The organism is Desulfobacterales bacterium (assembly GCA_034003325.1).
Lineage (GTDB): Bacteria > Desulfobacterota > Desulfobacteria > Desulfobacterales > JAFDDL01 > JAVEYW01.
On sequence record JAVEYW010000011.1, the window covers coordinates 1 to 57,671 of the forward strand.

At 55.6% G+C, this 57,671-nt stretch carries 63 protein-coding genes (1 of these 63 running past the window's edge); all 63 read left to right on the forward strand.

Going from position 1 to position 57,671, the window contains the following annotated elements; all coding sequences use genetic code 11:
- Nucleotides 1–327 precede the first annotated feature (327 nt).
- Nucleotides 328–1,593 carry a hypothetical protein gene (locus RBT11_12550; GenBank protein MDX9787605.1) on the forward strand — a complete coding sequence of 422 codons (1,266 nt, stop codon included), beginning with the start codon at nt 328–330 and terminating at the stop codon, nt 1,591–1,593.
- 13 nt (nt 1,594–1,606) lie between these two features.
- Nucleotides 1,607–2,038, forward strand: coding sequence for a D-Ala-D-Ala carboxypeptidase family metallohydrolase (locus RBT11_12555; protein MDX9787606.1), 432 nt, complete (start codon nt 1,607–1,609; stop codon nt 2,036–2,038).
- A complete protein-coding gene (locus tag RBT11_12560; GenBank protein MDX9787607.1) occupies nt 2,025–2,351 on the forward strand; it encodes a hypothetical protein in 327 nt (108 codons plus the stop codon). Before RBT11_12555 ends, RBT11_12560 begins: the two co-directional genes overlap by 14 nt.
- A 15-nt stretch (nt 2,352–2,366) precedes the next feature.
- The gene (locus tag RBT11_12565; protein ID MDX9787608.1) at nt 2,367–3,353 is read left to right on the forward strand and encodes a phage baseplate assembly protein V; all 987 of its coding nucleotides are present in this window, start codon (nt 2,367–2,369) and stop codon (nt 3,351–3,353) included.
- 11 nt (nt 3,354–3,364) lie between these two features.
- Nucleotides 3,365–4,132 carry a glycosyltransferase gene (locus RBT11_12570; protein ID MDX9787609.1) on the forward strand — a complete coding sequence of 256 codons (768 nt, stop codon included), beginning with the start codon at nt 3,365–3,367 and terminating at the stop codon, nt 4,130–4,132.
- Entirely contained in the window at nt 4,125–4,499 is a 375-nt protein-coding gene (locus tag RBT11_12575) for a hypothetical protein (GenBank protein ID MDX9787610.1), read from the forward strand. The genes RBT11_12570 and RBT11_12575 overlap by 8 nt, the downstream gene beginning before the upstream one ends.
- A gap of 2 nt (nt 4,500–4,501) precedes the next feature.
- Nucleotides 4,502–4,768: a PAAR domain-containing protein gene (locus tag RBT11_12580; protein MDX9787611.1), complete on the forward strand. Its 267-nt coding sequence runs from the start codon at nt 4,502–4,504 to the stop codon at nt 4,766–4,768.
- 10 nt (nt 4,769–4,778) lie between these two features.
- Entirely contained in the window at nt 4,779–5,066 is a 288-nt protein-coding gene (locus tag RBT11_12585; GenBank protein ID MDX9787612.1) for a hypothetical protein, read from the forward strand.
- Nucleotides 5,063–6,073: a hypothetical protein gene (locus RBT11_12590; protein MDX9787613.1), complete on the forward strand. Its 1,011-nt coding sequence runs from the start codon at nt 5,063–5,065 to the stop codon at nt 6,071–6,073. The genes RBT11_12585 and RBT11_12590 overlap by 4 nt, the downstream gene beginning before the upstream one ends.
- A gap of 10 nt (nt 6,074–6,083) precedes the next feature.
- Nucleotides 6,084–6,938, forward strand: coding sequence for a hypothetical protein (locus tag RBT11_12595; GenBank protein ID MDX9787614.1), 855 nt, complete (start codon nt 6,084–6,086; stop codon nt 6,936–6,938).
- Nucleotides 6,938–7,393, forward strand: a complete 456-nt coding sequence (locus RBT11_12600) for a GPW/gp25 family protein (protein MDX9787615.1) — start codon at nt 6,938–6,940, stop codon at nt 7,391–7,393. Before RBT11_12595 ends, RBT11_12600 begins: the two co-directional genes overlap by 1 nt.
- 67 nt (nt 7,394–7,460) lie before the next feature.
- Nucleotides 7,461–8,870, forward strand: coding sequence for a baseplate J/gp47 family protein (locus tag RBT11_12605; GenBank protein MDX9787616.1), 1,410 nt, complete (start codon nt 7,461–7,463; stop codon nt 8,868–8,870).
- On the forward strand, nt 8,870–10,441 hold the full coding sequence (locus RBT11_12610; GenBank protein ID MDX9787617.1) for a phage tail protein: 1,572 nt from the start codon (nt 8,870–8,872) through the stop codon (nt 10,439–10,441). The genes RBT11_12605 and RBT11_12610 overlap by 1 nt, the downstream gene beginning before the upstream one ends.
- A gap of 9 nt (nt 10,442–10,450) precedes the next feature.
- Nucleotides 10,451–11,044, forward strand: a complete 594-nt coding sequence (locus RBT11_12615; protein ID MDX9787618.1) for a hypothetical protein — start codon at nt 10,451–10,453, stop codon at nt 11,042–11,044.
- A 9-nt stretch (nt 11,045–11,053) separates the two neighbouring features.
- A complete protein-coding gene (locus tag RBT11_12620; GenBank protein ID MDX9787619.1) occupies nt 11,054–12,040 on the forward strand; it encodes a hypothetical protein in 987 nt (328 codons plus the stop codon).
- Nucleotides 12,041–12,044: 4 nt separating this feature from the next.
- Nucleotides 12,045–12,176, forward strand: a complete 132-nt coding sequence (locus RBT11_12625; protein ID MDX9787620.1) for a hypothetical protein — start codon at nt 12,045–12,047, stop codon at nt 12,174–12,176.
- Between the two features lie 46 nt (nt 12,177–12,222).
- Nucleotides 12,223–12,624, forward strand: coding sequence for a hypothetical protein (locus RBT11_12630; GenBank protein ID MDX9787621.1), 402 nt, complete (start codon nt 12,223–12,225; stop codon nt 12,622–12,624).
- 13 nt (nt 12,625–12,637) lie between these two features.
- A complete protein-coding gene (locus tag RBT11_12635; protein ID MDX9787622.1) occupies nt 12,638–13,171 on the forward strand; it encodes a hypothetical protein in 534 nt (177 codons plus the stop codon).
- Nucleotides 13,172–13,182: 11 nt separating this feature from the next.
- On the forward strand, nt 13,183–16,776 hold the full coding sequence (locus tag RBT11_12640; GenBank protein ID MDX9787623.1) for a DUF4815 domain-containing protein: 3,594 nt from the start codon (nt 13,183–13,185) through the stop codon (nt 16,774–16,776).
- 13 nt (nt 16,777–16,789) lie between these two features.
- Nucleotides 16,790–17,095: a hypothetical protein gene (locus RBT11_12645; protein MDX9787624.1), complete on the forward strand. Its 306-nt coding sequence runs from the start codon at nt 16,790–16,792 to the stop codon at nt 17,093–17,095.
- On the forward strand, nt 17,092–18,405 hold the full coding sequence (locus RBT11_12650) for a hypothetical protein (protein ID MDX9787625.1): 1,314 nt from the start codon (nt 17,092–17,094) through the stop codon (nt 18,403–18,405). The genes RBT11_12645 and RBT11_12650 overlap by 4 nt, the downstream gene beginning before the upstream one ends.
- A 213-nt stretch (nt 18,406–18,618) precedes the next feature.
- A complete protein-coding gene (locus RBT11_12655) occupies nt 18,619–19,614 on the forward strand; it encodes an amidoligase family protein (GenBank protein MDX9787626.1) in 996 nt (331 codons plus the stop codon).
- Entirely contained in the window at nt 19,611–20,111 is a 501-nt protein-coding gene (locus RBT11_12660; GenBank protein ID MDX9787627.1) for a DUF5049 domain-containing protein, read from the forward strand. The genes RBT11_12655 and RBT11_12660 overlap by 4 nt, the downstream gene beginning before the upstream one ends.
- Nucleotides 20,111–20,893: a glucosamine 6-phosphate synthetase gene (locus RBT11_12665; GenBank protein ID MDX9787628.1), complete on the forward strand. Its 783-nt coding sequence runs from the start codon at nt 20,111–20,113 to the stop codon at nt 20,891–20,893. Before RBT11_12660 ends, RBT11_12665 begins: the two co-directional genes overlap by 1 nt.
- Nucleotides 20,890–21,468 (forward strand): gamma-glutamylcyclotransferase family protein, encoded by a 579-nt coding sequence (locus RBT11_12670; protein MDX9787629.1) that lies wholly within the window; start codon nt 20,890–20,892, stop codon nt 21,466–21,468. Before RBT11_12665 ends, RBT11_12670 begins: the two co-directional genes overlap by 4 nt.
- Nucleotides 21,469–21,600: 132 nt before the next feature.
- Nucleotides 21,601–21,795 (forward strand): helix-turn-helix domain-containing protein, encoded by a 195-nt coding sequence (locus tag RBT11_12675; GenBank protein MDX9787630.1) that lies wholly within the window; start codon nt 21,601–21,603, stop codon nt 21,793–21,795.
- Between the two features lie 2 nt (nt 21,796–21,797).
- A complete protein-coding gene (locus RBT11_12680; GenBank protein ID MDX9787631.1) occupies nt 21,798–24,170 on the forward strand; it encodes a DEAD/DEAH box helicase family protein in 2,373 nt (790 codons plus the stop codon).
- Nucleotides 24,171–24,179: 9 nt separating this feature from the next.
- Nucleotides 24,180–24,938: an N-6 DNA methylase gene (locus RBT11_12685; GenBank protein MDX9787632.1), complete on the forward strand. Its 759-nt coding sequence runs from the start codon at nt 24,180–24,182 to the stop codon at nt 24,936–24,938.
- Between the two features lie 40 nt (nt 24,939–24,978).
- Complete coding sequence (locus tag RBT11_12690) at nt 24,979–25,728, forward strand: HNH endonuclease signature motif containing protein (GenBank protein ID MDX9787633.1); 750 nt, start codon at nt 24,979–24,981, stop codon at nt 25,726–25,728.
- A 209-nt stretch (nt 25,729–25,937) separates the two neighbouring features.
- Complete coding sequence (locus tag RBT11_12695; GenBank protein MDX9787634.1) at nt 25,938–27,659, forward strand: sigma 54-interacting transcriptional regulator; 1,722 nt, start codon at nt 25,938–25,940, stop codon at nt 27,657–27,659.
- Nucleotides 27,660–27,825: 166 nt separating this feature from the next.
- On the forward strand, nt 27,826–28,152 hold the full coding sequence (locus RBT11_12700) for a hypothetical protein (GenBank protein ID MDX9787635.1): 327 nt from the start codon (nt 27,826–27,828) through the stop codon (nt 28,150–28,152).
- A gap of 117 nt (nt 28,153–28,269) precedes the next feature.
- The gene (locus RBT11_12705; protein ID MDX9787636.1) at nt 28,270–28,701 is read left to right on the forward strand and encodes a hypothetical protein; all 432 of its coding nucleotides are present in this window, start codon (nt 28,270–28,272) and stop codon (nt 28,699–28,701) included.
- 60 nt (nt 28,702–28,761) lie between these two features.
- On the forward strand, nt 28,762–28,977 hold the full coding sequence (locus tag RBT11_12710) for a hypothetical protein (protein MDX9787637.1): 216 nt from the start codon (nt 28,762–28,764) through the stop codon (nt 28,975–28,977).
- 43 nt (nt 28,978–29,020) lie between these two features.
- Complete coding sequence (locus tag RBT11_12715) at nt 29,021–29,365, forward strand: hypothetical protein (protein MDX9787638.1); 345 nt, start codon at nt 29,021–29,023, stop codon at nt 29,363–29,365.
- A gap of 2 nt (nt 29,366–29,367) precedes the next feature.
- Nucleotides 29,368–30,534, forward strand: a complete 1,167-nt coding sequence (locus RBT11_12720) for an NAD(P) transhydrogenase subunit alpha (GenBank protein ID MDX9787639.1) — start codon at nt 29,368–29,370, stop codon at nt 30,532–30,534.
- Between the two features lie 86 nt (nt 30,535–30,620).
- Nucleotides 30,621–31,142: a hypothetical protein gene (locus tag RBT11_12725; GenBank protein MDX9787640.1), complete on the forward strand. Its 522-nt coding sequence runs from the start codon at nt 30,621–30,623 to the stop codon at nt 31,140–31,142.
- Between the two features lie 58 nt (nt 31,143–31,200).
- A complete protein-coding gene (locus RBT11_12730; protein MDX9787641.1) occupies nt 31,201–31,497 on the forward strand; it encodes an isoamylase early set domain-containing protein in 297 nt (98 codons plus the stop codon).
- A gap of 388 nt (nt 31,498–31,885) precedes the next feature.
- On the forward strand, nt 31,886–32,203 hold the full coding sequence (locus RBT11_12735; protein ID MDX9787642.1) for a hypothetical protein: 318 nt from the start codon (nt 31,886–31,888) through the stop codon (nt 32,201–32,203).
- A 131-nt stretch (nt 32,204–32,334) separates the two neighbouring features.
- A complete protein-coding gene (locus RBT11_12740) occupies nt 32,335–33,909 on the forward strand; it encodes a PAS domain S-box protein (protein ID MDX9787643.1) in 1,575 nt (524 codons plus the stop codon).
- Nucleotides 33,910–34,083: 174 nt separating this feature from the next.
- Complete coding sequence (locus tag RBT11_12745; GenBank protein ID MDX9787644.1) at nt 34,084–34,647, forward strand: DUF5698 domain-containing protein; 564 nt, start codon at nt 34,084–34,086, stop codon at nt 34,645–34,647.
- A gap of 217 nt (nt 34,648–34,864) precedes the next feature.
- The gene (locus tag RBT11_12750; protein ID MDX9787645.1) at nt 34,865–35,965 is read left to right on the forward strand and encodes a peptidoglycan bridge formation glycyltransferase FemA/FemB family protein; all 1,101 of its coding nucleotides are present in this window, start codon (nt 34,865–34,867) and stop codon (nt 35,963–35,965) included.
- A 103-nt stretch (nt 35,966–36,068) separates the two neighbouring features.
- Complete coding sequence (locus RBT11_12755) at nt 36,069–36,470, forward strand: cupin domain-containing protein (GenBank protein MDX9787646.1); 402 nt, start codon at nt 36,069–36,071, stop codon at nt 36,468–36,470.
- 55 nt (nt 36,471–36,525) lie between these two features.
- Nucleotides 36,526–36,942: a nucleoside diphosphate kinase regulator gene (rnk, locus tag RBT11_12760; protein ID MDX9787647.1), complete on the forward strand. Its 417-nt coding sequence runs from the start codon at nt 36,526–36,528 to the stop codon at nt 36,940–36,942.
- Between the two features lie 165 nt (nt 36,943–37,107).
- Nucleotides 37,108–38,286 (forward strand): FprA family A-type flavoprotein, encoded by a 1,179-nt coding sequence (locus RBT11_12765; protein MDX9787648.1) that lies wholly within the window; start codon nt 37,108–37,110, stop codon nt 38,284–38,286.
- A 45-nt stretch (nt 38,287–38,331) separates the two neighbouring features.
- Nucleotides 38,332–38,694 carry a DUF488 family protein gene (locus tag RBT11_12770; protein MDX9787649.1) on the forward strand — a complete coding sequence of 121 codons (363 nt, stop codon included), beginning with the start codon at nt 38,332–38,334 and terminating at the stop codon, nt 38,692–38,694.
- 86 nt (nt 38,695–38,780) lie between these two features.
- Nucleotides 38,781–39,356 (forward strand): hemerythrin domain-containing protein, encoded by a 576-nt coding sequence (locus tag RBT11_12775; GenBank protein MDX9787650.1) that lies wholly within the window; start codon nt 38,781–38,783, stop codon nt 39,354–39,356.
- Nucleotides 39,357–39,620: 264 nt separating this feature from the next.
- Nucleotides 39,621–39,758 (forward strand): hypothetical protein, encoded by a 138-nt coding sequence (locus tag RBT11_12780; GenBank protein MDX9787651.1) that lies wholly within the window; start codon nt 39,621–39,623, stop codon nt 39,756–39,758.
- A gap of 84 nt (nt 39,759–39,842) precedes the next feature.
- Entirely contained in the window at nt 39,843–41,489 is a 1,647-nt protein-coding gene (gene hcp, locus RBT11_12785) for a hydroxylamine reductase (protein MDX9787652.1), read from the forward strand.
- Between the two features lie 24 nt (nt 41,490–41,513).
- The gene (locus tag RBT11_12790; protein ID MDX9787653.1) at nt 41,514–41,675 is read left to right on the forward strand and encodes a rubredoxin; all 162 of its coding nucleotides are present in this window, start codon (nt 41,514–41,516) and stop codon (nt 41,673–41,675) included.
- 65 nt (nt 41,676–41,740) lie between these two features.
- Nucleotides 41,741–42,076, forward strand: coding sequence for a cupin domain-containing protein (locus tag RBT11_12795; GenBank protein ID MDX9787654.1), 336 nt, complete (start codon nt 41,741–41,743; stop codon nt 42,074–42,076).
- 54 nt (nt 42,077–42,130) lie between these two features.
- Nucleotides 42,131–42,325 (forward strand): ferredoxin, encoded by a 195-nt coding sequence (locus RBT11_12800; protein MDX9787655.1) that lies wholly within the window; start codon nt 42,131–42,133, stop codon nt 42,323–42,325.
- A gap of 46 nt (nt 42,326–42,371) precedes the next feature.
- Nucleotides 42,372–42,680: a hypothetical protein gene (locus RBT11_12805; protein MDX9787656.1), complete on the forward strand. Its 309-nt coding sequence runs from the start codon at nt 42,372–42,374 to the stop codon at nt 42,678–42,680.
- Between the two features lie 476 nt (nt 42,681–43,156).
- Nucleotides 43,157–43,753, forward strand: coding sequence for a type IV toxin-antitoxin system AbiEi family antitoxin domain-containing protein (locus RBT11_12810; protein ID MDX9787657.1), 597 nt, complete (start codon nt 43,157–43,159; stop codon nt 43,751–43,753).
- Between the two features lies 1 nt (nt 43,754).
- Nucleotides 43,755–44,669 (forward strand): nucleotidyl transferase AbiEii/AbiGii toxin family protein, encoded by a 915-nt coding sequence (locus tag RBT11_12815; protein ID MDX9787658.1) that lies wholly within the window; start codon nt 43,755–43,757, stop codon nt 44,667–44,669.
- Entirely contained in the window at nt 44,666–45,820 is a 1,155-nt protein-coding gene (locus RBT11_12820) for a hypothetical protein (protein ID MDX9787659.1), read from the forward strand. Before RBT11_12815 ends, RBT11_12820 begins: the two co-directional genes overlap by 4 nt.
- A 3-nt stretch (nt 45,821–45,823) precedes the next feature.
- Complete coding sequence (locus RBT11_12825) at nt 45,824–47,059, forward strand: cytoplasmic protein (GenBank protein ID MDX9787660.1); 1,236 nt, start codon at nt 45,824–45,826, stop codon at nt 47,057–47,059.
- Between the two features lie 937 nt (nt 47,060–47,996).
- Complete coding sequence (locus tag RBT11_12830) at nt 47,997–48,233, forward strand: helix-turn-helix transcriptional regulator (GenBank protein ID MDX9787661.1); 237 nt, start codon at nt 47,997–47,999, stop codon at nt 48,231–48,233.
- A complete protein-coding gene (locus RBT11_12835) occupies nt 48,233–48,703 on the forward strand; it encodes a type I restriction-modification system subunit M N-terminal domain-containing protein (GenBank protein ID MDX9787662.1) in 471 nt (156 codons plus the stop codon). Before RBT11_12830 ends, RBT11_12835 begins: the two co-directional genes overlap by 1 nt.
- Nucleotides 48,700–48,930, forward strand: a complete 231-nt coding sequence (locus tag RBT11_12840; protein MDX9787663.1) for a hypothetical protein — start codon at nt 48,700–48,702, stop codon at nt 48,928–48,930. Before RBT11_12835 ends, RBT11_12840 begins: the two co-directional genes overlap by 4 nt.
- On the forward strand, nt 48,927–51,638 hold the full coding sequence (locus RBT11_12845) for a cation-translocating P-type ATPase (protein ID MDX9787664.1): 2,712 nt from the start codon (nt 48,927–48,929) through the stop codon (nt 51,636–51,638). The genes RBT11_12840 and RBT11_12845 overlap by 4 nt, the downstream gene beginning before the upstream one ends.
- Before the next feature lie 78 nt (nt 51,639–51,716).
- Nucleotides 51,717–53,606 carry an aldehyde ferredoxin oxidoreductase N-terminal domain-containing protein gene (locus RBT11_12850; protein MDX9787665.1) on the forward strand — a complete coding sequence of 630 codons (1,890 nt, stop codon included), beginning with the start codon at nt 51,717–51,719 and terminating at the stop codon, nt 53,604–53,606.
- A gap of 52 nt (nt 53,607–53,658) precedes the next feature.
- Nucleotides 53,659–56,400, forward strand: coding sequence for an HAD-IC family P-type ATPase (locus RBT11_12855; protein MDX9787666.1), 2,742 nt, complete (start codon nt 53,659–53,661; stop codon nt 56,398–56,400).
- Nucleotides 56,393–57,671: the 5' portion of a Na/Pi symporter gene (locus RBT11_12860; protein MDX9787667.1), read on the forward strand. It continues 392 nt past the right edge of the window; the window shows 1,279 of its 1,671 coding nt (coding positions 1–1,279); its start codon is at nt 56,393–56,395; its stop codon lies beyond the right edge, outside the window. The genes RBT11_12855 and RBT11_12860 overlap by 8 nt, the downstream gene beginning before the upstream one ends.

Below are 57,671 nucleotides of genomic sequence, written 5' to 3' on the forward strand. Positions count from 1 at the left end.
TGTTGATCTGCCATTTTTTATTCCAATAATTCGAACCGCATCACCTGACATGATTTGTCCTCCATTCTGGGGCCTATCATGCCAGGATTTTTCCAGGCTGTGAAGATGGGGTTTACCGGACGCTTACGATCATATGCGACTACAACGACATTTTCTTTCCCATGGAACTGACGCCGGGGACCATCCTGCGCATCCCTTCGGCGGAACACGTCAGCATGCGGCTTCTGGACTGAGTCCCCGGACTCATCCATCCCGACACCTCGCGCCGCGCGCCGGTAAGTATCCGGTGGAGTCCGTCTTTCAGGCGGGCCGACTGGAGATCGGCGCATGGATATCGACACCTTCAAACCGACCTTTCTGATCCAGATCGAGGGGCAGACCCTCTCGGCGGATATCACGCAGGAGATCACCTCGTTCGTCTTCGAGGACAACGAGGAGGAACTCGACGTGTTGGAGCTGGCGGTCACCGACCGGAACCTTCAGTTCGTCGACGATCCCCTGTTCCAGGAAGGCAACGAGATCGTCGCCCGTTTCGGATATGTCGGCAACCTCTCGCCGCGCAAGAAAGCAGTCATCAAGGACATCGACTACGACTTCCCGGAGGACGGCGACCCGACGATCCGCATCAAGGCCTACGACAAAGGTTTCAAGCTGGCCGGGAAGGAGAACCAGAAGGTTTGGCAGAAGCCCGCGCCCGGCATTCTCTACTCCGAGATCGCCGAGGAGATCGCAGGAGCCAACGGCCTCACTCCGGTGGTCACGGCCACGAAAGGCCGCCATCTGCGCTTAACCCAGAGCAACGTTTCCGACGCCCAGTTCCTCAAGGAGCTGGCCGGAAAGGCGCGCGACAAGGACGGCGACGGCGTCACCGGATACGTCTTCTACATCCAGGACGACGAGCTGCATTTCCATCCCCGCGATCTGGACAAGAAACCCGCCGCGATCCTCGAGTACTTCGCCGACCGCAAGGGTGTTCTACGTTCCTTCCGCCCCTCGACGCAATCACAGGGGGCCAAAGGAGCGGGCGTCGAGACCAAAGCCGTGGGCGTGGACCCGCGCAAAAAGGAGCCGGTCGAGCACAAGGCCAACAACGAGACCACCCCGGAGCGGACCTCGCTGGGAAAACGGACCTACCTGGTGGACGGGAACACCGGCGAGGGCGCTTACAAGGAGCAAGAGTCCGGACAGGTGGTCCTCACCTTTGACCGTTCCGAGGGCTTTCACGAGGAGCCCCGGCAGGAACCGGCACAGGACCTTTCCGAGGGGAAATTCCGCGAGGCGGAACTCCGCCAGGTGGAAGCCGACGCGGTGACCATCGGCATCCCCGCGCTGCGCGCCAAGCAGAACGTGGAGGTAAAGGGTGTGGGCCGCAAATTTTCGGGCGTCTACTACTGCCATTCGGTCCGCCACGCTTTCGGCGAGGGCGGATATCACTGCGAACTGAAACTCAAGAAAAACGCCCTGGGCAAAGGGGCCGGCGACAAGTCGGACGAGGCCAAGGGCAAGCAGAACGACCAGGAAGCGCCGATCACGCCGAAGGAAGAGCCGCCGCCGATGGTGACCATCGACGCGGACAGCGGGCGGAGGCTGTAAGGAGGAAAGACACATGGGAGATCTGAGCCGGAATTTTTCGAAGAGCGAGTTCGCCTGCCGGTGTTGCGGCAAGACCGAGATCGATCAACGCCTCGTGGATGCGCTCCAGGAGTTGCGAGACCTCGCAAACGCTCCAATCCGCGTCACCAGCGGCTACCGCTGTCCCGATCACAACCAGGCGGTGGGCGGTGCAAAACAGAGTCGGCATCTGCGCGGACACGCCGCGGACATCGTGATCAAGAGCCTGTCCGTCGCCGGGATGTACGAACTCGCCGAGCAGGTGGCCGCCTTCCGTAACGGCGGAATCGGCGTCTACCCGGAGCAAGGATTTGTCCACGTGGACATCCGCGAGGTGCGGACCCGATGGGGACACCTCGGCGGCAAATACGTTTCGTTCGAAGAAGCAATGAAAACCATTGGAGGTGAACGCAATGCAACAGCTTGAACAGATTCTGACCCTCTTCCTGGACCACAAGGAACTCATCGCGACCTTGTTTGTGACGCTCGTTACCGTCATCAAGCTCACGGCCTGGGGCCGGGCCAAGGCCTCGGCACTTGACGCGGTGATCGGCGTCATCGAGCGGCTCGGAGCGAAAGAGGTCAAGACCGGCGTCGCCGGCCAGGAACTCAAGCTCGAAACCGCGGCGCAGGACGCCCTGCGTCATGCCGTGGCCAAGGCCGATCCGAAGAAGACGCCGGACGGAACCGTCACCCGCATCGTGCGCGAGGTGCTGCGGGGCTTTCTGCCGCTGAAGTAATCCGAGGGACGAATCGTGATCGAGACACAGGACCGGCAGCACGAGGAACGCTACAAAAACCGCTGGTACGGAAAGTATAGAGCGTTCTTGAGGGACAACAACGATCCGGAGCGGCTCGGCCGCTGCCGGCTCGAAATTCCAGCGGTGCTCGGAACCGGCAAAGAGAACTGGTCTGAATGGGCGTGGCCCTGCTTTGCCTACGGCGGCAACGAGGACATCGGCGTGTTTCTCATCCCCGAGGAGGGCGCTTCCGTCTGGGCCGAATTCGAAGGGGGCAATGTCCAGTACCCGATCTGGTCCGGCGTGTGGCTGGCAAAGACCAACCCCGGCGAGCAACCGGAGGAATCCAAACCCCTATGTTCCGATCCGACCTGCCATGACTGCGAGGACAAGGTCGAGCACAAGCCCGACCGGCGGGACGACCTGGAGCACAAGAAACACCACGGCCACCCGCCGTACTACTGCCCGCGCCGCAAGGTTCTTCTCAAGACCGAGACCGGACACACTATCGTTCTCGATGACCGCGACGAGGAGGAGTTCCTCAAGGTCATCGACCGGGCCGGGCAGATTCTTCATATGGAATGCCGCGTGAAGCGCGACATTCAGACCGGCAATGCGCGCCGCCGGGGAACCAAGGACGCCGAGCAGGGCGACCAGCTCGACATCGACTCGGACATCAAGGACCAGAAGGCCCGCATCGAGATCACCGATCTGTGCCGGCAGTTCGTGCGCTGGGAGGCGTGGAAGGACATGGAGAAAATCCATATCCAGTCCTGCGACAAGTCCCGCGCCCGGTGGCAGAAGATTCTCATCGACACCACCAAGGGCAAGGAGAAGGTCCACATCTGGGGATTGGGCGGTACGCAGGAGCTCTTGATCGACTCGACTGAGGGCTCGGAGAAGATACGTTTCAACGACAAAGCTGGCAGCACCATCACGATGGACGGCGTAACAGGCAACATAATCATCCGGTCAGCGAACAAGGTGTTGATCAACCCTTAAAGGAAGATGCGATGCATCCAACCGTTTCAATCGTCATACCGGTATGTAACCGGGAGCGCTATATCGGTAGAGCCATCGAAAGCGTTCTATTTCAGACATACACAGATTTCGATTTGCTCGTCTGGGATGACGGTTCGACCGATAAGACCGCGAAGGAAGCCCTCGAATACGCCAAGAAAGACCGGCGTGTGCGCATCGCCTTTTATAACCATCGGGGGGCTGTCAAAGCCTTGAAATCGGCCTTGGCCGACACCTTCGGGACGTATCTGTGTTGGGTGGACAGCGACGACATGCTTGCTCCCACGGCCCTGGAGGAGACAGTCGCGGTTTTGGAAGAAAATCCGACCGTCGGAATGGTCTACACGGACTACCAGGTCATCGACGCCTCCGACCGGATAACCGGGTACAGCAATCGTCGTCGGGCTCCTTATTCGAGGGGTCGGATGCTTCAGGACTTCAAAACCCTCCAATTCCGGCTCATCCGGCCTTCGGTATTTGAGAGAAGCGGGGGCATCGACGAGAGTTTTTACTGCGATGAAGACTACAGCCTCTGCTTACGTCTCGCGGAATTTACCGAGGTGCGCCATATCCCCAAGCCGCTCTATTTCTACCGCATCTATGAGGACTCGGTCTCACAGAACATGGGTGCCGACCAGGTCCATTGCAACCAGGATGAAGTGAGCCGGAATCCGGAACGGTGCGGCTTGCCGGACCGATTCGAGCGCGATCTGCAGATACGGGGCCGGTTTCCGCTGCGAAGGGAAAAATCGAATGGCTGAAACCAGACCTGAGAGCGTCCCGTGCGACTGGAGCCAGAGCGAGCGGATGCTGGCTCGGACCTTCGAATCATGGCGGGCCGAGTTCAGGAACATTCTCGAGGATCATCGTAGGGAAATCCAGGCGCGGCTTGAAAAGATCGAGCACGAAATCGAGAAGAAGTCGGACAAGGAGAACGTAGACCTTCTGGTCCGCAACATCCAGGACGACCTGCGCCGGCACGCCGACGATATCAAGAGCCTGCAGGCCGGAATCAATGAAAAAATGGGCGTCGAAACAATGTGGAAAGTGGTCGGTCTTGTGCTCACCATCGGCGGAACCGTGGGCGGCGTGGTCGGTTTTTTGATCCACCTTCTGACAGGGAAATAGCCATGGCAAGACCCCAAGCGAGACTCGGTGATATCTCCAGTCACGGCGGCGTGATCATAACCGGCGCGCTTCGGACTGTCGTCAACGGAAGACCCGCGGCACGCTTGGGCGACCTGCACGTCTGCCCGATTCCGGGTCACGGCGTGACCCCCATCGTGACGGGCAGCCTGAACACGGCAACCGAGGGACTGCCGAACGCCCGCATTGGCGATATCACGGCCTGCGGGGCGATCATCGTGACCGGAAGCCTTAACACGAACGACGATTGAGGTAATGGGGATGCGCGAGAACGAGAATATTTACTGGGATGTTTTTCCCAAGTTGATTCGTGTTTCGATCTCCACGTATTCGCAGATGATCCCTCTCTCTATTCGAGGCAATGTTCCTGCTCCGGTTTATGAATCGTCCAATTCCGAGGTCGCGGATATCGATGAGTTGGGTAACGTTCTGTGTGGACTTACGCCCGGAGCGGCCATGATCATGGTCTGGGCATCTGAAGAGCGAACAAGCCTGAGACACGTTCAGGTTGAAGTATACGGTCAGGCCAGCGCCGAGGTCCCACAATGAGCGATGATCTGACCAGCCCGGCTTATTGGGACGTTTTTCCTAAGAGCATCCGTGTTTCGGTTGCGGAAATGGAGCAGCTTATTCCTCTGTCCGTCCGTGGCAAGGCCAGTGCCCCGGTTTTCCAATCCTCGAATGCGGATATAGTGAATGTAGACGAAAACGGTTTCCTTTATTTCAGCGGTAATGTCGGCAACGCCATGATCATCGTCTGGGACTCACCGGCCAAATTGAGCGTTCGCCACGTAATGGTCGAGGCGCGTTATGCCTCCTGGTTCGCGTTGCACCCCGATTTCCAGGGGCTTAACATCATGGGAGTCACGGGCATAGTGATTGACGCGCTCAACACCTCAGGCATCCCCAACGCCACCATCCTCTTTCGCCTCATCGAGACAGGGCCTATTGTGGCCCAGACGGTTACCGATTATTACGGGTACTACGAAGTGAACTTACGCGAAGGGCTTTATTACTACGAGGCATCGGCACAAAACTATATCACGGCAACGGGTCTTATCAACGTTTCCGAAACGGGTGTTTCCGGCGAGAACATCGTTCTGTCACCCGTTCTGGTCGGCCAGATAGCGCGGATCGTTCTGCAATGGGGAGCGACTCCGTCGGACCTGGATTCGCATCTGTGGGGGCCTCTGCCCAACGGGACGAGGTTCCATGTATATTATGGCCACGATTACGAAACCGATGCGGCAGAACTGGACGTGGACGATACCTCATCTTATGGCCCAGAAACCATCACAATCTTTCGCCTTATTCCCGGACCATTTCGTTACTACGTGCATAACTACACCAACCGGAGTTCAAACCCCAGTTGGGCTCTGGCCCAGTCGGGTGCGACTGTAAAACTTTTTTTGCAGAGCGGCCAGCAGTACACCTTCAACGTCCCCAATCAGGATGGCACCGCGTGGTGGGTGTTCGAATTTGACGGGGTAACCGGACAAGTCACACCGAAGAACACCCTGTTCTACCAGTCCAACCCCACCCTGGTTGGATCGTAGGAGAGAAGCCATGCCCGAGGAATACTATTTAGGCACCGTGATTGAAGAAACAGACTCCGGAGAGAATCATTACGCGCTAAAGGGCATCGAGGAAAAACTCTCCGGAATCATGAGTATCCTCCAGGCCGGACACGATGCCTCCCAGACCATTCGGGGACAGGCTGAGGAAGTGCTCGATGCTCATCGCCAGAGCGCCCAGGAATATTTGAACAAGTTGAACAACGACCAAGACTTTCACCCGTTCGTGACCATGCCAGCCGGAACCACAGTACGTGACCTCCCGGACGGCGGGCGACTTTTTGTTATGGCCGATGGCATTTTCGTGCGTACCAGCCCCGAAGGGGTCATATTGGCGGTGATGGATGACGGCGAGGCGGTGATCCTCGATCCCGCTCGAGCCGGCAAGGTGACGCTGCCTGATGGCCGGGACCTTATGCTTAAACCCGAGGCGGTGCGGGTGACCTACGAAGCGGCCGGGATCGAGGGGCTTCCCCTGGACATCGATCCGAACCAGACCGCCCAAGGACGCTACCGCATCGAGCTGCCGGGCGGATACCGGTTGGATGTATTCCAGTCAGAGCGCACAGCCATGATCGGCAACCCCGCGGGCACCTCGGTGGTGCTCGGCATTTCCCGCATCGAAGGCGTGGGAGAGGATATCGAGGTTCGTCTGGTCCCCGGCGGGGCCAAGGGCTTTACGGCCATGGAAAGCGGTCACAAGGGCGTCATCGAGGCCGACGGTACGATCCATGTCGCCATGGCGAACGGCTTGGACTTGGTCATTCATTTCCCGGACGACGATGGCTCCAATGGAGACCCAGATTCGGGTAACTCGCCCGGCAGCATCTGCGAGGAGCGTGACTGATGGCTTTGGATTTCCTCGGACGCGGGTTGAAGTTTCCCTTCCGCTTTCAGCGGCGGTCCGGGGGCGCACAGGTCTCTTCGGCCACCTCCACCGAACACGAACACATCCACGAGAGCATCATTCAGATTCTCGGCACCCGGCCGGGCGAACGCTTCATGCGCCCGGAATTCGGATCGAGGCTCAAGGACTTGGTGTTCGAGCCCAACGACGAGGTGTTGAGGGGCCTGATCCGCCATTACGTGATCGACGCCGTGAGGCGCTGGGAGAAACGGGTCGTCATCACCGGTGTGTCCTTCGACGATTCCCCCTCCAATAAGGACAGCAACCTTCTCCCGGTCCGCATCGCCTATCGCGTCATTCAAAGCCAGGTGGAAGGCAACCTGGTCTATCCCTTCTACCGCGAGCCGCGCCAATCCGCTCCGCCCCGACAGTTCCGCGCCGTCGCCGGTAAGTAACAAGCGGGTCCTCGTCCGGCTCGTCCGGCGGGACCACTTGTGACCGAACCGCAACGGACGAACGGAAATGGGCAGAGCGAGCATTGCTTACACGAACAAGGACTACGACTCCCTGCGCCGGGAACTGCTGGCGCGGGTGCCGCAGCTCACCGACCGCTGGACCGACTTCAACGCGTCCGACCTCGGCGTGGTGTTGCTGGAACTCTTCTGCGGCATCGGCGATATGCTGGCCTACTATCTCGACGCCCAGGCGGCGGAGTCCTTCCTGCCCACCGCCCGTCAGCGGCAGAACGTCATCAACCTCTGCAAGCTTATCAGCTACCGGCTCGACGGGCCGGTGGCCGCAACCACCACCTTGCGTTTCTCCCTGGCCGCACCTTTCGACGCGGATCTGGTGATCCCGGCGGGAACGACGTGCAGGGCCCGTCTGGAAGAAAACGACATCGTGTTCGAGACGGCCGAAGACGCGACGATCCCTCGGAGCCGGACGAGCGTCGATGCAGGCGCGCGCCAGGGAAAACGCAAGACCGAGACCTTTACAGCAGACGGGGACACGGGCGACTCGATCATCCTTGCCGGAAAAGAAATCGCCCACGGTTCGATCCGTGTGTGGGTGCAGGACCAGGAATGGACCGAGGTCTCCCACTTTCAGGAAAGCGGTTCCGACTCGCGCCACTTCATGGCCGAGACCGACGCGCTGGACATCACCCGGATCGTCTTCGGCGACGGATTGCGCGGAGCGGTTCCCGACTCCGGCGCGGAAATCCGCGTCCAGTACCTCGAAACCCTCGGGGCCGAAGGCAACCTGGGTCCCAATCTCGTCACCGAGCTTCTCACGGCCATCTACCTCGACGGCGGTCTGGTTCCCCTCGCGGTAACCAACCCGGTCCCGGCGACCGGCGGAGCCGCCCGCGAGACGCTGGAGCACGCCCGAAAACAGGCTCCGGCCGAGGTGCGCTCGCTCTGGAAAGCGGTCACCAAGGAGGATTACCTTGCCTTGGCGGAGGGATTCCCCGGTGTGGCCAAGGCCCAAATCCTCGACGTCAACGACTGCAAGAACATTCGCTACTACCAGGTCAACCTGGCCGTGGCCCCGGACGGCGGCGGTCCGCCGTCGATGCTTCTCAAGCAGGACCTCGCCGAATACCTGGAATCGCGCAAGGTCATCACCGTCGAGATCAACCTCTTCGATCCCGTCTACCGGCCGGTCTCGATTGACACGGAGGTGTTCGCCTATGCCGGCGAGGACCTCGACTTGGTTCGGAGCCGCGTCGAACAGGCATTGGCGGATTTCTTCGCCTTCGACCGCATGAGCTTCGGCGCACCGGTCCACTACTCGGATCTGGTAGCGCTTCTGGACGGCGTGCGTGGCGTGAGCCACGTGCGCATGTACACACCCATCCAGGACGTTGACATCCGCGCCGGTCAGATCGCGGCGCTCGGTCAGGTCAACCTCGATGTGCGGAGGGCATCCTGATGTCCTCCTACTTCGAAAAGAAACTCATCGACCTCCTTCCGCCGCTCTACCGGGAGAGGGACGAGTCCGGCGATCTGGATGCCTTCCTCAAGGTCCCGGCCGCGAGTCTGGACGAGTTGAAGGCGCTGGCTGAACGCCTCCCCGAAATCTTCGACGTCGGGCGGTGCGAGGAGCGGTTCCTGCCGTTTCTCGGTGAGATCGTCGGTCACCGCTTCGATCCCACCGTCGATGCCGCCGCCCAGCGCAGGCTTATCCGCGAGGCCATAGAGATTTACCGGCGCAAGAGCACCATCCCCGCCATCGGCCGCTCGCTCGTTGACATCGGGTGGGAGGGGCGCATCGAGGAGACTTTTCACAAAGCGCTGCGCCTGAACCGCCGTTCGGTTGTCGGACGGGCGAAGCTTCCTGGGCTGATCTACAGCCTGGGCGTCTACCGCATCGACAGCGACAACCTCGTCCAGGGAGTCCGGGATGCGCTGCCCTTCCATCATCCCGTCGGTACGCGGGTGTTCTTCCTGCAGTGGCTCTACACGCTCTTGTCGATGGAATCGGATTTCGAGGCGATCATCAAGAAGGTCGTCGAGCGCGTGTGTCTCGGGCATCTGCACGAAACCTTCGTGGTCAACCACAACGCCCTGAACACCGATTTCCACCTCACCCGCAAGAACAAAACCTGGGGTTGGTGGCGGATCACCGACGGCACCACGCTCATGCAGGACATCGAGCGCGCCGCAGTGTGCGTCTCCCGCTGGCATGGTCGATCTCCCCGGTTCCGCCTGAACACCGGCAACCTCAATATCGAACGCCTGCCGAACCTCTGGGTCAGCGAACGGCGGGCGTCGTTCTGCTGCGAGATCGAAACCAAGCCCGCAGTGGAACCGGGCGTCTCGTTCATCCGGCTGGCGGGCCAGTACCTGAATCGTTCGCGCCTGAATCGCTCCGCTCAGTCTTGCCGGATCAAGTTCCGGCAGAAAGGTCTGCTCTCGGAAGCCGTTCAGGATGCGCCCGACCTCGCGGGAGACCGTCGCACACACCGGTACGGGAAGCGGTCGCGGCTCTCTCATTGGTTCCGCGTCGGGCATTCGAGGCTCGGGAGGGACGACAAGGTCTCCGGCGCGGCCGTGGGCCGTCACCTGTTCATCACCGCCTACGCCGACTCCCAATGGTCGGAGGTCTCCGGGGCATGGGACATCGTCGACCGCTGGCGCGCCCGTAGGCCCGGCTTCTCCCTGAACAACAAGGCGCTCAACCTCGCTGAATTGACCGACGCCTATGTAACCGAAGCCCGTGCATCCTTCGAGATGGACGTGGACACGGGCATACCGCGCCGCAGACGCGTGGAGACGCTCCTGCTCAACCGCCGCAGGCTGAATCACACAGGCTTGCTCCTGTCGGTGGATCGGACCCGGCCCATGCGGCTCGGCTCGATGCCGCTCAACGGGTCGGGCTTCCGCAAGTCGAAGCCGTGCCTCCGCTGGCGCTACCGGCAGCGGGACGATCACGCCGAGGCGATGGCCGGTTTCGAGGCGGCGGCGAACCAATACACGGTCACGCAATGGCCTGCGGCATAGGAGAGATCGATGGCGATACACCTGTACGAAGACATCACATTGACCCAGCGCGTGTCCGAAGGGGACCTCGCGAACCCTGATGACGACACCTACAACGGCACGGACGGGGAAACGAAAGACAAGGAGCTGTTCCTCGCCAACGAGCAGACCACCCTGGCATCCGCCTTGGCGTCGGGGGAGACATCTCTGCAACTCTCAGCGCCGCTCTCCGTTGACGGCGAAATCATCATCGTCGACGACGAACAGATGCGCATCCTGAGCGGCGGCGGGACAACCGTCCTCGCCGTGGAACGTGGCTACGGAGGCACAACCCCGGCCGCCCATGATGCGGGTGCCGTGGTCTATTCCGGCTACGACTATACCGGGCTGGTGATCGAGCCGGTGGATGTCTCCGGGGGCGATGAGTCGGATTGGTACGCGTTGGCGCTGACGCAGGCGGGACTCGACACCGCCGTCGGAGGCGCGCCGCTCAACTTGGGCGACAAGGCGCACAACGCGACCCTCTCGTTCTGGCGTCGCTGCACGGTGCCGGCCGGAACGCCGGTGCAAAACAAAACCGACATCAAGCTCCGGATCACCGGTACGGAAAACCCGATCCTGTAGGAGGAACGTATGGCCTATCACAACACGTCCGGCACAGCCGCCAACACGGCCGACCTGCTTGTCCGGCTGAAGGACTTTCTGGTGGGAACGGTCGGGTGGTCTCTCCACGACGACCGGTCCGGCGACGCCGAGCCCAGCTACGTGCTGACCTCCGCGGGAGAGAGCGGCTCCGAAGATATCTTCATCCGTTTTGTCAACGACACCGCGGCCGACCGTATTGCGGTCCGGGCCTACCTTTACTGGGACGCGGTGACGCACGCGGGCGTGAAGGAGGCGTTTCAAACCAGTTACACCTACATCAAGACCGTGGACGCTTCAGCTTTCCTGTATTGGATTTACGCCGACAAGGATCATGTCTTCATCGTTACCAAGATCGTCGCCACTTACTACGGGCAGTACAGTGGCCTGATCAAACGCTTTTGGTCGGGGGCGGTGGCGGTCACCCAGGCGGCGGCCGGACCCGGCGCGGACATCACGCTGCAGGTCAACGACGCCTCCATTTTCACGGTGGGCTCGAGCTACATCATCAAAGATGACGCCGGGATCGAGCGCGTCCAGGTATCCGCTGTCGATACGGTTTCCATCCCCGATACGGTCACTCTGGCGAGCCTCGTGAGCGCATACGCAGTCGGAGCGAAGATCGGCGAAGACCCGCAGCCGGTCGTGGTCGGACACTACCAGTCCCCGGGCAGTTTTTACGCCATCAACAAGTTCGACGGCTGGGCGAGCGCGGCCGGACAGACCGGATCGTGCGCCGCAGCTCACGGCAATTTCCAGACCGCCGCCAATCCCGACCAACGATACGGACTGGTCACCATGTTCCCCTGGCTCGTCGCGCACACGACCGCGGCTTACAAGGAATTGCGCGGTGAGTTGATCGAAGTCTATGCCATCGGCAGCGGTGCGGCCGATTCGGAGGACGTGCTCACGTTAAACGGCGCCTCCTACAAGATTTTCAACCTGTCCGGTCCGGGCTGGTGCGCGGTGAAGGAGTGATTCCATGGCGGTGAAATCTGGAAATAAGAAGGAGATTGCGGCGAACCCCGGACATCTGACCCAGATGTTCCGGGTGATCCGGAACGTCGGCAAAGCGAACAAAATCACCGGGAGGCTGAGACGTGGCAACCCGTAGCGGAAACACACTCTCCGTCCGGCCCTTCCCGGGCTCCGTGGTTCCAATGAACCGCGCCCAGATGCCAGCCTTGCCGGCGGTCATTTTCGAAGCCGTCGGAGCGGCGTCGACGACGCGGACCATCCGGCGCGAAGAGGACGCGGCCCTGCGGATCACGGCGGAGGTGAACGCCTATGCCGACACCCAGGCCGTGGTCGTGAGATCGATTCTGCGGAGCTTCGACCTGCGCGAATGGGTGGTCCGTTTTCCGGCCGTCCTCTCCGACGCGGCCGTTCGGGTTCACCGACTTATGGAACGTCGCAGCGATACCCGTTTCGTGGTTTTCGCCGAGATCGAACGGACGTCGGACTCGGCCCAACTCGTGGTGCGCGAGGCGACCGGTCAAGCGGACGCCCGCCTGACCGTCTTCGCCGTGCTGATCCGCGAAGGCCACTCGATCCAGACCTGAAGGAGGAATACGTATGTCACTTGGACTCATCGTCAAAACAGGCCGCATCCTCACCGCTCGGTTGCTCATGGGCGATCCCATCGAGGGCATCACCCATTGCGCCATCGGCGACGGGGACGCCACGTTCACCGATCCCGTCAATCCGCCCGCGCCGGACATCGATCAGACAGCGCTGAAGAACGAGCGGGCCCGCAAAAAGCACTACAAACGGACCTTTCTTAAAGAAGACCCGGAAGGGACGCTCATCGTCAACGGCATCCATTACATCGAAACCGGCGAGGAGACCCAGACCATCGGGGTCTTCTTCCGCTTCGAGGAAAACGAAGCCAACGGCATCACCATCCGGGAATACGGCTTCTTCGGCGGTGACGTGGCCTACATCGCCGGACTCCAGTCCGATTATGCCGCGAATGGCGTTTATCACCCCGACACCAACCCTACCGGTGAGGTGCTCGATCCCGGCTACCTGTACGAAGTGAAGAACATCCCCGATTTCAACAAGACCTCGGACACGCGGGTGGAGCTGGTCGGGGTCATCAAGATTTAGGAGGAAAAACCATGTCCATTTCGCGCGATACGTTCGACCCGACAAAAAACTACAAGCGGGTCCGCTACCACCAGGACCGGGACCTGCTCGACTCGGAGCTCAACGAGCAGCAGGACATCATCAACCAAGAGCGCAGGAAGCTCGCGGATATCCTCTTCAAAGAAGGGGCCATCGTCAGCGGCTTCGGCGTGACGGTCGCGGCCAACGTGCTCACCGTGGCCGAAGGGATAGTCTACATCGACGGCTGTCTGGAGCGCGTGCCCGGAGCGGTGCTCACCTACGACCCGGCCAAGACGAGCGGCGCGGATTACGTCTACGTCGAGCTTCTTAAATACAACTACGGATACAACCAGGACGCCGTGCTCATCAACCCTGCGACGGGTGAACCGACCGCGGAGCGGGAAAAGTGGGTCCTGTCGCTCAAGGATCATGACACGAGCGGCGAGGCGTTGCCCAACAATGTGACACAGCGCAAGGTGGTCGCGGTCCACAAGTTCGACCGCGAGACCGGCGACGTGACAGCGACCGTCCGCGAGAAGTCGAATCTCTATCTGCAGGACCTGCTCGGGACGCTGCCGGGAAGCCGCATCACCGTGGCGTCGATCACCGAGGATCAACTCGCCTTCGCCGCCGCCGAGGGGCTGAACTCGCTTCTCCAGAACCTGGCCGAGCGGACTTACGACCAGGCCGGCAGTTATCTGGTCAAGGGACTCGACAGCTTCATCGGCGACAACGACGGCGAGAACGTCGAGGTGATCACCAACGCGGGCCGCGCTTACATCCAAGGCTTCCGTCTGCAGAAAGACATGCCCACCACGACCCTGGTGCCCAAGTCCACGGCCGTCAAGTCGGTCCGCGGCGAACAGAAGACCTACGTGGTCGGCACCCGGCGCTATGCGCTCAACAACACGCCCCTCAAGGAAACCACCCAGGTCGAGGGCATCGTCGAGATCGTCTCCAACATCACCCGCGGATCGGTGGGCGGCGGCGAGGACCTGCTCGTCCCCAACCCGGTGGTGGACATCCTCGAGGTGAGCCAGGGAGCGACGGTCTTCCAGGAAGGCGCGGACTGGCAGCAATCCGGCAACTACGTGGACTGGCTGGGTTCGGGCAACGAGCCCGCCATCGGGACGACGTACACCGTCCGCTGGACCTACACCAAGCAGATGATCGAGGGGACGGACTACGCGGACGGAGGCTGGTTCGGACGCTCGGGGCACCCGACGGCGGACGAGTATTTCTACCTGGTCACCGTTCAGAGCGCCACCGGTGAGACTCAATACGATTCCGCTAAAGTCGTGTCGCGCGATACCCTGACCGGGGAAATCAACCGCCTCTCCTGGCTGCCGGTCAGCGGGGCGACCGGGTACCGCATCTACCGCGGCACCCAGAACACGGTCCGCGCCGATTTCCAGCGGCTCAAGGACGTCGCCGCCGGGGTCACGTCGTACATCGACGACGGCGTGGACGAGATCGTGGGCGGCAACCCGCCCGCATCCAACACGAGCGGCCTGACCATGTCCCCCGTGCAGATCGAACCGGGCAACCTTTCCATCATCAACTTCGGCCGCACCGACATCGGCGACGAGCCGGTGGGCGGTTCCAACTGCAGCATCGACTATGACTACTACATCGGACGCAAGGACATCATCTACGCCACCACCCGCGAGATCAAACGGCTGGAAGGCGCTCCGGCGGACTGGCCGAAGCTGCCCATCGTCCCGGAAGGCACGCTCGGACTGTGCAGCGTCGATTGTCCGCCGAACTCGGTTGACTTGACGGTCTTCAATTTCGGGCTGACCCGCATCACCATGGACCAGATCCACGAGATCATCAAGGACGTCGAGGACTTGAAGTACAACGACGCCCAGTTCCAGATGAACAACGAGCTCCAGAACCGGGACGCCCAGACCAAGAAGGGCGTCTATTCCGATGACTTCTCGAACGACGCCCAGTCCGACATTTACCACAGCGAGTGGAGCGCCCGCATCGATGAGGTACGGCAATTCGCCGCCCCGAACCGAGCAGCCACGCCGCAGGTGCTCGATGTTGACTCCGCCGGGAGTGACGCCCTTTTCAAGGACAGCCTCGTTCTCCTGCCGGGCACGGAGCTCGTACTCATCGAGCAGACCGACTGGTCCGAAGACAAGAACATCAATCCCTACGCCGTGTTCGAAAAACCAGACGCCGCCGTGGAGGTGACGCCGAATATCGGTCGGCGCGGTCAGACAGGCGTGGCTGTGGTCGGTTCCAACTTCACCCCCGGCGCGACCGGTGTGACGGTGCGCTGCGACGGGAAGGTGGTGGCTTCAGGTCTCAGCGGCGACGCAGTGGGCAGAGTCATCGCCTCCTTCGTCATTCCCGACGATGTCCGCAACGGCAACCGCGTGGTCGAAATGACCGACGGCACCTACTCGGCGCAAGCCAACCTTCAGGTCAACGATCCCCTGGTCATCACGCGAATCGAAAGGGTCGTGGTCAACCGCACCATCGTGCAGCGTCAGACCATCATCCAGCAGGTGCCGCCGCGCATCATCCGCGTCCCCGTGGTGCGAACCGTATGGCGCTGGCGTTGGGTGACCCGCCGCCGGGACCCGCTTGCGCAGACTTTCAGCTTCGGGGAGAACCGGGTCATCTCCGCCGTGGGGCTTCACTTCACGCAGAAAGACGCTTCCATCCCCGTAACCATTCAGATCCGCGGTGTCACGACCGGGCTTCCCAACGAGGTCATCCTGGCCGAGAAGGTCATCGCTCCGAGCGAGATCGCCTTAGGTTCCGAGACCAAAATCGTCTTCGACGATCCCTTCTACGCGGAGGCGAACACCAGTTACGCAGTCGTGCTGCTGACCAACAGCACCAATTACCGGGTGCGCATCGCCACGCTGGGCCGCCTGGGACAAAACGGGGTCATCACCCGTCAGACTTACACCGCCGGCGTGTTGCTGGAAAGCTCGAACGCCGAAACCTGGACGCCGCTCAACAGCTCCGATCTCACCATGAGAATCTACGGCTACGACTTCCAGTCCGAAGGCGAGGTCCGCTTCCAGCCCATCACCGGTGTGCAGTTCAGCGACCTGAACCTGGATGAGTATTCGTCCATTCCGGAGGGCTGCGGCATTGTCTGGGAATACTCGACCGACGACGGGATGACTTGGGACGCCATTGTGCCGGCGGAAGAGGAGCGGCTGCCCAACCTCGGTGCGCAGGTGCTTGTGAGGGCGATCCTCTCCTCCAACGTTCCCAACGACTCCCCTGTGCTGAACTACAAGGACGTCAACCTCATCGGGTATCTCAACGACCCGACGGGCGCTTATTTGAACCGTGAGAACGAACTCACCCAGGGTGTCTCCTCCACCAAGGTCTACACGCAGATGAACATCCCCAGCGGGACCACCATTGATTGGTTCGCCTCCAACGACGGCGGGTCAACCTGGGAACCGATGTCGATCCAGATAACGCGGGAGATTGACCAGGAGTGGACGGAGTACACGCTCACCAGAACCTTCACAGATCCGAACGGAAACAAGGTCCGCTACAAGGCGGAGATGACCGGCAACAACCTGGTGTATCCGAGGATTCACACCCTCGGTGCGACGTTGAGCTGATCGGAGGAATGCCATGATCGTTCGCAGACAAGGCGGATTGACCGAGTTCATTCCGTCACCACAGGAAAAACGCGAGGGCGTCCTGCGGGATCACACGCTCGATTTGCTTGCCAACCTCGACGCCCGCATGCGGCGCATCGAGGAGCGACACGGCATCTCCACGGACGCCGCCGAGGCGTTCGCCGGACTCATGGCCCGCATCCGGCGGGAGGAACTCGAAGCCGGGCGGATCAACCGGGAACTGATGGACGCCGGATACCTACATGAAGACCTGTCCGCCGCGGCGCTTGCGGCGCAGGCCGGGAGGAACCAACTATGAGCATCACCATAAAGAGCAACACCGATACGATTCTGGAGCTGCCGGGGTTCACCGGAACCCTCGGACCGGGAAAGACCGCCGTCGTTCAGGCGATGACCCCTGACCTGCTCCGCGCCGTGGACCTCGGCCTGCTGCTGGTCCCCTCCGGAGCGGAACCGCCCGAGGGGCTTCCGCCGGTCGTCTTCGACCACCGCTACCCGCACGTTCTGCCTCTTGCCGCCGGGCGCGCTTACTATGTCCGTGTCCTTCGCGCCGTGGATGGTTTCCATGATGGAACCCACGCCAGAAACTTCATCGCCTATTACGGCGACGGCGCGGGTATGACTTGCGCCTTCTCCGACGACGGCTTCGCTTGGGACACGGAAAAGAAGGTCGTCGGGATCGTGGCCAACGGCTATCACGTGGTCTGTGCGCTGGAGACCGCAAACCGGCTGCGCATCCTCTACTGGAACCCGGACGTTCCAAACCAGCCTTACGCCATGGCCGGGCTGCGAACCGCGGTCTGCGATCCGTCGGTCGACCCTGCCGCGTTCACGGTCGACACCCCATGTTCCGGCGATCTGGTTACTGAGGGAAGCGTCCAGGTCTGGAACCGCGGCCATTACGGGCCGTCCTTCCTCTGGTACAACCCGCTGCCCACCTCGGTCGAAGGGAGACCTTTCACCTGGCGCTACGGTATGTATTTCATCGCTTCGACCGGCGGCAACGACAGCCTCGGCCTGGCTTGCTCCGACGATGCGGTCGAATGGAAGCTGTTCGGGAACGGCCCGATCCTCTCCGGCCTGATCGATCCGCAGCCTTGGGAAGGCGCGAACGGTTATATCTCTGCCGCCCACGTCGAGCGACTCGGTGACGGGCGTTGGTGGATGCTCTACTCCGGCGGCTCCGCAGGCAACGCCGGAATCGGCTACGCATGGTCCTGGGACCGTGTCCACTGGCGTAAGGCCGAGATCAACCCCGTGTTCAAAAACGGCAGCGGGCCGTTTCTCGAGCGTTGCTACACGCCGAGCCTGGTTCAAGACGCTGGCGGCTCGCTGCTCCTCTACCGAGCGGCCAAGGACGCCACCGATTACCGGACCTTTGTTTCCCGTCTGCGGGCACCGGCCCTCGGCTGGCGGGACCTGCTCGGGCCGGACCGGCTCGACCAGGGGCTTACCGCGCGGGAAGCCATCCACCGAGGCGTCGGCACCCAGGCCGAGCGCGACGCCGCCATCCCTGCTCCATCCGTGGGCGACGAGTGGTTCAACACCGACCTCGCCGGCGGCGGAAAGTGGGAGAAACACACAGTGACAATCTGGAAGCAGACCTGATCCCCGGAACACCTCTCTTTTCTTCTGATGCCAGGAAATCCCGTAACCCCGCGTGTTTCCGCTGGTTGTGGCAGCGTGTACATAACTCACTGGAATCAAAGGAGTTATACGTCGGAAACGCCTTGCTTTCTGTTCGGAAAGAAGCCTGTATGTGTGTGAACACAAGAGCCAATCCCTTGCCGGGAAAGGGCTTACAGAACGCAAGGAGAGACCATGGACTTACGCCGGATCAACTTCGGAATCGAGATCGAGACGGTCAAACGGACGCGCGAGAGGGTCGCCCAGGCGATCCACTCGGTGGTGGGCGGCCAGGTCCGCCACATCGGCAGTCCGGGGAGCTTCGACCCCTGGGAAGTCACCGACAACCATGGACGGGTCTGGAAGGTGGTATCCGACGGCTCGCTCATCAATGTGCCGGTCCATCTGCGGGCCGAGGTGGTGAGCCCCGTCCTGTCTTACGAGGACATCCCCGTCCTCCAGGAAGTCGTCCGGGCGCTGCGGGCCTGCGGAGCCAAGGTGGACGACCGTTGCGGCATTCACGTCCACGTCGACGCCACAGCCTTTGACGGCCGGACCCTCGCGAATCTCGCCAAGATCGTCTACAAACAGGAAGCGCTCATCCTCACCGCTCTGGGAGTGAACGAGACCCGCCGCCGGAGCTACAGCAAGCCGGTGAGCGACGATCTCATCGCGCAGATCGAGCGACGCCGTCCCAGGACCAGGGACCAGCTCAACCACATCTGGTACGGCTACCATAATCGGCAGCCCCAGCACTACGACAGCACCCGCTACCACGGGGTGAACCTGCACAACGTCTGGTACCGGGGCACGGTCGAGTTCCGCTGGTTCGAAGGGACGCTCCACGCGGGCAAGGTGAAAGCCTACGTCCAACTGGTACTGGCCGTGGCAGCCAAGGCGCTGAACGGCCGGGCCGCATCGAGCCGCAAGCGGTCCTTCGATCCTCAAAGCGCCCGGTACGACTTCCGGGTCTTCCTGCTCCACCTGGGGCTGATCGGGGACGAGTTCAAGACCGCGCGCAAGCATTTGATCTCCGCCCTGCCGGGGGACTCGGCCTTCAAACGTGGCAGAGTGAAACCAGACGAACAACCCGCCCCAAAGGCGGAACCCCTCACGGAGGCCGGGCCTGAAACCCGGCCTCCGGCTTTTTCGGGTGGCGAAACTGGCGGGGCTCAAGGAGGTGCGTCATGAGAGTGCTGATCCGAAACACCGCGCTAAATGGGCAACCGCTGGAAGATGACGGCGAGGTCTTCACCGGGGAGACATTGACCGACGTGGTCCAGGCCATGAAAGGGGCCACGCTCTTTTCCGACCAGCGGGACATCGAGGATTACATCGACATGGTCCTGCGCAACGCCAAGATGCTGGCCGGTGTCGAGCTTACGGTCCGGGGCGACACGCCAGAGGAAAAGGCCGCATCTTTCCTCGATGCGCTGATCAAACACGGTCTTGCCGAAGTGCAGGAGGACAAACCCGCCCGGATACCCATCTCCGCCCTGGTCTGGCAGGGCATCGACGCGGTCCGGCTCTCGGGGCTGACCAACATGCTCGACCGGCCGGTCGTCGCCCGGTTGGCCGGAGAGCTCGGCTGGCCCGACGCCACGCACTGGATCGAAGAGCACCCGAAGGAATATGCCGAGGGCGTCTTCCGCGGATTCATCGTCGATCCGCAGGGAGGGAAACCCTGATGTGCGGACTCGCGGGCGTCATCTTCGGAAAAAAGCGGCGGCGCGTCGAGGAGCGGGAGCACCTCGCCTGGCTCTTCACCCGCCTACTGCTGCTGAGCGAGGAGCGCGGGCCCCATGCCACCGGCGCGGCCTGGCTCGATGCCGACGGCGGCCACCGGCTCTTCAAGCGCCCGGTTACGGCCGAGCGGTTCGTCACGGACAAGGCCTTCGCCGAACTCCTTGCCTCCATGGACAAACGCGCCGCGCTCCTGCTCGGGCACACCCGTTGGCGCACCCGTGGGGACGAACAGGTCAACAGCAACAACCATCCGATTCGCGCGGGCGAGGTGATCGGCACCCACAACGGCACCATCTACAACGCCGATTACCTCTTCCGGCGCTGGAAGATGCGACGCTTCGCCGAGGTGGACAGCGAGATTCTGTTCCGCCTGGCCGCGAACGCCGCGCGGGACGGGGCCATGGACATCGAACGGTTCAAAACCCGGCTCCGGCGCTGCCGCGGGCAGATCACCGCCGTCATCGCCTGCCGGACCGATCCGGGCACCGTCTTTGTGCTCAAGGGGAACAGGCCCTTGGAACTGCGGTGGCATCCCCGCCGCAAGGCCGTCCTCTACGCTTCGGACCCCGCGTATCTGGACGCCGTGCTGGCGGAGGAAAAAGGCTGGAGGGAGCTTCCGGTCCCGCCCATGAGCCTGGTGGTGTTCCGGCGCGAGGACCTGGCCGCGTACTCGGTGGAGCCGTTCGAGTTCGTCGCACAGGAGAGAAAGGGGGCGGAACCATGACAGACACCCCAATGAACCCGATGAAGCAGGCAATGAACCCAAAAGAACCCTCGAACGCGAACACAAACGGAATGCTGAGGCTCTTCGTCTACGGCACACTGAAGCGCGGTTTCTGGAACCACGACCGCTTCTGCCGGGGAGTCCTGGCGGTGGAGGACGCCTTGGTCCGCGGCCGCCTCTTCGAGACATCCTCCGGAATCCCGGTCCTGCAGGTCCCGGAAGAGGACATCCTCGCCGTCGGGACCACCAATCCACTCGCGGACGTGGCCACACAAGCGCGCGTCGTGGCTCGCATTCCCAATCCCGAGCCAACCCCCGACCGGCTCCCGAAGAAGGGCACAGGCGCGCCCTGGGGCGACGTGTACGGGGAACTCCTCACCTTCGACGACCCCGAGACCCGCCTCCTGGCCATTGACCGGCTGGAGGGGTTTCACCCCGGAGGTCCCTGCCTCTACCGCCGCGTTTTGGTCACGGTATGTATGAACCGAGGAAAGATGCTGACTGCCTGGGTCTATGTTGCCGGAAGCAACATAAGAGGCCGGTTCAAATCGTTATCAGACGGTACTTGGCGCTGAGTCGGCCTTTGATTGAATCCGCTGGCCACTCTAAAAAAACAATTGACACGAACTGACACGAACTGTAAACTACCTCTCTGTGATGAGGTATAATTAGGATAATTTTGCCCATACACTACAGAGGTGCTTCTGATGGAAAACAAATCGGACAACATCCTGACCATAGAGGAGTTATCCGTTTACCTAAAAATTCCCAAGTCGACGCTCTACAAGCTCGTCCGAGAGGGCAAAATCCCGGCCCAAAAAGTGGGACGACACCTGCGCTTTTTTCGGGAGTCCATCGACGAATGGATGAAGCGGCAAAATGAGCCTGGGAGGCAGGGGTAGCCATGGCCTTGAACGAAGCCGATACCTGCCGCCGCTATATCGTCCCCAAGCTCCAAGCAGTGGGGTGGGATGACGAACCGCACCGCATCAACGAGCAGGTCACTTTCACCGATGGCCGCATCATTGTGTCCGGCCGCCAGGGACGCAGAAGACCCGGAAAGCGCGCCGACTACATTCTTCGTTACCGCCCTGATATGCCCATAGCCGTGGTCGAAGCGAAACCCTCATATGCCAACCCTGGCCAGGGTCTTCAACAGGCTAAGGAATATGCGGAAATCCTCGGCCTAAAATTCGCTTACGCGACCAACGGCCAAGGTATCGTGGAATTTGACTACATTACCGGTCTCGAGCGTGAGATAGCAGATTTCCCCACACCGGAAGAACTGTGGGCGCGTTTGGTCAATTCGGAGCGTCTCAGCCCCGAGTTGGCGGAACGTCTTCTTGCGCCGGCCTATCATTTGAGCGGCAAATCGCCGCGCTACTACCAGGAGATCGCCATCAACAGAACCGTTCAGGCGGTTCTTCAGGGACGCCGTCGCATCCTGCTGACAATGGCTACTGGGACGGGCAAAACCGTCGTGGCGTTCCAGATCTGCTGGAAGCTTTGGTCATCGCGCTGGAACCGAACCGGGGACTACCGGAGGCCTCGAATTCTGTATCTGGCGGATCGCAATGTCCTGGTCGATGACCCTATGGCCAAGATATACGCTCCCTTTGGCGATGCGCGCTGGAAAATAGAGGGGGGCGTGGCCAACAAGAGCCGGGAAATGTACTTCACGATCTACCAGGCCATCGCTCGAGACGAACGCAGACCTGGACTCTATCGCGAATATTCGCCGGATTTCTTTGATTTGATCATCGTGGACGAGTGCCACCGAGGAAGCGCCAAGGACGATAGCAATTGGCGGGCTATACTTGCGTATTTCGAACCTGCATTCCAGGTGGGGATGACGGCAACCCCGCGGCGACAGGATAACGCCGATACATACCGTTACTTCGGAGATCCCATCTACCAATACAGCCTTCGCCAGGGGATCGACGATGGGTTCCTGGCCCCCTATCGGGTCCACCGCGTCATCACCACTTGGGACGCGGCGGGTTGGCGTCCGAGCCAGGGAGACCTTGACCGCTACGGCCGGGAAATCCCGGACGATGAATACCGCACCAACGATTTCGAACGAATCGTGTCTTTGAAAGCCAGGACTGAGGCCGTCGCCAGGCATTTGACCGAATTTCTAAATAAGACAGGGCGATTCGACAAGACCATCGTCTTTTGTGTCGATCAGGAGCACGCCGATGAGATGCGCCGCGCGCTGAACAACCTGAATTCCGACCTGGCCCGCCAACATTCCGATTACGTGTGCCGCGTCACGTCCGACGAGGGCGGCATCGGTCGAGGCCATCTGAGCAATTTCCAGGACGTTGAACGCCGGACACCGGTCATTTTGACCACATCGCAGATGCTGACCACGGGCATAGACGCGCCGACGGTCCAGAACGTCGTGCTCGTCCGGGTCATCAACTCGATGACGGATTTCAAACAGATCATTGGGCGAGGGACCCGTGTCCGGGACGATTACGGCAAGTTCTTTTTCAGCATCCTCGATTACACCGGGTCTGCCACCCGCATGTTCGCCGACCCGGACTTCGACGGTGACCCGTCCATTGAAACGGAGCAGCATATCGACGAGGAAGGCCGGCCCACCGATTCGGAAGCGGTCATGACGCCGGAGGAAGAACCCGAAGCAGGCGACGAGGTGATTGTCGATCCACTCCCTCCGGATGAAGGCGCTCCCGCCGAAAGGCGCAAATTCTACTTCGATGGCGGCCAGGTCGAGATTGCCGCCCACCTTGTCTATGAGCTTGACGCCGACGGTAATCAACTCAGGGTCGTACACTTTACAGACTACACCGCGGAAAAGGTGCGGACGCTTTATCGGAACGCGGCCGAACTTCGGAATGACTGGGCTGACCCCAACCATCGGAAAGAGATTATCTATAAATTGGGCGAACGGGGCATCGATTTCGACGCGTTGGCTTCAATGGCGGATCAACCCGATGCCGACCCTCTCGACCTCCTGTGCCATATCGCCTTTAACGCTCCGTTGCGGACACGGCGCGAGCGCGCCCAGCGCCTGCGCTCCGAGAAAAAGGATTTCTTCGATCAATATGGCCCCGAGGCGCGGGAAATTCTCGGTGAACTTCTCGATAAATACACCGAGCATGGCACCGCCCAATTCGTCATCCCTGATGTGTTGGAGGTTCCTCCAATCAGCAAACGTGGGAATGTAATTCAGATTGCCCGTTATTTCGGTGGTGAAGACCGGCTGGTCGAAGCGATTCGAGAACTGCAAACGCTGCTCTATGCGGCTTAAGGGAAGATAATGGCAAAACGAACTAAAAAAGTGACCCAACCCAAAACCACGGCCGAGCGTCTGGGCAGCGTCATCAAGTCATGCCGGCAGATCATGCGCAAAGACAAGGGTCTCTCCGGCGACCTGGACCGGCTGCCGCTCCTGACGTGGGTCATGTTTCTCAAGTTTCTCGATGACTTGGAGCAGATCGAAGCGTCGCGCGCCAAGATGAGGGGAACGAAATACCGCCCGACCGTCGAACCGCCTTACCGGTGGCGTGATTGGGCCGCTCAGGAAAATGGTGTTACCGGTCAGGAGTTGATCGCCTTCATCAACCAGGAAGAGGCTGTCCGGCCCGATGGGACCAAAGGTCAAGGGCTGTTCGCCTACCTGAGCGGCCTGCACAACGGCCCTACCAGCCGCAAGCGCGTCATCGCCAGCGTCTTCAGCCGCCTGGCTAACCGAATCCAGTCCGGCTACATCCTGCGCGACGTGATCAATCAGGTCAACGCGATCCATTTCGAGGCCCAGGATGAGCTTTTCACCCTCGGCCACCTCTATGAATCCATGCTGCGGGAGATGCGAGACGCGGCCGGCGACTCGGGCGAGTTCTACACGCCGCGTCCGGTGGTGCGCTTCATGGTCGAGGCCCTTTATCCGCGCCTCGGCGAGACGATCCTTGACCCGGCCTGCGGCACCGGCGGTTTCCTGGTGGAGTCCTTCAACCACCTGGGCAAACAGGTCAAGACCGTGGAGGATAGGCGGGTGCTTCAAGGAGAAAGTTCCTGATGACGCGGATCACAAGGCTCGGCCGAAATCTGGGGGACTTATGAAAGGCAGCGGAGAAATGCCCCAACCCGATGACCAAGCGCGCAAGCGCCCGAAACAGCGCAAGTCGGTTTCATCCTTGTCGAGCAAGAAGCTCTATCAAGAAGCCGACAATCGCTGTCCGTTCTGTGGTATCGCGGATGTGGCTGTACTGGAGATTCATCATATCGATGAAGACCCCTCGAACAACAAGATCGAAAACCTGATTGTCGTGTGCAGGAACTGCCACTCCAATATCACGCGCGGGGAGATTTCACCGGCGGATGTCCACTCGAAGAAGATGGAACTGTTCTGGACGCACAGGGCATCACCCCGGCGGTCCGAAAAGAGCCCCAGGCAGTCGGTGAACGTGAATGCCGCGAGTGTCAGCAGCAGCATTATCGCCAACACCGTGACCTTCGGCCGCAAACGGTCGCCCCGGATGCAATACCCGGTGGATTCCATCGGCGCGGACACCATCAAGAAGGGGTACATCGACTATCTGATCAAGCGCTACTTCGATTATCGTCAGGCCGACGCCAGCTACGGCAGTTTCCGTCCCTTCAGCCATGCCGAAATTCACACCAGCATTCAGCGAAGGTTCAAGGCAAAAACGTTCTTTATCCATGCTTTGCGTTTCGCGGAACTTTGCGTATTCATCAAGGGGCGGGTGGACCAGACCATTCAAGGCAAGCGTAATCGCTCGCGTGGCATTCCGAACTACGACGCATTTGAAAAATACGAGGCGGAGCAACTGCGGCATGGCCAATGAGCGTCACATGCAGAGTACCGAGCTGTTCAAGCAATTCTGCGGTAACCCTGGCTTCAAGAAGTGGCTTTCGGATACGGTGTTCGGGGTGACCTATCAAGTATGATATAAATGATGAAAAATAAATAACAGATAAGAGCGCTAAACAAATGGGAAATAGCCAAAATAATGATTACTGCAAGCCGCTGGAGATATCCACCGCCCCGAACGCGTTGACCGAAAGGATCAAGGAACTCAATTGTCTGTACGGCATATCCAATCTGTTCGAAAACCAGGATGTTTCATTGTCATGGATTATGCAGCGCTCAGTGGAGCTTATTCCCGCGGCCTGGCAGTATCCGGAAAACGCATGTGCACGGATTAGAATAGACGGTCAAGAGTATACCTCTCAGAATTTCAAAGAAACACGTTATCGACAGAATGCCAAAATTATCCTGAACGACCAACATGTCGGGGATGTGGACGTATTTTATACACAGGCACCGCTGGATGGAAATGAGGGGGTCTTTCTCGAAGAGGAGGACCGGCTTTTAAGGGTCATCGGCGAACGTTTGGGTAAGGTTTTTTGGCTAAAGCGTTCCGAAGAGAGCCTCAAGGAGAGCGAAGAACGATACAGAGTGCTTACCGAGCAAGTCGCCGAAGGTGTGGCCCTAGTTCAAGATTCACGGTTTTACTACGTAAATCCATCCTTTTGTGAGATGTTCAACGTTTCATCTGTAGATGATATAATAAATGGCAAAGTCCAAGCCCCTTCCGCAGGAGAGGCGGATGAAATAGCGATGCTCTATAAGCCGACGGTAGGTGGTGTTATCGCAAAGAAGGTCGAGGAAGCTTATTTGCTGAAGCGATCTGATAGGAGGTTTTGGGTCCAAGTATGTCACAGTCCCATTGCTTTTAAGGGGCGCCCGGCTTTGTTATCAACTTTTAAAGACGTTACTGAGATAAAAGAACAGCAAGTTGCCGCCCAGGAAATTGCGGCGCAACTGGACAATGAAAACAGGGCTCTGAGATCTTCCTTGAAGGAAAGGTATAGACTTGGTGAAATTCTGGGTCGTTCACCGGCAATGCAAACGGTCTATGAACTGATCCTCAAGGCTGCCGCAACGGATGCCTGTGTTGCGGTATTCGGTGAGACAGGCTCGGGCAAGGAACTCGTCGCCCGCGCCATACACAATCATAGTGACAGAAAAGATAAGCGATTCGTGGCGGTGAACTGTGGTGCGATTCAAGAATCATTGTTTGAAAGGGAGTTTTTCGGACATCGTAAAGGGGCCTTTTCCAGCGCCCATGCCGATGCGCCGGGCTACCTGGACATAGCCGACGGCGGCACCTTGTTTCTCGATGAAGTCAGTGAGCTGACCATTAATATGCAGGCCAAACTGCTAAGAGCCATAGAGGGAGGAGAGTACCGTCCGGTCGGCGGCACGGAAGTCCTGTCATCGGATTTTCGCATCATATCTGCATCAAATGTGCCCTTGGTCGATAAAGTAACCGCCGGTCGCATGCGACATGATTTTTATTATCGTATACAGGTGATCCAAATCCAGTTGCCTCCAATGCGGGAACGCAGACAAGACATCCCCTTGTTGGTGGAGCATTTTTTGGAAAAGATGAAGGCTCCCCCCGGCATTTCCAAAGTGCCAGGTCGTATATTGGATATTCTGATGGAGTATGACTGGCCCGGCAATGTCCGCGAATTACGCAATGTATTAAAGCGTTACGTGACCTTGGGTCGCATCGAATTTCTTTCGCCGGGTTCCGTGCCTAAGACAGCACCGATCACAAAAGAAATTAATCTACACGAAGCCTTACATGAATTGGAAAAATCTCTCATTACAAAAGCTTTAAAGCAGGCGGGAGGCAACCGAACCCTGGCCGCCAAAATGTTGGGTATTTCCAGAAGAGCGCTTTTCCGGAAGATGTCCTTGACTTAAGTTCAAAAAAACGCCCGCCAAGTGGGCGAAATCGCCCGCATAAAATATTTATAATATTTCAATATGTTATATCACATTTTATTAATTTTGGCGGGCGTTTTATTCCCATTCAAGTATTTCCTTTGATTCCAAACTTAATCACATTTGTTTTACATATCAGGTCCTTATGTCATTAAAAGCGCGGTTGGCATTAACCTTGCTAAAATTCCATCGCAATGAACGACGGCGCTTAACGAAATACGCCTGTCCTGTGAGCGAAAGAGAAAAAATTATACCTTTGGAGGTAATTCACATGGATCTGGTCAGAAATAGAGCTTCCGGAATGCCTTTCATCATACTTGACGATGCTGGAGATACTTATATTCAACTAATTACACCGGAAGGCAAGGTCAAAAGCCTTGACCGGCATCTATTCGACCCGCTGGTTCCAATCGACCAGACGGATTCAAAACAGAATAACGGTCTAACGCCTGCACAGATGGATAAGTATTAGGAATACATGGAATATGATGATTTTTGAAAATTTGGAAATGAAGTTTCAGGAAACATCCTTTTCTTTTTCTTTGCCCAATATTTTTTAAAGCCGTTCTTGCGGTAAAGGAGTAACTCAATGAAAGAAGATCCTTTTGGAAACCTTACCGATTGGGGAGTGGTTCTGGAAATCTTTGATGAGTTGGCTGGCGCGGACCTCTTGTCTGAGTGTCAGCCAGGGCTGCTCAGGATACTCAGATACAAGGGAAACTGGCGGCTTCGCGAAGAGGTGCTAAAACGAGCCGCGGAAATTCAGAGCCCGTGTCATCAGTTAATTCGCCAGGTGCTTAACATTCTAGATGATGACAATATTTACTACGATGTGAGAATTCTGGCTAGTGATGCGTTAATACAAATGCTTAAAAATATCCAAGATGGTTTCAGCAGTGAAATAAACATGTCAGTACGGAACGTACTCGAAAGACTAAGGGCTACACCTTATCCTCCCATATTCCACGACACATTAACGAAACTTCACTCGGAAATTTGTGCATTAGAAAGGCAACTTTAGAACAATAGGGTAAAAAGAATCGATAAATCAGTGTTATTTTGCTTCAAAAAGGAGACCATCATGGCTCAAACGCCCAACAATCCAGGAATATGCGAAACTTGTATGTACCGATCGGATTGTCTTTATTTAAGAAACAGCTCGAAAGAAGGAGGGCCTGTTTTACATTGCGAAGAGTTTGATGATTCTTCAGCAAGAAAAGAAGGTGAAAGCCTTTTTCAAAACAACTCTTTTATTTCCAGTCCATATTTTGGCGTAAAATGCCTGATTCCAGACTGAAGGTCAATCATAAGAATATTGAACCATTAAGAGGAGACATATCATGGCATCGAAATTTAAAATTTTCACCTATCGAAATCCTGGAACTCTGTACTTAAAACTAATAGGTGAATTTGACGGCAGCTCGACGTGGCATCTTATTGAGAAGCTTAGAAAGAATGCCGACGAATTTCATAGCATACTGATCAATACCGATTCTTTGGGCGAAATTTATCCATTTGGAGTGCATATTTTTCACCAGGAGCTCAAAGCTTTAAGAAGATATAAAATCCGTGTCCTGTTTACGGGGGAGAAGGCAGATCAAATATCACCTGAAGAAAAATTATGCATGTACTGTGATCAAGATTATACAGGGTCAAAGATAGCGAAGAGACAAGGAATGATTTAGCTATGCGGATCGGAATACCAAAAGAGATCTTGACCGCAGAAAAAAGAGTGGCGGCCATACCGAGGATCATAGGAAGGTACATTGACCTGGGTTTTGATGTGGCAGTAGAATCATCGGCTGGGGAGGGAATTTATATAAGCGATGATGAATACGAATTTGCAGGAGCAAAGTTAATTCCTGATGCGGAAAGTCTGTTCGCCGAATCCGATATCGTTTTGAAGGTAAATCAGCCGGTGTTTAACGAAAGGGTTAAACAGCACGAGGTGAACATGCTTAGGGACGGGAGCATTTTGATTACGTTCCTGAATCCGGACGCCTCTGAAAATCATGACATGATCAGCCGGCTCATAGATAAAAACATCACAACTTTCACAATGGACGGCATCCCGCGCATATCTCGTGCCCAGAGAATGGATGCCTTATCTTCCATGCGCGCGGTCACCGGGTATAAGGCCGTTATCATGGCGGCTAATCAATTGCCGAGATTTGTGCCGAAGGTCAGTACCGCGAATGGTACAATTGGGCCGGCTCAATTTTTAGTCATAGGCACAGGTGCTGTGGGACTCCAGGCTATTGCCACAGCAAAACAGCTTGGCGGCGTTGTCAAGGCACTTGATATTCGCGAAAATGCCACCCTTGAGGCGAGAAGATTGGGAGCAAAGGTGATCCAATTTTACTTTCCCCAAGAATTGGCAGTCGCAAAAGAAGGCTACTTGAAATCAGTAAACGGGAAGTGGCTTGAAATTGAAAAAAGTATCATCGCTCTTCATTTGGAAGATGCTGACGTGGTAATTCTCAGCGCTCACGTTCCAGGTGAGGTTGCACCTGTTCTGGTTACAGAACAGATGATTTTCACCATGAAGCCGGGTTCGGTCATTATGGATATCTCAGTCGGAAATGGGAATAACTGCGAAGTGACCGAACCTGGGAAAGTTATACAGAGATTGGGCGTTTATGTCTGCGGAATCAAGAATTTTTCAGGCGTGATGGCGATGGACGCAAGCACACTGTACTCTGAAAACTTATACTATTTTGTCAAACATCTGTTCAAAAAAGGCACGGGAAAAATCGATCTGAAAGATGAAATCGTTAAAGGCAGTCTTGTCACCCACGACGGGGAAATATTGCATCGGTTGACTTTGAAGGCTCTTACGCTCAGAGAAGCTTGAGTGCATATGGATATGGTAGTCAATCAGGGAGTATAGGAGAAACATTATGGAAAAGATGATGGTAAGGGAATTGATGCGGACAATTGATGAGTTCCCCCAAGATTTCCAGTCAAGCCACTTTCATGGAAGCTGTGGAAGCCTTGGAAAAGGCCGATCAGGAGTTTAAGTCGGGGAAGGCTCCTGAAAGAATTCTGATAGTCTATGGTGAAACGGGGAAAATCCTTGGGAAATTGTCTCCAATAGACGTTGTAAAGGGCCTGGAGTCAAAATACCTCAACATCGACATCCCTAAATCCACTCCTTATTATGGGATGGTTCAAAGATCAATAGAGTCGATGAAGGAGGTTTATCGATTGTGGTACACGCCGTTTGGCGAGTTGTGGAAAAAGGCTCGCTCCCTCAAAATCCATGAATTTATCAAATTGCCGATACCTGACCATATGGTGAATGTCGATGATAAAATAGACGCAGCTTTTCATCTCTTTGTCGTCTTCCGCCACGGGTCTCTTTTTGTAAAAGACAGACATGAAATTGTGGGCCTGATTCGATTTTCAGATGTCTACAAGAAAATCAGAGAGACCATGAGGGCTTGTCCCCTTACGGCCTAAATCCATCGAGACAAAAATAAGTACGATTGCATAAATAACTATTAAAAGGAGCTGCTGCATGAAAACAGCAAGGCATGCACCCAAAATGAAGCGGCAAAAAGTTACGTTCATATTTGAATCCACCGATGCCAGTAAGATTTTCCTTTCAGGGGATTTTAACGAGTGGAGTCCTAACTCTCATCCCATGAAAAATGATGGAAATGGTATATGGAGTTGCACCATGATGATCCCGCCGGGAAACTATGAGTATAAATTTATAGCAAATGAAAAGTGGATAGAAGATCCTCGGAATGATCAGACTTGCCCGAATGTTTTCGGAACTTACAACAGCGTGCTTGACTTGAAGCCAAAATGAATGTGGCTATGTAAAAAGTAGAATTCTCTATGACAAGAAGATTGGCGCCTTGAGGCAAGTGGATATATCGAATAATTTATAAAGCGTTGCATCCTGATACTGAAACCTCCAGATACCATCCATCATTGAATCATTGCATGGTGCTGGTGCGGTGCGGAATGTTTCGTCGAATGGATTGAATTGACGAAAAATGGCACTTCACCGGGTGGAGTCAACCAGGTCGACCGGTATCATCGTCCTGGTTATCAGTGTTTTGGATGGCTAAATCGAGTTCTGGAAAAAAATAAGCACAAATATGCAAGGCCCTGAACATCATATCTTCTGTGACAAATATGATTGGATAGACAGTCTGCTTGATGAGCAACATGGAAGACATAATGGAGAGAGGATGATTGACCGAGCCGCCCTGCGAAATCTCACTGAGGCAGCCATCACCTGCCGACCATTCACTAGTAGTGGCACTACCCGTGCGTCGGATGGGTTTATGCACAATTTTTCAAGCGAAGGTTTCTATATCGAAACGACCGGTGAATATAAGGCCGGAACCATTCTCATTGTACGGATGGTCGGCTACCCGCATATTCCGGAATCAATGGTAGCCGAGGGGCGGCCGCGGTCCATATGTGTGGCGGAAGTCAAATGGCATCGGCAACTGGCGGAAGGTGAGCCTGTCCGGTATGGCATGGGGCTGAAATATATTGCCTAAAAGGCTGTATACTCTCTGAGAGACAGAATATGTGCGGGGGTAGAGTCCTTATTTATGGCTTCAGCGCTACATGAGAGGTTATGCTGAAGGCGGATTCTTTCCCCTCGCTCTTTTATCGACTGGAAAACACGATGAGAAAGAATAAACAACAAGAGAGAGATATTCGTGTTGGCGACCGTGTGGATTACAAGGCTGTCGTATCTGCCGTTAACGAAAGCATAGTTATAATGCAGGATGGTAAAATCGTTTTTGCAAATCCTGCTTTCAACCGGCTGACTGGAAAGAGCATTCCTGAAATCATAGGGGCCTCCTTTGTGGATTTCGTTTCCTCAAATGACACGAAACACGTGATGGAACGGGTTAAAGACATTGGAAAACAACGAGGCCGGAAAAGCCAAATCGAATTTCATCTGCATGCCAAACATATAAAACCAGTGCTGGTGGATATGGATATGTGCGTTATCGGGTACGGCGGACGGAACGCAATCCTTGGGTGGTTGACCGACATAACGGAAAGGCGGCAGAAAACCCTTGAAACCCAGAGACTTCAAAAGAGGTTGCGAAACATTCTCGACTCCATGCGTCACGTGATACTGTCATTTTCATTCAGCGAACCGGATGACGAAGTCAAGGTTAGAGATGCCGCTTTTTTCGATGCGCACCTTGTCGAAACCAATCCTGCCGCAGAGGCGTTATATGACGTTCCAATAGAGGAGTTTCTTGCCAAGAAAAGGAGCATTTTTGATTTTATTCATGAGGAAGACAGGGAGAAGGTGCTGCGGCATTACCAAAACTTGGAAGCGGAAGGTTCCGGCGAGGTGACTTACAGAGTTACGAGACCAGACAATGAAGTCCGATGGGTTTTGGATTATGGGAAAGTGGAGTACCGGGAAAATAAACGGGTTAGAAGGCTCAATCGCTTTATCGAGGACATTACTTCGAAAACAAAAGCCTTAGAGGAATTGAATGCCAGTGAAAAAAAATACCGTAGAGTATTCGAAAGATCCAAAGACATGATCTATGTTTTGGAACCCGATGGGAGCTTTATCGACATTAATCCTGCGGGGGTGGAGTTGCTCTGGCTGGAGAGCAAGGAGGCGGCGGTTCGCAGAAACATCAAGGAGTTTTTTGTCGATCCTCGATCCTGCGATGCCTTTTTAATGGAGTTGATGGAAAAGGGCACAGCGTCCTATGGTAGGGAGATGCTCCGCAATAACAGGGGAGAAATCATCGAGGTTGACTTAAACGGTAGTGCCAGAAGAGATGTCAGCGGGAAAGCGATATCTTACCATGGAATCGTTACCAACATCAGCGAAGCGTTGCGGTGGAAGGAACTTGAGTCTATCGGTCAGCTCGCGGGATGCTTCGCGGATGATCTGGCATCACCGCTGAGTACAATCATGATGAACCTTAGCATTGCCGAGGATACTATTACGGACCTTAAAAAAAATATGGATAAGTGCACGGAAGCCGATAAAGCACTCAACATGGACGATGTCGGCAAAGAGATTCACCACCACTTTGAAGAGATCGTTGACTCCATGAATTCGTCCATGAGTGCCTGCAAGGATATCGCGGTAAGGCTAAAGGAAATCAGAGAGGAATACTGGCGTTTAAGGAAAGTTTCTGACGGAACCGGGGGAATCATCTACGAGAGGCGGAACAAGAGACCGCCTGACGGGAACCAACGCTTGGCTCGGGGTTGATAGCTTTGATGCATTTCTGAAAAACGAAGATAAGGTCGCGACAGTGCTGTGCAGAAAGGGCATCGCTGTTGGCGGAAGATGATCCTGTCCGGCATGGCGTGGGACTGGAATATAATGACTGAAAGGTTGTGTACTCTCAGGCAATCACCAAGCTATGTGGAAAGATAATAAAATATGATCGATCAAAATATTCTCCTGACAGGGGTCATCATTTTTTTTGCCAGGATCTGTGACGTGTCCATCGGCACCGTTCGAACGATCGTCACGGTTCAAGGACGAACCGCCATTGCATTTTGTCTGGCCATTTTTGAAATCATCATCTGGGTGACCGTCGCCAGCACGGTAATCAATCAGATCACGGACAAACCACTGCTGGTCATTTTTTATGCATTTGGTTTTGCCACCGGCAACGTGGTGGGGATTCTTGTAGAGCGAAAACTGGCCTTTGGAACCAAAATCCTCAGGATTATCACTCCAGACAAAGGTCCCATTATCGCAACGCATTTGAGAGGAAAGGGTCAACCGGTCACCGTGTTTCAGGGCGAGGGCATGCGGGGACCGGTCAATGAACTTTATATCGCCTGCCGGCGCCGAGATCTGAAATGGATACTCCCAGACGTTCGGCGCATTGACCCAAAATTGTTCTACGTCATCGAACAGGCCCGTGACATGAGCAAAATTTACCGGCCGATCTGCTCGCCACTTGGTGGCTGGCGAGCGATCAACAAAAGAAAGTAACGGCCAATTTGCACATGGACCCGAATTTCGGCTTGAGTTTGTGAGAAATCCTCCTCATGAGCCATTAGGGTCTCTTCTTTTTTGATCTTATTGTGAATTATTGCAAATCCACATTATCAAAAGAAAGAGCCATTCAACTTATGTTTTTAATAGGCCTATAGAGATATTTTTTGTTTGGAAAACTATCCACCAATTTGAAAGGTTGAGTTTATAAGCAATGGACCGGGATAACATTAAGATACGTTTGAGACAAAAGGAAGCAGGGAGGCTTCTCCCTACGGATATCGTCTTCCAGACGGGATTCTGGAGCACCGTCAAGTCTCACCTTGGTTGGACGCCGCTCGCATTCGATTTCACGTCTTCGGGCTCAGATGGTGATTTCCTTGTTCTGACGAGGACCGTATTGCCCGGGATCGCTGTGGCCTATGTTCCACAGGGCCCTGAATTCAGTCCTGAACTGGATCAGTACGGACTTTTCCTGGAGGCACTATCTGGTGAGGTAAAGAGACATTTGCATCCCTCGGTAGCCTTCATCCGGTATGATCTCCCTTGGAAATCACAGTATGCAGATCATTCGGTCATTGGTTGTTTGCACCGCCAATTATTCGAGCGTCCTGAAACGCGATTACAGGAGTTGCGTATGAATTTCGGCACGAAGCGCTGGAACATTCGAAAGGCGATGGTTGATCTCACTTTTACTGATAGACTCGTGCTTGATCTGCGCCGTAGTGAAGAACAATTCATGTCCGGAATGAAGTCCAAGACGCGGTACAATATCCGGTTGGCTCAAAGAAGAGGGGTTAAGGTGTTCCAAGCCTCTCCGGATTTACTCCCGGCCTTCTACGAACTCCACCGGCAGACAGCAGAGCGCAACCATTTTCAACTCTGCGAATACAAGCACTTCGCAGCGCTTTTCCCTTCAGAATCCTCGGCTCCCGATTCAGCAAAGGTTTTGTTCCTTCTCGCAAAGCACGGTCGGGATTTGCTCGCTGGGGCCATTATCGTGATCTCGGGCCAGACGGCAACCTATCTTTTTGGCGCCTCTTCTAATGAGAAACGGAATTTGATGGCACCTTATTTAACCCAATGGACGGCAATGCAGATTGCTCGGTCAAAAGGGTGCCTGAACTATGATTTGGGGGCGGTTTCACCAGGAAAAGACGAAACTCACCCGTACTTTGGACTGTACCGCTTTAAAACGGGATTCGGCGGGAATATTATCCATCAGAGCGGAACCTGGGATTATCCCCTTGATGACATGGGCTATACGACCTTCCGCAATTCCGAGATGCTTGACGGAATCCTTCGCACCGCATGAAGGGCGAGGCGAATGTACGAGCGTTTTGCTTAAGAGTATGTGAAAAAATATTGCGGAGGAACGAAGTGTTAAGTTTTTTTTCCCCGCAGAAGTGGAGGGAAAAATGAATAGAAAGGATCTTATCAAAAATATCCCATTTTCAGAACCCCACGTCCTTGCGGGCCTCGTAGATTATCAAAAAGGAAGAGTCATAAGCCGCACTTTCGTCGAGAACAATGCATTGAGCATGACCCTCTTTGCCTTTGATCAAGGAGAAGGATTGAGCACCCGCACCACGTCCGGCGATGCTATGGTCCAGGTCGTGGACGGTGAGGTGGCTTTGACGATTGGGGGCAAGGAAATGATTGCCAAGTCTGGAGAAGTCGTCGTGATGCCCGCGGATGTGCCTCATTCCGTAAATGCCGTAAAACCCTTCAAGATGTTGCTCACGATTGTCAAGAACCCAATGGACAGAGGAACCAAGTGTTTACCTTTTTCGCCGAAATGGCCTCAAAAGGCAGCGTAAGTTCCGAAGACGGCATTTGCAAAAAAAAGCTTAACTTTAGGGGAACTTTTTAGACATGGAAAAAAGAACAATTTTTATCACAGAATTCGATCTGATACGATTGGAAAGACTTATTGAAGAATCCTATGATATCAATATCCGAGATCAAAAATACCTGAATGAACTGCAAACCGCACTGGCTGACTGCGGTGTCATCGCGCCGGAAAAGGTACCTAAAAATGTGATCACCATGAACTCCGAATTTTCTGTTGAAGATCTGGATACGGGAGAGGAAACAAAATATACCCTTGTATTCCCTGAAGATGCGGATATAAGTAAAAATAAAATATCCATTTTGGCTCCCATTGGCATGGCCGTATTGGGGTATAGAGTTGGAGATATGATAGAGTGGAACGTACCCACCGGCATAAAGAGGCGTATGGTTAAACAAATCCACTACCAACCAGAAGCAGCCGGTGATTATCATATTTAAGGATAGAAATCATAGAATAAAAAAGAACAGACCAACAGTGAGCAAATCTCAGTCAGATGGATGACGCCGTGATCGATGAGCTTGATTGGGCATTCCGAAGGCGCGGTTTCGATTGCGAACTTTCCGGGCTTGATTAAAAATATTTAATGGATAGGAGGTGCACTCATGCAAAAACGGAAAATCAAGGAAAACGTTTATTGGCTGGGGGCCGTGGACTGGGACAGACGCCTTTTTGATTCGCTCATTCCGCTCCCGGACGGCACGACCTACAATGCCTATTTGGTTCAGGGCAGCGAAAAAACGGTTTTGCTGGACACGGTCGATCCGCTCATGGCCGATGAATTGCTGGCGCAACTGGATGGGGTGGACAAAATCGACTTTATCGTTTCACATCATGCCGAGCAGGACCATTCCGGAGCCATCCCTCGTGTGCTTGAACGGTTTCCCGAAGCAAAGGTCGTTGTGACCCCTAAAGCCAAAGGGATGCTCATAGACCTTTTAAAGATCCCCCAAAACGCTTTTGTCACCGTGGAAGACGGTGGAACGTTATCCCTTGGTGACAAGACCCTGAAGTTCATCCACACACCCTGGGTCCACTGGCCGGAAACCATGGTGACCTACCTGGAAGAAGACCGCATTCTGTTCAGTTGTGATTTCTACGGCTCCCATATCGCGACCACCGATCTTTTCGTGACTGACCAAGGGCGTGTGTACGAAGCGGCTAAACGGTACTTTGCCGAGATCATGATGCCCTTTCGCAATGTGATTACAAAAAATATAGAGAAACTCAAAGCCTATGACATTCAGATGATCGCCCCAAGCCACGGCCAGATCTACGACCAGCCGGCCTGGATCAGGGACGCTTATCGGGACTGGGTAATGGGCGCGCCCCACAATTTGGTTGTTTTGCCCTTTGTGTCCATGCACGGCAGCACCCGGCAGTTGGTGGACCACCTGGTGTCCAGCCTGGTTGAACGAGGGGTTCGCGTCGAACTGTTCAATCTGGCTGTCACCGATATCGGAAAACTCGCCATGGCGCTTGTCGATGCCGCGACCGTTGTCGTGGGCGTGCCGACTGTTCTGGTCGGCCCCCATCCTTTAGCCGCCTATGCAACCTTGCTGGCGAACGCCTTAAGACCCAAGGCAAAGTTTCTTTCCATTATCGGTTCCTATGGCTGGGGGGGCAAGACCGTGGAAACACTTGCGGGAATGATTCCCAATTTGAAAGTCGAAGTGCTGGAACCCGTTCTCTGCAAAGGGGTTCCCTCGGAGAATGATTTTGAAGCTCTGGATAAGTTGGCCGGCGCGATTGCGGAAAAGCACAAGGAGAATGGTTTCAGATAAAATATGCTGTGGGCCGGGTTTCTAAGAAATAGCTTGTGAGTTCCAATGACGAAAATGGATATTCAGTCGAAGCGTGTATATAGCCCAGTTGAAAAGGAAGATGGGGTTCGCATCCTGGTAGACCGAGTCTGGCCAAGGGGCATGGCCAAAGAAAGATTGAAAGCGGATCTGTGGCTAAGGGATGCAGCCCCAAGCACATCTCTCCGAAAATGGTTCAATCATGATCGTTCCAGATGGGAAGAATTCAGGAGTCGTTATTTTTCCGAATTGGATAAGAAGCCAGGGCTGGTGAATCAACTTCATGAGCTCGCGACGAAAGGACGCGTCACCCTTCTCTTTTCGGCTCGCGACAACCAGTTCAACCAAGCCGCCGCCCTTAAAGAATATTTATTGTCAAAGGCAAGGTAGGATGACTATTTTTGCAGACGATAAAGTAGAAAAAAACAGTTGCTATTTCAAAAGGATGAGGTGGCCGTACCAAAGGAGGCTTTACAATGAAAGCAACGGAGGAGCTAAAAAAAGAACATGAGGGAATAGCGCTCATGCTACGGGTTTTACAAACAGTGGGTGATCAATTGAAACATGGTGAAAGCGTCGATACTGAACATCTCGATGGTATTTTAGAATTTTTGACGATTTTCGTCGACAAATGCCATCACGGCAAGGAAGAGGACTTTCTATTTCCGGCATTGGAAGTCGCAGGTGTGCCACGGGAAGGAGGCCCGATTGGGGTCATGCTTAGCGAACACGAACAAGGTCGGAAGCTTGTCGCCAGACTCAAAGACGCCGTGATCGAAAACAAATCCAGGGACAAAGCAAACGCCGCGAACGTCCAACGGATCATCAACGAATATGTAGCACTGCTGACCCAACATATCGCCAAAGAGAACACGGTCCTTTTTCCCATGGCAGATGCCAAATTGGATGCAAAGAAGGACACCGAACTTTTTGAGGCGTTTGAGCAGCTTGAGCGCGAGCGTATCGGCGTTGGAAAACACGATGAATTTCATGCTCTTTTGGATCGATTGCAGAACACGTACCTAAAGAGATCAGTGGGAAATACTGGTTGATGATGGAAAATTGCCTGATAACAACCAATACAATTCTTTATTGTAAGGAATGGGAAAAAACAGTTGAGTTTTACAGGAATCAGTTGAAATTGCCCGTTTTATTTGCCACGGATTGGTTTGTGGAATTTGGCTTAAATGAAATGTCGAGATTGAGCAGCCGACGAAAAACGATCATCCATCAAAGGCTGCGGGGGCAAGGGCGTCACTATCACCTTGGAAGTCGATGATATTGAAGCGGCGCGAGATCATATGGAAGTAATTGGTATGAGACCGACGCAGCTTATGAAGCATCCATGGGATGCACGGGTGTTCTATATCTTTGATCCGGAAGGGCACCGCATAGAAATATGGCAGTTTTCCAAGCCCAATAAGACGCGGGATAGGAACACAAATCTAATATAAAACGGATACGATCTCTTTGTCTGTGGAAAGGTTATGAGCGAGAGATATTGAAAATATTAAACCATAATATAAGGAGGAAGAACCATGTTTTGTTTTCAGTGCCAGGAAACAGCCAAGAACACCGGTTGCACCGTCAAAGGTGTGTGTGGCAAGCCTGAGGAGACCGCTGATCTTCAGGATCTGCTCATTTACGTGTGTAAGGGGATTTCGGTTTATGGGGAAAAGTTGAAGGAAAAAGGCACGGTGGACAAAGACGCCGGCCGCTTCATCTGTGAAGCCCTTTTCAGTACCATTACCAACGTGGCCTGGGACGATGATGTAATCATCGACCGGATCAAGCAAGCCCTCGAGGCTCGCGATGCGGTCAAGGAGAAGCTCGGGGCGGATATATCCGGCGAGCTACCGGATTGTGCCATCTGGGCTTCGGATGACAAAGAAGAAATCGTGGCCAAAGCCATGTCGGATGAAGTTCGCATCACGGCCGCTCAGAACGAGGATGAACGATCCCTGAGAGAGCTTCTGATCATTGGCGGCAAGGGCATCGCCGCCTACGCCGATCATGCCGCGATTCTCGGCCATGAAAAAGACGACATCTATGGCTTTCTCATGGAGGCCCTGGCATCCACCACCAAAGAACTTTCGACGGACGAAATGATCGGAATGGTCATGAAGGCCGGAGAGTGCGCCGTTAACACCATGGCCTTACTGGACGAAGCTAACACCAAAGCCTATGGCAATCCTGAAATCACCGAAGTGAACATCGGCGTGGGCCAAAATCCCGGTATCCTGATTTCCGGTCACGACCTGAAAGACATGGAGGAACTGCTCAAACAAACCGAAGGAACGGGTGTGGATGTTTACACCCACGGCGAGATGTTGCCGGCCAACTACTATCCCGCTTTCAAAAAATACGACCATTTCATCGGCAACTATGGTGGATCGTGGTGGCACCAGAACAAGGATTTCGAATCCTTCAACGGTGCCATCGTGCTGACCACCAACTGCCTGATACCAATAAAGAAGGATAACACCTATCTCGACAGGCTGTTCACCACCGGCGTGGTTAACTATCCGGGAGCCAAACATATCGCGAACAGGGCGGCAGGCGGGGCAAAGGATTTTTCTGCTGTTGTGGAGCGGGCTAAGCAATGCGCACCGCCCCAAGAGATCGAGTCCGGCAAAATCGTAGGCGGTTTCGCTCATCATCAGGTTCTGGCCCTGGCCGATAAAGTCATCGACGCCGTCAAATCGGGAGCCATCAAGCGCTTTGTGGTCATGGCCGGATGCGACGGTCGTCAGAAGGCTCGCAGCTACTTTACCGAAGTGGCTGAGAACCTTCCCAAGGACACGGTGATCCTGACCGCAGGATGTGCCAAATACCGCTATAACAAGTTGAACTTTGGTGATATCGGCGGGATTCCCCGCGTTCTGGATGCCGGGCAATGCAACGATTCATATTCCCTGGCTGTGATCGCCCTGAAACTCAAAGAGGCTTTCGGCCTGAACGACATTAACGAGTTGCCCGTCTCCTACGACATTGCATGGTACGAGCAAAAAGCGGTGGCAGTATTGCTGGCCCTGCTGTTCCTGGGTGTCAAGGGCATCCGTCTGGGGCCGACGCTACCGGGTTTCCTGTCGCCCAACGTGGCCAACGTGCTGGTTGAGAAATTCGACATCAAGCCCATCGGCACCGTCGAAGAAGACATCGCGGCTATGATGGCCGGAAACTAACTGAGTGGAAAAAGAGTAGTAATCATGGACAAATGGCGTTGTATCCCTTGTGATTACATTTACGACCCCGCGGAAGGCGACGAGGAGGGTGGCATCGAACCGGGTGTTGCTTTCGAAGAGTTGCCCGAGGACTGGGTCTGCCCCATCTACGGTGTCGGCAAGGATGAATTTGAGAAGGTAGTTTAAAAGTCTGAGACGTCGGACAGCGATAATGCAGACGGCGTCTCAGGCACATCGGCATGGGAGGCTATATGAGCGACACATCCAGCGCTGCGAAAGGCAAGGCGTTCAATTTGATAGAATACATCGACTACGCTGACGGTTCCGTTGTCAGCAAAACGCTTATAAAGAAAGATATTGGCAACATAACGCTTTTCGCCTTTGATGAGGGCCAGGGGCTGAGTGAGCACACAGCACCTTTCGACGCAGTGGTTCATATCCTAGACGGCAAGGCGGAAATCACCATAGGTGGCCAGCCGCAGGATGTTGTCGCCGGTGAGATGCTGATTATGCCGGCCAATATCGCCCATGCCCTTCATGCCAAAACACCGTTTAAAATGCTGCTGGTCATGATTCGTGGTGAGTAACAAACCAAGTTTATATGAGGCAATGAGACGGCTTTAATATTGGGGGGATAGGGCATGAGCAAGAAAGTTTACATTGATACGGAAGAATGTATCGGTTGCGAAAGTTGTGTTGAACTGTGTCCTGACGTGTTCGGCTTCGATGATGAGGCAGAAAAAGCCTTTGTCATTACCGCCGAGGGTGGACCGGAGCAATGTATCGACGAGGCCATCGAGACATGTCCCGCAGAGTGCATCCACTGGGAGGATTAGCGCATATGGCGACCACATATATAACAAAAACATAAAGTTGGATAAAATGCTGAAATGGAGCTTCTGGGGGCTTAACGGCGGGTTGGCGAGCATGGCTGTTTTCAGTCTGATTCCCTCCGGGTTTTATCAGCTTTATTTCGCTGTCAAATATGGATTGTGTTTTGCTCGTAGCCCGGAAATCACATCCGGACCTGTGATTCGCGCATTGAGCTGGGCACGGTTGGTTCCGGACGTCATTTTTTCCGCCGGGGCTATTGTGCTGTTCGTGTTTTTGTTGCGTGCCATCTGGCTGTCATTTTTCAAAAAAGATGAGTTGGCGATTGCAAGTGGCAAGGTGGAGGCCTTGAACCAGTAAAAATAATCTGGATGGGAAAAACCGCTTGGCATCATGCCCCACTAAAAAGTATCGGAGTCAAGTGGATATCAAGGGAAACAATATTTTCATTCATCTCAGGCAAGAGAACTGTATTGGGAATGAAGCCTATTAATCGGGGAAATGTGACTCAACGCCGCCTCCGCCCCACCGGGAGCGCCCTGATCTTTGATAACCCGTTATTGAAGGTGTTCGGTTAACAGCCGGAGAACGAGAACGGTTATGAAAAGGGTTGCACATGGGGAGCCAAAATCCATGCCCGGCCAGTAATGGCCGGGTTTCTTTTTATATCAAGTAGTTATACCGCTTTTGCGACCACCCTATAAATCCTGCCAGTTCATCCACCTACGAACTAATTTTATGGATAGAAGGTAGCGTAATGGGCAGCTTTTAATGTTTCTTCTTGAAATATTTCTGCCAATAGTATACATTGGCAGTCAAAACGATTCGAGAGAAACATGGACAGTATAACGGAATACATCAAGTCATCCGGCGGCTATGCCCGAATGAAGGAGCTTCGTGCCGCAGGGTTCCAGACCCGTGAAATATCAGCCCTGGTTGACCAAGGGCGCATTGAGCGAGTCAAGCCCGGACTCTATCGCCTCGCGGAATATGGTGCGTCAGGGGAGCATGCCGGACTTGTGGAAGTTTGCCGTGCCATTCCTGGGGGGATTATTTGCCTGCTGTCTGCTCTCGATTTCCATGGACTGACCACCTTCAACCCTTCGGAGGTCCATGTGGCCATTCCCCATGTAGCCAAACCGCCCCGGATTTTTTATCCACCCATCAAGCCCTTTTTCTTTCGTGAGCGGTTTTACACTCCCGGCATCGAATCTGTTCGGGAACCGGCTGGTGAAATAAGGGTTTACGGGAAGGAAAAAACAATCTGCGATATGTTTCGTTACCGCCGAAAACTTGGTGAAGACCTGGCCATGGAAGCACTGAAACAGTATCTGAAGCAGAAAGACGCCAACACTGCACGCCTTCTGAAATATGCCGCTATTTGTCAGGCCAAAACCGTCATGATGCCCTACCTGAAAGCCCTGGTGACGTGACATGGCGAAAGCAACCAAAGATATTGCTGCATCCGTCCGTGCGAGACTGTTGAATATAGCCAGATCAAATGGGCGCGATTTTGATGCGTTGCTGCTTCAGTATATGCAAGAGCGATTCCTATACCGATTGTCGATTTCTCCCTATCGCCGAAATTTGATCCTTAAAGGGGCTCTTCTCTTTCTTGCCTACGAAATGTCGCTGCTGCGTCCTACCAAGGATATCGATTTTCTCGGTTTTTCAACCCCTAATGAGATAAACGAGATCCGAAACGCAGTTGTTGCTATTGCCAGTATCGACCTTGATGACGGCGTAAGGTTTAACCACGAATCGGTCATCGTCGAACAAATTACGGAGGGCACCGACTATAAAGGAGTCCGGGTGAAACTTGAGGTACGACTGACAGCGGCCAGAAAGATGCTGCAATTGGATATTGGTTTTGGTGATACGGTTGTACCCGGACCAGTTGAGATGGACTTCCCAACTCTATTGGATGACCAGCCGTCGCCAAACCTGCTGGTGTACTCTCGAGAATCCGCCATTGCGGAAAAATTTGAAGCTCTGGTCTCCTTAAATATCCTGACCAGCCGGATGAAAGATATCTATGATATTCTATTTCTGGCGGAAAGGGAAACCTTTTCTCTCTTAACACTGCGGGAGGCGATTATGACGACCTTTGCCCGACGCTCGACACAACTCGAAGACCGTCGCATGCTTTTTTCACAGGATTTTTATACAAACAGGGATAAGAAAGCCCAATGGAAAGCATTTCTGCGACGAAGCCGTTTACAGTTGTCTCCGACTTTCCCTGAAGTCGTGACTCGCCTCATGGTGTTTCTGGAACCTGTTTGTTCTTCAACAGCTATGAATAATGCCATTTGGAATACGGCCGATTGGAATTGGAAAACAGAACCATGAGCGAATATCAGTATTACGAATTTCTGTCCATTGACCGGCCTTTGAAGGAAGATGAAATGGCCGAGCTGCGGGCGCTCTCGACACGGGCAACGATTACGCCGGTCAGCTTCACCAACGAATACAATTGGGGCGACTTCAAGGGCGACCCCGAAAAGATGATGCAGCGTTATTTCGATGCCCATGTCTATGTGGCCAACTGGATGACGGCCATTTTCATGGTGCGGCTGCCCATCGAGGCCTTGACCCGAGAGACGGCCAAGGCCGTGGCCGCGCCTTACCTGTTGGATATCAATCCCACCAAGACCCATTGGATCATTACCTGGCGTTTGGAGGAGTCGGAAAACTACGACCGCTTCGGCATGGAGGACGGCCGCGGATGGATGGCGCGTCTGGCCCCGGTTCGTGATGAACTGCTGCGCGGGGATCTGCGCAGTCTGTACATCGGCTGGCTGCCGGCCGTAGCCGGGGAGATGATGGATGACGATGAGACGGAGCCTCTGTCCGTGAGCGGATTGGGAAACCTGACTGCGGCCCAGCAGGCGCTCGCCGAATTTCTGGAGGTGGACCCGGACCTTCTGGCGGGTGCCGGCATGGGCAGCCCGGCTGCGCAGGAGACGGAAGTTTCACGACGGGAAATGGAAAAGTGGATCGATGCCCTGCCAAGAGAAGAAGTCCATTCGATCCTGAAACAATTGCTGGAGGGCAAGGGGCAGCAGGCCGAACGGTCCATCCGGAACCGGTTCGCATCCTGGCGGCGCGGCTTGCAGACGGGCGATACCGACGCACCCCGGCGCACGTTGGGAGAATTGCGGCAGAACGCCGAAAAGGCGCGTCTAATCCGGATGGAAAAACAAAAACGAGACCGCAAGCAACGGGAGATCAAACGCCGCGAGAAACGCAAGGCGTACCTGAAAAACCTGTCCAGCGATTTTCCCAAGGCCTGGGCGTCGGTCAAAGAACCCGTCGAGCGCGGATCGGGGCGGGGGTATGACGAGGCCTGCCGTATACTTGTCGACATCGCCGAAGCCTATGATCTGTTTGCGACCAAAAAGCAATTCCAAAACGAATTGAAAAAGTTCATGGCCGGCCACCTGCGACGCAAGGCGTTGATTCAACGTCTGGTGAAAGCCGGTATCTGGGAGGAAGAATAAAAGATGGGCACGCGAAATTCCAATAGGGGCAAGGAACTCGGCGCATTGGACGAGTTGATCGCGGAGATCACCGTCGATGCGTACGGCGATGATGAACAGCTCTGGGCCTTTCGGCAGGCCTTTGAGGAAGACATTGCCCTGCCTGCCGACGGTTTCGTCATCGGGGAACCGGTTTCAGTGATCGCAATAGACTATGACGGGAACGAACGGCGCGGTCTGACGGCAAAGTGCCGTCGCGAGGACGGGACGGAATATGTAATTGCGATTTCCGAGGTCGTGCTGCCGAAGGCTTCGGCAGGGGCGCGTTACATCGCCGCCTACCGCAGGTGGCTCAACCTCGAGCCTTACCCTGCCGAGGCCAAGACACCTTCCCGTCGCGTGCGGCAGCACAAGGCCACCGACGATGACATCGACCTGAGCAAACCGGTCGAATTGGTCGCCCTGTCGGTCATGGAGCGGGCCGCCCGATGCCGTTTGCTGGGAAGCGACCGGATCATTACCTTGCGTGCCAACCGCCTTTGGGAGGTGGTGCCTGGCGCCATCGTCACGGTGACACCCCGGAAGCAGTGGCGTTACGGCGGTCATCCGTATCTTTCCGGCGATATTCAATCGACCCGGATCGACGTGAAGGTCCTTGATCTGGTTCCCCTGGGGCTTGAAGAGATGGGCATGTGGGACCCCAAGGAAGAGTACTGGGGAGAAGAAGGCGAGCCCATCGAGGAATGGGCCAAGCCGATCATCGCCCACGGCCCACGCCCCATGTTCGAGATGGAACAGGTGCTGCCCGGCGAGGACCCTGATGATCCTTTCAATGACCCCATCACCCGCTCCAACGACCTCAAAGATGCCGGCGAGCGGACAGAGGCGGAAAAGATCTTGATGCAGCTGTGCCAGGCGGACCTGCGCTGTCTCGATGCCCACTCGCATCTGGGCAATTTCGTCTTTGACCACCATCCCCAGGATGCCGTCCACCATTACGAAGTCGGTTTGTGCATCGGCGAGCTGTCTTTGGGTGACGACTTTACCGGCGTCTTAGCGTGGGGCCTGATCGACAACCGCCCGTTTCTGCGCTGCATGCACGGCTATGGATTGTGTCTCTGGCGGCTTGGGCGCTTTGACGATGCGGAGCACATATTTGAGAAGATGCTCTGGCTGAACCCGTCCGACAACCAGGGCGTGCGGTTTCTTATCGACAAGGTGAAGGCAAAAACAACTTGGGAGGATCGTGAGAACGAATAAAATCGGATGGTCCGGAAAAATCCTATCCGTGCAGCCCCGCATCCGGTTGCTGCGTTCCTCCGACTAGCGGAGCCACGGCTACTTGGGATATGTGCTGCGAATGGAGGGGCATATCGGTGATGAATCCGCCGAATTCATGATCGCGCTCGGGAAAGCCGCGCAGATGAAGCATCGCTTCCAGGCAGCAATGAAAATCCGCGGCCTTTCGGTCCCGGTGCCCGATCCGCGGTTTGAGACGGCCGGATTTTACAGGGCCAGCGGTTCGATAAGGATACGGACACCATCGGCTTGCACATTCGTAACATATGCAAAGAAGGCGAGTTGACCTGAAAGGGAACCACCGAGTAATCCTCGGTAGTTCAAAATGAAGGTGGGCGGCAGGTTCGCCGTAAAGTCAATTTTTACAATCTTGATATTGCCTTGATAACCATTTGATATTGAAGGTTTTCGGTTAACAGCCGGAGAACGAGAATGGTTATGAAGAGGGTTGCACACGGGGAGCCAAAATTCAATCCGCTGATTTCAGCGGTTCTTGTTTAACGCAAGACCCCGTGGGGTGATCCCCTCGGGGTCTCGTCGTTTCTGGCGTGTCCACGCCGACTTACGCCCGCCCGCACATTTACCCTGATTCTCTATTTCGAAACCCACCGCCTGGGGTTCGGGTGCAATCCTGAGGGTTGCGTGCGCCCACCGAAAATGTCCTTTCCGAATTCTCCCGTTCTCCGTTTTTCGAGTCGCCTTGTTTAACAGCCCGGTGTCATCCGGGTGCCCGAATTTAGGTTTCGAACTTTCTGGTAATTACAAATCGTCACGACAATCAGCTCTGAAATTGCGGTTGATTTCGAATTCTATTATTGTATGATATATCATCTGTTGGGGAGCGTGATATGAACCTTGTTTCGCTCAGGTCCATATCGGATCTAAAAGGAGAACGACATTGAAGGCCCTGGCTGACCTATCCCGATTAGTTCGTGAGCTTCGGCAACGAACGGGGCTCACACAAGAAAAATTCGCGGCCAAGCTCGGCGTGACCTACCCGACCATCAACCGATGGGAGAATGGTCGTGCAAAGCCTTCTCCGCTGGCGCTGAAGCAGATTGAGGATTTGCTGCGAAGTTTGGGCGACCGCAGCCAAGACCTATTGCAGGAGTTCTTTGGCGGAGAGGAGAACTGATGGCCCTTTTCCTGAATAAACCCAAACTCGACAATCTGGCCGCCGAGATATGGAAATCCGCCGAGCGTTTGCGCGGCAAGTTCAAGGCCTACGAATACCAAAAGGTCGTCTTGCCCATCATTGTGGTCCGTCGTCTTGCGTGTGTACTTATCAAGTGGCGGAGGGAGAGAGCCGCCGAAGTCCTGACCAAGCGACCCAAACTCACTGAAAAAGAGCTTGCCAAGCTTGTGAAAGGCTTGGAAACCAGCACTGTCCCGTTCTCCAACAAGACGGACTGGACCCTGCGCAAGGTCTATGAAGAGGACCACACTCTGCTGGAGGAGAATTTCCGCGCTTACATCAACGGTTTTTTAATGAACGTAGATGATATCATCAAGCATTTCAACTATCGGGCCGCCATCGGCCAGATGGTGAAGAACAACCGTCTGGCGCTGATCCTCATGCCGGGGCGGATGCCGTCCGGGCGGTGACCCTGGATGACGAAGACGTTCAACGTCTGGCTGTCGAGGTTGCGCAGCAGTCCGACCGGACGCACGAGGTGGCCCCGCCCGACAACCCGCATGCAAAGCGGCTCGAAAGGCTTACCGGTGGTCACCGTAAGATCGACGGGCATGAATTCGACTTAAAGGTATATCTTTCCCGGACGGTCAATGCCTTCGCCATGGCCGACGGCACCATGAGGAAAGGAAAACCATGAGTGAAAAAGGAGGCAGACCGGTCAACTGGCACCAGCTTGATCCAGCCGAAGTTGCAGAGAACCTGCAATCGTCCGGGAGGGGCCTGGCTTCCGAAGAAGCCCGCCGCCGCTATGAGCAATACGGCCCCAACGAACTGATCGAAAAGGGAAAGAAAAAGGCCTGGCGGATTTTGTTGGCCCAGGTGAAGGAGGTCATGATCCTGATTCTGCTGGCCGCCGTGGTCATTTCGGCGGCGCTGCGGGAATATATCGATGCCATCGTGATTTTCGTCATTGTGGTGCTCAATACGATTCTGGGGTTTTGGCAGGAATTCAAGGCCGAAAACGCTATGGCGGCCCTAAAGAAAATGACGGTGCCCAATGTGCGGGTTCGGCGTGACGGCGCAGAGCGGCAGATTACGGCCAAGGACCTGGTGCCGGGCGACATCCTGCTCATCGAAGCCGGAAACATTGTGCCGGCGGATGCCCGACTGATCGCAGCCGCAAATCTCAAAGTCCAGGAAGCGGCCCTGACCGGCGAATCCGAATCGGTGGACAAGGGTACCGGCGCGCTGCCGGACGGCGATCTTGCCCTGGCCGACCGCAGGAACATGATTTACAGGGGAACGGTAGTGACCTACGGGCGCGGCGAGGCCGTGGTCACCGATACCGGCATGCAGACCGAACTGGGTAAAATCGCCACCATGCTTCAGGAAGTGGAGGATGAACAAACCCCGCTGCAACGGCGGTTGGCGAAACTTGGCAGATCGTTGGCCATGGCCGCCGGGGTGTTGATCATCATCGTTGCCGGCATGATCTATCTGCAGGGTGCGGGCTTGAAGGAGACGTTCATGACCGCCATCAGCATGGCGGTGGCGGCCATCCCAGAAGGCCTGCCGGCTGTCGTCACCATCGCTCTGGCGCTGGGCGCACAACAGATGTTGAAGAAAAATGCGTTGATCCGGCGACTTCCGGCCGTGGAAACGCTGGGCGCGGTGACCGTAATTTGTTCCGACAAAACCGGCACCCTGACGCAAAATAAAATGACGGTTTCGGACGTGGTGCTGCCGGATCGCCGGTATTCCCTTAATGAAGCGGTGGCCGAGCGCGGTGATGATGATCTTGGGCTGCTGTTGCTGGCTGGGACGCTATGCAACGATGCTGTCATTGACGAAAATTCGCCAAACGGCATTCTTGGCGATCCCACCGAAGGCGCACTGGTGCTTGCGGCCCAACAGGCGGGACTGGTGCAACGCGATCTGCAAGCCATGCTGCCGCGTGTTCGCGAACTGCCCTTTGACTCCGAGCGTAAACGCATGTCCACCGTTCACGTCCTGCCGTCGTCTTCCCAGGAAAAGACATTGCACCCGGTTCTTGCCGCCGCCGGACACCAGAGGTCCGCCGATCATTTGGTCTTGACCAAGGGGGCGACCGATGGCTTGATCGAGGTGTGCAGCCGAATTCTGATAAACGGCGTTGTTCAATCCCTGGGCGAAAAGAGAAAAGAGGAGATTTCAGCCGAAAACACCGCAATGGCGAAAAACGGCATTCGGGTGCTGGGTTTGGCCTATCGGTTGATGGATGCCGACGAGCTGGACCAACCGGCGCGCTACGAGCAGGATCTGGTTTTTCTGGGTATGGCGTGCATGCTCGATCCGGTGCGTCCCGAAGCGATTGAGTCCGTCCGGTTGTGCAAGCAGGCCGGGATTCGCCCGATTATGATCACCGGCGATCATCCCCTGACGGCTGTCGCCATCGCCAAGGATTTGGGGCTGACGACCTCCGATACGGTTCTGACCGGGCAGGATCTGGACCAGATGACCGTCGACGCGCTCAGCGCCCAAATCAAGGAGGTTTCCGTTTTTGCGCGCGTCTCGCCCAAGCATAAGATGGTCATCATCGACGCGCTGCAAGCTCAGCATGAGATTGTCTCGATGACGGGCGACGGCGTCAACGATGCGCCGGCGCTGAAATCAGCCGACATTGGTGTGGCCATGGGGATTACGGGGACCGACGTCAGCAAAGAATCCTCCGATATGGTCCTGCTGGATGATAATTTCGCCACCATCGTCGCCGCCGTCAAAGAAGGCCGCCGCATTTACGATAATATCCGCAAATTCGTCAGATACATCCTCACCGGTAATGCCGGTGAAATTGTTGTTATGCTTACCGGCCCGCTAATGGGGATGCCGCTGCCACTGCTGCCGATTCAGATTTTATGGATCAATCTGGTGACCGATGGCGTGCCGGCCGTTGCTTTGGGGTTCGAAGCAGCCGAGCGCGATGTGATGAACCGGCCGCCGTACAATCCGCGGGAAGGCATTTTCGCGCGCGGGCTGGGCTGGCAGATTCTCGTCATGGGCCTGATCATCGGCTTGATCTCGGTGGGGACCGGGTACTGGTTCTGGGATGGCGGAACAGGTTCGAACGCCTGGCAGACCATGGTGTTCACGATGCTGACGTTCTGTCAGATGGCCTATGCACTGTGTGTGCGCAAACAAACGCAATCGTTGTTCACGCAATCCTGGCTCAGCAACCCGGTGTTGTTGGTGGCCGTTGGTATCACACTGACCCTGCAGTTGATCCTTATTTATGTCCCGTTTTTTAACACCGTGTTTCGCACCATGCCGCTGCGGCCGGCAGAACTGGGTATCTGCGCCGTTGGAGCCCTGGTGATTATACTGATTACGGAATCGAAAAAAATGTTCCTGCGCGGCAAGCAGCATTGAGGATCACGCATAATTCCGTCGACAACGGCCGCAACCGGGGGAGTTTGCCGTTGGCGTCTGATCAAGGAGGGGTATCCCATGATAGACAATAAACATGAACTCAAAGTGCTGATGCTGGATGCAGCCACCGGCTTTTATCGCATGCAACGTTACCGTGTCGGCGATTTTTTCGGCCCCGTGGACCTGGGGATTCATCTGGCCTTCAAGCATAACGCCTTGACCATCGGCGCCGGGCTTTTGGCCGGCTCTGTTTTTCCCGGATCCAACCGGCTAATATTCGCAGGCATCTCTCCCTGCTGGCACGGTTTTTATGTCTCCTCCATGGGTGGCGCGGCCCTGGTTTTTGACAACCTCGGGATCAATATGCTCAGCCTGGTCGGCAAAGCCCCGCATCCTTCGCTTTTGTACCTGAACCGCAGCCACGGCGAAGAAATCAAAGTGGAACTGATTCAGGTCGTACCCGAACAGATCTGGGAATCCGGCCGCCAAGGAGTGTATGCCGTAATGGAAGCCGCCATCCGAATGTTCGGTCCGAGGTATGAAAAGGATCCCCGGGTGCTGGCCGTCGGTCCGGCCGCCTGCTTTACCGATTTTGGCGCCATTGGGTCCGCTCCGGTGAAAAAGGGGGAACTGACTCATGTGGACACCTGGGCTGGCAGGGGGGGCTTCGGCAGCAAGTTGTTTCAGGAGCACGGTCTTTTGGGCATCATCTACGGCGGAACGCATATCGACGATGATTTTCGCGATCGCTCCGTGGCGGACGAATGGTTTCAGGATAAATTCAACCAGCGCATGGCAGCCAAAGACATGGAGGCCACCACCAAGTACCGATACGACCCGAAATTCAATACCGGCGGTACGTTCGGGATCAATTACGCCGCCATGGACGGCGATATCCTGGCATTCAATTATCGCACCATCCACTGGCGTCAGGAAAAGCGGCGAGATCTTCACGAACGGTTTATCCTGAACCACTACCTCAAACAGTTCAATGAAGAGACCATAGAAGCCAAACAGCAGCGGACGTGTGGAGAACCTTGTGCGGCGGTGTGTAAAAAAATGCATGGCATATTCAAGAAAGACTATGAGCCCTACCAGACCATGGGCCCTTTATGCGGCGTCTTCGATCAGCGGGCTGCCGAACAACTCAACCACCATGCCGACCGCTTGGGTTTCGATGCCATTTCCGTCGGTGGGACCCTTGCCTGGCTCATGGATTGCCTGGACGATGGTCTGATCACACCGGCATCGTTGGGTGTAACTCAAAAGCCCAGGTGGGAGATGGCGACGTTTGATGTGGTGAGCGATTCCATGCATAATGCCGAACTGGGCATGGCGCTCCTGAATCAGATGATTCTGCCCGGCGGGAAAATATCGCTGCAATTCGGGGTTCGGAAATTTGCACGCCGGTTATCACGGGAAAAGGGCCGGGCGGTGCTGGATCGATTCGTATACAATGCCTTTGCCCGCCAGGGCTGGATGGTTCCCAACCAGTACTGGACACCCGGTGCTTTAGCGCCCATGGCCATCACGGGCAAATATTACATGCACTACGGCCGTGACTTCCTGCCGCCCCGTGAACTGGGAAGAGAAAATGCCCGTCGCATGCTCAAGGAGCTGATACTGGACAATCTCGGGTTTTGCCGTTTTCACCGCGCCTGGGCGGAAACACTGCTTCCCGAGATCCTGAACAACCTCTTCGGGGAAAAGGATGCGTTTCTGCGCTCGATCACCCTGACTGCAAGCCGCATCACCAGCCGGAATGCATCCGTGTTCTGGGAGTCGGAACGTAACATGGACATGGTGTTTGAATTCCTGAAGAACAAAAAACGGATCGACGGGGCCAACCACCCTGAGCTGGACCGCTGGATCGAGTTTTTCACACGCGATAAGCATGCCGCCGCCTACGAATTCTGGTATGACATGCACAAAGGCATCCATGAAATGCTTCGGGAATATCCGGTGTGACGAGACATTTTCCGGTAACGACGGTTAGCTCATTCATCATTGAGAGGAGTTAATGAAACAAAAAGAACATGCCTGCCGGTTGTGTGAAGAAAAATGGCACGCCTTTGAAGAACAGGATGTTTACCAGCAGCTTCAGTCCGGAGTGGATGGGCTGGACGATCAGGAGGCGGAACGACGGCTGGTATACTACGGACCCAACACCCTGCCCGTCAAGGAACCGCCCACGATCTGGGCCATCCTGCTGCATCAGGTCCTCAACCCGCTGATATTCATTTTGTTGGCGGCGGCAGTCGCTTCGCTGGCCATCGGGGAAGGCGTTGATGCCGTGTTTATTCTCATCGTCATTGTTCTGAACAGCGGCCTGGGGGCCTATCAGGAGTATCAGGCCGAAAAGAGCGCCGCCGGCCTCCAGCGGCTGCTCAAGATCATGGCGCGGGTGCGACGAGGGGGCAAGGAGGTGGACATTCCCGCCGAAGGGGTGGTGCCGGGCGACACTGTGCTTCTGGAATCTGGCAACAAAGTGCCGGCCGACCTGCGTTTGTTCCAGGTCAACAGCCTCGCGGCCGACGAAAGCTTTCTGACCGGCGAATCCATCGCTTCGGAAAAGACAACTGGGCCACTGCCTGAAGAAACCGTTGTGGGGGACCGCAAGAACATGGCCTTTGCCGGATCGACCATTACCTCCGGCAGGGGGATCGGGATCGTCGTCGGCACCGGTACAGAGACCCAGGTGGGCATTATCGCCCAAACCGTCACCGAATCGGAAAGCGGTAAACCCCCGCTGGTGCTGCGGATGGAACGGTTCGTCAAACACATCAGCATCCTGGTGCTGGTGATCAGCGCCGGTCTTGCACTTCTTCTGTGGACCCAGGGCCGAGATCTTACGGCGATTTTCTTCTTTGTGGTGGCCCTGGCGGTTTCGGCCATTCCCGAAGGCCTTCCCGTTGCGCTCACGGTTGCGCTCTCCATCGCCACCAAACGAATGTCCGCCCGAAACGTCATCGTACGCAAGCTCACAGCGGTTGAAAGCCTCGGAAGCTGCACGGTGATCGCCAGCGACAAGACAGGCACCCTGACCGTCAACCAGCAGACCGTCCGTACCGTTGTCTTGGCGGATGGGCGAACCTTCGAGTTTTCCGGAGAGGGGTACAACGGCGAAGGAGAAGTTTCGGCGGGCGGAAGCAAAACCATATCCTCCGCCGATCGGGAGCGGCTGAGCCGGTTGGCGGAACTATCGATTCTGGCCAACGAGGGGTCGCTCGTCCAAGAAGCAGGTATCTGGAAACATCGCGGAGATGCGATGGATGTGGCTTTTCTTGCCATGGGCGTCAAGATGGGCCTAAATCCAGAACAGGTAAGAAGCGAGGTCCGAATCATCCGGGAAGTCCCCTATGAATCCGAACGGAAATATTCGGCGGTCTTTTTTGAAAAAGACGGCACCGGATATGTCGCTGCAAAGGGTGCCGTGGAAACGATGCTGGATTTTTGCAGCGGCATGGCTCGGGACGGCAATCCGGCGGATCTTGACCGGGAGGCCATCGAGCGGCAGGCGGAAGCCATGGCGGAAAGAGGACTGCGCGTGCTGGCCGTGGCCGGTGGCGAAACCGGAAGCGCCTCATCCGGCGGCCTTGCGGAAGAAATACCCCTTTCCGGATTACTTTTTTACGGACTGGTGGGATTCATCGATCCCCTGCGTCCGGAAGCCGTCGAATCGGTGAAGATATGCAAGACAGCCGGCATTCAGGTTCTGATGATCACCGGAGATCATCCCGCCACCGCCGGCACCATCGCCAAAGAACTGGGATTGTCCGATGACGATGAGCCGGTGGTTACGGGCGTGCAGTTGAGTAAGGCCGGTTCGCCGGACAGTCCGGCTTTCGAAAAGCTGGTGGCATCGACCCATGTGTTTGCCCGTGTCTCGCCGACGCAGAAGCTGGAAATCGTCGATGTGTTGATCCGCCGGGGAGAATTTGTGGCGGTCACCGGCGACGGGGTCAACGACGCCCCGGCCCTGCGGCGGGCCAATATCGGCGTGGCCATGGGTTCGGGCACGGATGTCGCCAAGGAAGTGGGTTCCATGATCGTTGCCGACGACAATTTCGCATCCATCGTGGCCGGGGTCGAAGAAGGAAGATTCGCCTACGACAACGTGCGCAAGGTGATTTACCTGCTCATTTCCACCGGTGCGGCGGAGGTGTTGATGTTTACCACGGCGATTTTTGCGGGCCTGCCCATTCCTTTGCTGGCGGTTCAGTTACTCTGGCTCAACTTGGTGACCAATGGTATTCAAGACGTCGCCCTGGCCTTTGAGGGGGGTGAACCGGGTGCGATGAAACGCACACCCCGAAGACCCGACGAAACTATTTTTGACGCCCAGATGATTTGGCAAACCGTTGTTTCGGGTGTGACCATCGGCGCGCTGGCTTTTAGTGCCTGGTACTGGATGGTGCGCGTGCAAATGATGGACGAGGCCGTCGCCCGCAACCTCCTATTGCTCTCCATGGTTCTACTCCAGAACGTTCACGTGTTCAACTGCCGGTCCGAGTCGACTTCCGCACTAAAGGTGCCGCTGCGAAGGAATGTCATCTTGATCTTTGGGGTGTTGGCGGCCCAGGGTATCCATATTCTGAGCATGTATCTGCCTTTCATGCAGAGAATCCTGGAAACCAAGCCGGTGGCCTTTACGCAGTGGCTTCTGATGCTGGCTCTGGCGATGGGGGTGTTGCTGGTGATGGAGATCTTTAAGCGGGTGAGCCAAAAGTTTGAAATCCAAAGGCGTATGACCATTGTTTGACGCGTGGAAATTTCTGGCCGGACTGGGCATTTTCCTGTTCGGGATGTTCATGATGGAAGAATCCATCAGGTTATTAGCCGGGCGGTCGTTGAAGGCCATGATCCGACGGTTTGCCGGCACAAGGGCCAAGGCCTTATGCACCGGGTTTTTCAGTACTGCGGTGCTTCAGAGCAGCTCTGCAGTATCGCTCACGGTGCTGGCCTTTGTGGGCGCCGGGCTTCTGACCCTGGGCAATGCCATTGCGGTCATCATGGGCGCCATGGTGGGTACGACCCTTACGGCCTGGATCGTGGCCGTGTTCGGGTTTTCGATAAAGATCGATGCACTGGCCCTGCCCATGACCGGCCTGGGTGGACTCGGTTTGATCGCGCTGGGTAAATCGCCCCGCTATGTCCATCTCAGCAAGATCGTGGCGGCCTTCGGGTTTCTCTTTCTGGGCCTGGATTACATGAAAACCAGCGTGGAAACGCTTGCGGCTGCCATCGATCTGTCGACGCTGCCAAACCTGGGCCTATGGGTGTATGTTCTGACTGGAATCGTGCTGACCGCCATCATGCAGTCCAGTTCCGCTGCCATCGCCGTGATTCTCACCACGCTTTTTGCCGGCATCATCAACTTTGGGCAGGCAGCAGCCATGGTGATCGGCGCCAATGTAGGCACCACGGTGACTATTCTGATCGGCGCCATCGGCGGCATTCCGGCAAAAAAACAGACGGCGCTCAGTTCACTGATCTTCAACACGGGGACCGCCCTGGTGATGTTGCCCATGCTGTCTCCGGCCTTTTGGATTATTGGCCGCTTTTTCGATCCGTCAGACAATGCCGTGATGGGGATCGCCGCGTTCCATACCCTTTTCAATCTTGTCGGGGTTGTGCTCTTCTTTCCGGCCATTCCCGTGCTTGTGCGTTATCTGGAACGCTTCTTTCCCGAAGAGCGAACCATATTGAGCCGATTTATCAACAACACTTCTCCCCAGGTGCCGGAGGCGGCCACCGTTGCGTTGCGCAACGAGGTGTTGCATCAATTGGACTTGTCACTTGGTTTCATCGCCGATAGGTATCGTCTCAGCCCGCACCCTTCGCTCCCTGTCTTCGACCAATCGTTAACGCCATCGCTGAGCGTTACGGCCATTCATTACAGAGATCTGGAGCGATTGCATGCCGAAATATTCGCCTTTTATGCCCGCATGCAGGCTCATGAAATAGAAGAAACCGAGGCGCTGCAATTGGAACCGGTGATCCGGTCGAGCCGCAGCATCATGAACGCAACCA

Bases quoted from the DNA above. Each gene is read 5' to 3' on its own strand.
- RBT11_12550 (MDX9787605.1), top strand. From the start codon at position 328: ATGGATATCGACACCTTCAAACCGACCTTTCTGATCCAGATCGAGGGG.
- RBT11_12555 (MDX9787606.1), top strand. From the start codon at position 1,607: ATGGGAGATCTGAGCCGGAATTTTTCGAAGAGCGAGTTCGCCTGCCGG.
- RBT11_12560 (MDX9787607.1), top strand. From the start codon at position 2,025: ATGCAACAGCTTGAACAGATTCTGACCCTCTTCCTGGACCACAAGGAA.
- RBT11_12570 (MDX9787609.1), top strand. From the start codon at position 3,365: ATGCATCCAACCGTTTCAATCGTCATACCGGTATGTAACCGGGAGCGC.
- RBT11_12575 (MDX9787610.1), top strand. From the start codon at position 4,125: ATGGCTGAAACCAGACCTGAGAGCGTCCCGTGCGACTGGAGCCAGAGC.
- RBT11_12580 (MDX9787611.1), top strand. From the start codon at position 4,502: ATGGCAAGACCCCAAGCGAGACTCGGTGATATCTCCAGTCACGGCGGC.
- RBT11_12585 (MDX9787612.1), top strand. From the start codon at position 4,779: ATGCGCGAGAACGAGAATATTTACTGGGATGTTTTTCCCAAGTTGATT.
- RBT11_12590 (MDX9787613.1), top strand. From the start codon at position 5,063: ATGAGCGATGATCTGACCAGCCCGGCTTATTGGGACGTTTTTCCTAAG.
- RBT11_12595 (MDX9787614.1), top strand. From the start codon at position 6,084: ATGCCCGAGGAATACTATTTAGGCACCGTGATTGAAGAAACAGACTCC.
- RBT11_12600 (MDX9787615.1), top strand. From the start codon at position 6,938: ATGGCTTTGGATTTCCTCGGACGCGGGTTGAAGTTTCCCTTCCGCTTT.
- RBT11_12605 (MDX9787616.1), top strand. From the start codon at position 7,461: ATGGGCAGAGCGAGCATTGCTTACACGAACAAGGACTACGACTCCCTG.
- RBT11_12610 (MDX9787617.1), top strand. From the start codon at position 8,870: ATGTCCTCCTACTTCGAAAAGAAACTCATCGACCTCCTTCCGCCGCTC.
- RBT11_12615 (MDX9787618.1), top strand. From the start codon at position 10,451: ATGGCGATACACCTGTACGAAGACATCACATTGACCCAGCGCGTGTCC.
- RBT11_12620 (MDX9787619.1), top strand. From the start codon at position 11,054: ATGGCCTATCACAACACGTCCGGCACAGCCGCCAACACGGCCGACCTG.
- RBT11_12625 (MDX9787620.1), top strand. From the start codon at position 12,045: ATGGCGGTGAAATCTGGAAATAAGAAGGAGATTGCGGCGAACCCCGGA.
- RBT11_12630 (MDX9787621.1), top strand. From the start codon at position 12,223: ATGAACCGCGCCCAGATGCCAGCCTTGCCGGCGGTCATTTTCGAAGCC.
- RBT11_12635 (MDX9787622.1), top strand. From the start codon at position 12,638: ATGTCACTTGGACTCATCGTCAAAACAGGCCGCATCCTCACCGCTCGG.
- RBT11_12640 (MDX9787623.1), top strand. From the start codon at position 13,183: ATGTCCATTTCGCGCGATACGTTCGACCCGACAAAAAACTACAAGCGG.
- RBT11_12645 (MDX9787624.1), top strand. From the start codon at position 16,790: ATGATCGTTCGCAGACAAGGCGGATTGACCGAGTTCATTCCGTCACCA.
- RBT11_12650 (MDX9787625.1), top strand. From the start codon at position 17,092: ATGAGCATCACCATAAAGAGCAACACCGATACGATTCTGGAGCTGCCG.
- RBT11_12655 (MDX9787626.1), top strand. From the start codon at position 18,619: ATGGACTTACGCCGGATCAACTTCGGAATCGAGATCGAGACGGTCAAA.
- RBT11_12660 (MDX9787627.1), top strand. From the start codon at position 19,611: ATGAGAGTGCTGATCCGAAACACCGCGCTAAATGGGCAACCGCTGGAA.
- RBT11_12665 (MDX9787628.1), top strand. From the start codon at position 20,111: ATGTGCGGACTCGCGGGCGTCATCTTCGGAAAAAAGCGGCGGCGCGTC.
- RBT11_12670 (MDX9787629.1), top strand. From the start codon at position 20,890: ATGACAGACACCCCAATGAACCCGATGAAGCAGGCAATGAACCCAAAA.
- RBT11_12675 (MDX9787630.1), top strand. From the start codon at position 21,601: ATGGAAAACAAATCGGACAACATCCTGACCATAGAGGAGTTATCCGTT.
- RBT11_12680 (MDX9787631.1), top strand. From the start codon at position 21,798: ATGGCCTTGAACGAAGCCGATACCTGCCGCCGCTATATCGTCCCCAAG.
- RBT11_12685 (MDX9787632.1), top strand. From the start codon at position 24,180: ATGGCAAAACGAACTAAAAAAGTGACCCAACCCAAAACCACGGCCGAG.
- RBT11_12690 (MDX9787633.1), top strand. From the start codon at position 24,979: ATGAAAGGCAGCGGAGAAATGCCCCAACCCGATGACCAAGCGCGCAAG.
- RBT11_12700 (MDX9787635.1), top strand. From the start codon at position 27,826: ATGTCATTAAAAGCGCGGTTGGCATTAACCTTGCTAAAATTCCATCGC.
- RBT11_12705 (MDX9787636.1), top strand. From the start codon at position 28,270: ATGAAAGAAGATCCTTTTGGAAACCTTACCGATTGGGGAGTGGTTCTG.
- RBT11_12710 (MDX9787637.1), top strand. From the start codon at position 28,762: ATGGCTCAAACGCCCAACAATCCAGGAATATGCGAAACTTGTATGTAC.
- RBT11_12715 (MDX9787638.1), top strand. From the start codon at position 29,021: ATGGCATCGAAATTTAAAATTTTCACCTATCGAAATCCTGGAACTCTG.
- RBT11_12720 (MDX9787639.1), top strand. From the start codon at position 29,368: ATGCGGATCGGAATACCAAAAGAGATCTTGACCGCAGAAAAAAGAGTG.
- RBT11_12725 (MDX9787640.1), top strand. From the start codon at position 30,621: ATGAGTTCCCCCAAGATTTCCAGTCAAGCCACTTTCATGGAAGCTGTG.
- RBT11_12730 (MDX9787641.1), top strand. From the start codon at position 31,201: ATGAAAACAGCAAGGCATGCACCCAAAATGAAGCGGCAAAAAGTTACG.
- RBT11_12735 (MDX9787642.1), top strand. From the start codon at position 31,886: ATGATTGACCGAGCCGCCCTGCGAAATCTCACTGAGGCAGCCATCACC.
- RBT11_12740 (MDX9787643.1), top strand. From the start codon at position 32,335: ATGAGAAAGAATAAACAACAAGAGAGAGATATTCGTGTTGGCGACCGT.
- RBT11_12745 (MDX9787644.1), top strand. From the start codon at position 34,084: ATGATCGATCAAAATATTCTCCTGACAGGGGTCATCATTTTTTTTGCC.
- RBT11_12750 (MDX9787645.1), top strand. From the start codon at position 34,865: ATGGACCGGGATAACATTAAGATACGTTTGAGACAAAAGGAAGCAGGG.
- RBT11_12755 (MDX9787646.1), top strand. From the start codon at position 36,069: ATGAATAGAAAGGATCTTATCAAAAATATCCCATTTTCAGAACCCCAC.
- rnk (MDX9787647.1), top strand. From the start codon at position 36,526: ATGGAAAAAAGAACAATTTTTATCACAGAATTCGATCTGATACGATTG.
- RBT11_12765 (MDX9787648.1), top strand. From the start codon at position 37,108: ATGCAAAAACGGAAAATCAAGGAAAACGTTTATTGGCTGGGGGCCGTG.
- RBT11_12770 (MDX9787649.1), top strand. From the start codon at position 38,332: ATGACGAAAATGGATATTCAGTCGAAGCGTGTATATAGCCCAGTTGAA.
- RBT11_12775 (MDX9787650.1), top strand. From the start codon at position 38,781: ATGAAAGCAACGGAGGAGCTAAAAAAAGAACATGAGGGAATAGCGCTC.
- RBT11_12780 (MDX9787651.1), top strand. From the start codon at position 39,621: ATGAGACCGACGCAGCTTATGAAGCATCCATGGGATGCACGGGTGTTC.
- hcp (MDX9787652.1), top strand. From the start codon at position 39,843: ATGTTTTGTTTTCAGTGCCAGGAAACAGCCAAGAACACCGGTTGCACC.
- RBT11_12790 (MDX9787653.1), top strand. From the start codon at position 41,514: ATGGACAAATGGCGTTGTATCCCTTGTGATTACATTTACGACCCCGCG.
- RBT11_12795 (MDX9787654.1), top strand. From the start codon at position 41,741: ATGAGCGACACATCCAGCGCTGCGAAAGGCAAGGCGTTCAATTTGATA.
- RBT11_12800 (MDX9787655.1), top strand. From the start codon at position 42,131: ATGAGCAAGAAAGTTTACATTGATACGGAAGAATGTATCGGTTGCGAA.
- RBT11_12805 (MDX9787656.1), top strand. From the start codon at position 42,372: ATGCTGAAATGGAGCTTCTGGGGGCTTAACGGCGGGTTGGCGAGCATG.
- RBT11_12810 (MDX9787657.1), top strand. From the start codon at position 43,157: ATGGACAGTATAACGGAATACATCAAGTCATCCGGCGGCTATGCCCGA.
- RBT11_12815 (MDX9787658.1), top strand. From the start codon at position 43,755: ATGGCGAAAGCAACCAAAGATATTGCTGCATCCGTCCGTGCGAGACTG.
- RBT11_12820 (MDX9787659.1), top strand. From the start codon at position 44,666: ATGAGCGAATATCAGTATTACGAATTTCTGTCCATTGACCGGCCTTTG.
- RBT11_12825 (MDX9787660.1), top strand. From the start codon at position 45,824: ATGGGCACGCGAAATTCCAATAGGGGCAAGGAACTCGGCGCATTGGAC.
- RBT11_12835 (MDX9787662.1), top strand. From the start codon at position 48,233: ATGGCCCTTTTCCTGAATAAACCCAAACTCGACAATCTGGCCGCCGAG.
- RBT11_12845 (MDX9787664.1), top strand. From the start codon at position 48,927: ATGAGTGAAAAAGGAGGCAGACCGGTCAACTGGCACCAGCTTGATCCA.
- RBT11_12850 (MDX9787665.1), top strand. From the start codon at position 51,717: ATGATAGACAATAAACATGAACTCAAAGTGCTGATGCTGGATGCAGCC.
- RBT11_12855 (MDX9787666.1), top strand. From the start codon at position 53,659: ATGAAACAAAAAGAACATGCCTGCCGGTTGTGTGAAGAAAAATGGCAC.